This window comes from Aeromonas intestinalis (assembly GCF_054052485.1).
In genome coordinates, this window is the sequence record NZ_JBSTYK010000001.1 from 1 (window position 1) to 57,400 (window position 57,400).

The following is a 57,400-nucleotide window of genomic DNA, read 5'->3' on the forward strand; positions in this document are numbered from 1 at the left end:
GGGGGGGGCGGGGCGGGGCGCCGCGCCCCCCCACCCCCACACCCCCCCGCGCGCCCGGGGGCCCCCCTCTTCTTTATATAAAGCACAACAGTGACGGCTCAGCTAGCCCCCAGGATTGGCTAGCCGATTGACGGCCCGATATCTGGCTCCTTTGCCCACCCTCAGGCATGAGCCACCGGCGTCCTGTGTGTCCCCATCTTGCGCAGCAGCATCAACAGATAGATGAAGGAGACGCAGGCTATCATGACGAACAGCAGGTTATCCGAGTAACGCTGCATCAGCATCGCGGTCAGGGTCGGCCCCAGCAGACTGCCGATGGTATAGCTCAGCAGCAACGCCTGGTTCATCGCCACCAGCTGATGCTGTTCGACCTTCTCGCAGGCCCAGGCCATGGCCACCGGATAGAGCGTGAATCCCGCCGCCCCCAGGATGAACAAGGTCGGCCCCATGGCCGCGTTGCCGAGCATCCCCAGGGCCCCCAGGATCACCACGAACACCTGTACCCTCAGCACCGGCAAGCGTCCGAACCGGTCCGCCAGACGGCCGATGGGCCACTGCCCCAGGATGCCCGCACTCACCATCACCGCCATCCAGAAGCCGATGCCCCCGTCGCTCACGCCCTGATGATTCAGGTAGAGCGGCATCAGGCCATAGAGGGATCCCAGCACGATGCCGGAGATGATGCAGCCATCGACCCCGAGACGGGCCGATCGCAGGCGCAGCATGGGCCAGACCAGGGTGGTGCTCTGCTGTTCCCCGTGCGCATTGACGATGCGAGTGAACAACAATGGCAAGCTGGCCGCCAGTATCAGACCGGTGACCCAGGGCAATACTGCCATCAGCCCGGTCGGCACCTTGCTCACCAGGAGTTGCCCCAGCACCGTGCCCACGTAATAGACCATCATGTAGGCGGCCAGCAGACGGCCACGGTTGTGGGCGGTGCCGCTGCACATCAGCGCACTCTCCACCACTACCCAGATCATGGCGCAGCCGACCCCGGCGAGGAAGCGCCAGCCAAGCCAGCTCCAGAATTCGAGGCTGATCCCGAGGCCAACACAGCCTGCGGCGAAGAGCAGGGAGGCCAGGTAGTAACTGCGGTTGAAGCCGACCCGCTTGATGAGCGACCCCGCCAACAAGGTGCCCAGCAGGTTGCCGCTGAAATAGGAGGAGCTGACCATGCCCACCTGCCAGGTTGGCAGTTTTTCATGGGCCAGCCAGAGCGGTACCAGGGTATTCAGCACCGCGATGGCCAGGGTCAGCAGCAGCAGGCCACAGAGCAATAACAGCACTGGCCGGGTATATGTGGTCATGGATAAAACCGTGGGGAGAGGCAAAAATGCGAGCGCATCATGCCACCGCCAAAACCATTGTCAATCGCTCAGAGAGGGCGTCGGCGGGATTTTTTCAGGCCAGGGATTGGTGCCCACAGCGCGGCTCAACAAGCGCCATCTGAACCTTGTTTATATCCTGCTGATTATCTGGCGGTTTCTATATAAAGCGAGGGCCTTAAGCAGGGGTTGCCCTCCTCCCATGGGCAATGGCGACGGCCAGTATAAAAAGGGAGTGTGAGGAGGCGAGGTTGCAGAAAACTGTGGGCCAAACAAAAAGCGCCCGCAGGCGCTTTGTGTGTCAGTCGGTGGCGAAGCCACGCCAGCAAGGGAACCCTCACCTCAGCGTTTCTTGGCGTACTTGCGACGGGCGCGGGCCTGGCGCTGCTCCTCACGCTCCGCCTTCTCCTTGGCCTTCTGCTCGGCCTCGGCATCCGCTTCGATGATCTCCGCGGCCACCATCTCCGGCGTTTCCAGGGAGATGCGGCCCAGCATGCCGGAACGGAACTCGTTCACCAGGATCTCGGACGCCTTGTGCAGATCGGCAAGCCCCCCCTTGCGCATGAAGCCGCGCTGGCGGGCGATGAGCTCGAGCAGCTCGATCTCGGTTTGTGGCAGCTCGCTCAACTGGTAGCGCGTCTTGATACGCTCGGGGTACGCCTTGATGAAGTAATCGGCGGCGAACATGGCGATGTCGGCATAGTCGAACACCGTGTCCTTGATGGCGGCGGTGATAGCCAGTCGGTAGCCGCAGGAGGGCGGATTGAGCTTGGGCCAGAGGAACCCCGGGGTATCGGTCAGGATGACGTTGTTGTCGAGCTTGATCCGCTGCTGGGACTTGGTCACCCCCGCCTCGTTGCCGGTACGGGCGATGATGCGCCCCGCCAGGGTGTTGATCAGGGTGGACTTGCCCACGTTGGGGATGCCCATGATCATGGCCCGCACGCCACGCAGGTCGAAGTTGCGCTCAGGCAGCATCTCGTGGCACAGGGTCAGCAGCGCCTTGATCTTCTCCGGCTCCTGCTGAGTCAGGGGCAACGCCTTGATCCCCTTCTCTTTTTCCATGTGTGCTACCCACAGCTCGGTGATCTCGGGGTCGGCAAGATCCGCCTTGTTCAGCACCTTGATCACCGGCGTATCCCCCCGCAGCTCGGGCACCAGCGGGTTTTCGCTGGAGAAGGGGATGCGGGCATCGATCATCTCGATGATGACATCGACCTGGGGCATGACCTCGGCAATCTCTTTGCGGGCCTTGTGCATGTGGCCGGGGAACCAGTTGATGGACATATCCGTGACTCTCTGTAAGGGCTGCGGGCGCTGGCTTGCGGGAACGCGCGGCGAGCGATGGCGGACGTCTGGCGTCGCAAGGGGGCGCATTTTACCCGTTGGCGCCGCAATTTGACAGGTGATTCTAGTCAGATAAAAGCAAACCACCAAGCCGCTGGCTCCCCCTGCCCGCCTTTATTCAGGGCGGGAAACTGACAGGGCCATCATCAATAAGCTATTGATACAACATAACATTTAGCTAACACCTTCATCGGATTGTCATCCAATTTCACTAAAAGTGTCATCCGGCCCCTCTAGGCTGCGCTCAGGTTTTACAAGGAGCGAACCCCAATGAGAAAGATGGCAGGACTTGCATTGATGATCGGCGCCGCCCTGGCCGCTGGCTGCAATTCCACAAACGACAGCAATCCCCCCGAACCCCGCGCCAAGAACGTGATCTTCTTCCTCGGCGATGGCATGGGCCTCAACACCCTGACCGCGGCCCGTATCTACGGCGTCGGTGAAGAGGGGGATCTCACCATAGACACCCTGCCGGAGACGGCCTTCATCAAGACCTACTCCCACGATGCCCAGGTCACCGACTCGGCCCCCTCCATGGCGGCCTACATGACCGGGGTCAAGAGCAACAACGGCGTCATCAGCATGGACAGCGACGCCACCCAGGAGGCCGACTGCAACCAGAGTGCCGGCAAGCCGGTCACCACCTTGCTGGAGCTGGCCAAGGCTGACGGGCGCGGCACCGGCATCGTTACCAGCACCCGGGTGACTCACGCCACCCCGGCCGCCACCTATGCCCACATCTGCAACCGGGATCTGGAGGCCGACATCGCCGCCCAGCTGGTTCCGGGTGGCGCTGGCTACAATGGGGCCCTGAAAGAGGGACTGGACGTGGTGCTCGGGGGCGGCAGCAGCTTCTTCCTGCCCACCGCCGACAAGGGCAAGCGCACCGATGGTCGCAACCTGGTGAGCGAGATGCAGGCCAAGGGCTATCAGTTTGCCAGCACCCTCGACGAGCTGAACCAAGCCGATGCCAGCAAGCCGCTGCTGGGATTGTTCGGTTCGAGCCACATGAAATATGACCTGGACAGACCGGCCAGCGAGCCTTCCCTGAGCCAGATGACGCTGGCTGCCATCAAGCAGCTCCAGGGCAAGGAGAAGGGTTACTTCCTGATGGTAGAAGGGGGACGCATCGATCACGCCCTGCACGACACCAACGCCAAGCGCGCCCTGCAGGACACCATCGCCTTCGATGACGCCATCAAGGCCGCCATCCTTGAGGTGAAGAAAACCGACCCCGAACTGCAGAATACCCTGATCGTGGTCACCGCCGACCATGACCATACCCTGGTACTGAACGGCTATGCCAAGCGTACCGGCAAGACCACTGCCAGCAACCCGGGCGTGCTCGGGCTGGTGAAGAACTACACCGATGGCGAACCCAGCAAGGACGCCGACGGCATGCCCTATACCATCATCGGCTTTGGCAACGGCTACAACCGGGTAGAAGGCCCGCGCAGCAGCGTGGCCGCCCTCGATGACGCCACCGTCTCCGCCGACGATTACCACCAGGAGGTGGTGGTCAGCACCGGCGACATCGGCAACGAAACCCATGGCGGCACCGACGTCTTCCTCGGCGCCATCGGCCAGGGAGCGGACAGCTTCCACGGCTCTCTCGATAACACCGCCGTGTTCGGCAAGGTCAAGGCTGCGGCCAAGCTGTAAGGAGCATTCTGATGAAATCAGCCATGAATAAAACCCTCGTCTGCACCGCCCTGCTGGGAGCCCTGGCGGGCCAGGCCCAGGCCAGCGACGCCAAGAACGTGATCCTCTTCATCGGTGACGGCATGGGTCCCACCGTCCTCACCGCCACCCGCCTGTTCAAGGTCGGTGAAGAGGGGGATCTGGAGATCATGAAACTGCCCCGTAGCGCACGCATCAAGACCTTCTCCAACGATGCCCAGACCACGGATTCGGCCCCCTCCATGGCGGCCTACACCACGGGCGTCAAGATGAACAACGAGGTCATTGCCATGAGCAGCGAGACCCAGGCCGTGGCGCCGGGCAAAGATGTGAATGGCAACAAGGGCGTCAACAACTGCACCAGCGACAATGGCACCCCGGTGCCCACCCTGCTGGAGCTGGCCAAGGCGGCGGGCAAGTCCGTCGGCGCCGTCACCACCACCGAGCTGACCCACGCCACCCCGGCCGCCACCTACTCCCACATCTGCCACCGGGATGCAGCCTATGCCATCGCCGAGCAGGCGGTGCCGGGCGGCGCCGGTTTCAACACCGCCCTCGGGGATGGGGTGGATGTACTGCTGGGGGGCGGTGCCAATCACTGGACCCCTTATAGTGCCAGCAACAAGGGGGGCCGCGCCGATGGCCGGGATCTCACCAAGGAGCTCAGTGCCCAGGGTTATCAATACGTCACCACCCAGAGCGATCTCGCCAAGGTGCAAAACGGCAAGGTGCTGGGGCTCTTCAGTGCCAAGTCACACCTCGACTACGAGCTGGACCGGGTCGCCAAGGGCGCGGCCAACACCCAGCCGTCCCTCTCCGAGATGACCGCCAAGGCGATCGATCTCTTGAGTCAGAACAGCGAGGGCTACTTCCTGATGGTGGAAGGGGGACGCATCGACCACGCCCTGCACGCCACCAACGCCAAACGGTCGCTGACCGATGCGGTGGCTCTGGACGAGGCGGTGAAGACGGCATTGGCCAAGGTGGATCTCGCCAACACCCTGATCGTGGTCACCGCGGATCACGACCACACCATGACCATCAACGGTTACTCCGCCAAGGGCAACCCCGTGCTGGATCTGGTGAAAAATGAGGATGGTTCGACCCAGAACGACGCCCAGGGCAAACCCTTCACCACCCTGGTGTTCGGCAACGGCCCTACCCGTCACGACGTTCGCCCCATCCTCACCAGCGATCAGGTGATGGCGGATGACTATCTGCAGGAGACCGGCGTCAAGCTCGGCTCCGAGACCCACGGCGGCGGAGATGTCATGTTGTTCGCGGGCGGTGCCGGCAGCGACCGCTTCAAGGGCACCCTCGACAACACCCGCGTGTTCGGCAAGTTGCGGGAGGCGCTCGGTCTGTAAACGGCAGGGGCCAGCCGATAAACGCTGGCCCCTGCTCTTTCGAGCGATGCTTATGATTCGACTCTTGTTTCCTCTCTGGCTGCTCGCCAGCCCCGCGATAAGCCAGGCCTACTTCGACGACGTTCCGGACTTGGCCACCCGCATCAGCTACCAGAACCGGGTGACCGGTGCCGATGGCATCGCCCGGGAGAGCCACTGGCAAGAAAAATGGATGCGGGTCGGCAACCAGGTGTGGAGCCAGCGGCTCATCCCCATTCCCCTGGCCCGCGCCTATCACGCCACCCATGACGCCAATCCGGGCCACAAGCATTTCACCCACCAGATGGCGGCCCGCTGGGTCAGCCAGAGCGATGAGGGCCTGCAACTGCGCTACGCCGACGCCTGGCACAACCAGTTGGTGGACGTTCCTCCCGAGGAGTACGGCCAGGTCGGCTTTACCCCCAATTGGGACAAGATCCGCTACCTGGTGGATCCGGCCCTGCTGCAGGGCATGACGCCACTGGACGAGGCAGCCCCCGCCCAGGCCCGCTGGTATGAGAAACGCGAGGGCAAGCAGCGCACCCGCATCCTCTGGTCCAGTCAGTGGCAACTCCCCCTGGTGGTGGAGTCCGCGAGTCTGGATGGTTATCGCAGTTACCGGATGGAAGTGACCCCGAAGTCACTGCCAAAGACCCTGCCCTGGCAGCAGCTCGATGGCTACCAGACGCTGGATCTGCGGGACTTCTTCGATTAGCGGATAAGCACGCCCCGGTACGCCTGCCCAGCATCATGATACACTCCCGCCATTCTCTGTCGGGCCCTTGCTCATGTCGCTGCGCACTCTGCTTTTATCATGCTCGTTCTGGCTGCTGGTGCCTTGCGCCGGCGCCGTGACCGTCATCGCCGGACAGGTGCCCCCCTATGTCATCCAGTCACAACAGGGGGCGCCGAGCGGCATGGTCATTGAAGTGCTGGAAGAGGCGGCGCGCCGACTGCATGAACCCCTGCACATCGAGCTGATGCCCATGGTCCGCGCCGTGGAGCAAGCCAGATACCGGGCGGACGTCCTGCTGGTGCCCCCCGTCAAGAGCCCCCAGCGCGCCCCCCGTTTTCTCTGGATAACCCCCTTGCTGGACGAGGCTTTCGTGCTGGTGACGCACCGCCACCATCACCCCGCCCCTGTCACGGTCGGTGAACTGCCCTCCCTGTCACTCGGCGCCATGCGCGGCTCTTATGGCCATAGCCTGAGCCGGACGCTGCCCGAGCAACGGGTCGAGACGGTCGCCGAGGAGCTCAACAACGCCAACAAACTGGCCCGTGGGCGCATTCAGGTCTGGGCCGTGGCCTGGAATACCGCCCGCTATGCCCAGAGACAGGCGGGCCTGCCCCTCAATGACCTGGTGCGGGGTGACACCTTGCAGACCACGCCGCTCTACCTGGCCGCCCATCCCGGTTTTCCACCCAAGGAGGCGGCGCGCTGGCGTCAGGTCATCCATGAGATGCGAGCCGACGGGACACTGGCCCGCATCCTCAAGCAGTACGACTACCAGACCCCCTGACATTGCCAAAGCCTGTGGGAATGGTTATGGTATCCACATGAAAGCACTCATGATTTTTTCCAGTCCGCTCACACCCCGTTGAGCCCCCGCCCTCGCCCTGCAGCGCGAGTCGCTCGGGGGCATCGCGCTTGCGATCTCGTTACACAATCCCGATTTATCTTTCGACCAGCTTGCCCGTCATCCTGGTCTTGTCAGCCATTGATAAGGAATGCCCTATGAAACAGCCACATCTCGTGATTTCCAGCCTGGATCTCGATCGTATCGAACAACTGCTCGGCAACCACCCCCAGCACCTGGCCCTGCAAGAGGAGCTGGATCGCGCCGAGATCCGTGAACCCGCCGACATGCCGCCGGACGTGGTCACCATGAACAGTACAGTTCGCTTTAAAATGCAAAATAACGACAGTGAATTCTGCCTAACTCTCGTTTATCCGAAGGATGCACTGGGCGACGAGACCAAGATCTCGGTGATGGCGCCGGTCGGCAGCGCCCTGCTCGGGCTGAAGGTCGGTGACAGCATCGCCTGGCCGGGCCCCGCCGGTCGCACCATCCAGGTGGAGATCCTGGACGTGGTCTATCAGCCCGAGCGCGCCGGCGAGCTGCACCGCTGATCACCCAGGCGCCCTTCCCCTCTGCGGAAGGGCGTACCGCCTGATCCGGATCAAACCTCCCGCCCGTCCGGTCACTTATCTTGCTCACCGTTTGCCCTTTCCCTTGAGCCAAGGTGGCACCACGGGTATCTTGTTGGCCGCGCCAGCCCTGGCCACAGCTTCAGGCCGACACCATGATAAACATTGCCCTCATCGACGATCACCAGATAGTCCGCTCCGGCTTCGCCCAACTGCTCAACCTGGAACCCGATCTGCGGGTCGTCGCCGAATTCGGCTCGGCCGATGCAGCCCTCGCCGGCCTGCCCGGCAGCGGCGTCCAGCTCTGTGTGTGCGACATCTCCATGCCGGACGGCTCAGGGTTGGAACTGCTCAGGCAACTCCCCTCCAGCCTCGCCGTGGTGATGCTGTCGGTGCACGACAGCCCCGCCCTGGTGGAACAGGCCCTGCAGGCGGGTGCCAAGGGGTTTCTCTCCAAGCGCTGCAGCCCGGATGAGCTGATCGCCGCGGTGCGCACCGCCGCCCGGGGGGGCTGTTACCTGACCCCGGACATCGCCCACAAGCTCGCCTGCAACAGCCGGGATCCCCTCACCAACCGGGAGCGGGAGGTGGCGCAGCTGCTGGCCCGCGGGCTGGAGGTCAAGGCCATCGCCGAGCAGCTCGGCCTCTCCCCCAAGACGGTGCACGTACACCGCGCCAACCTGATGGACAAGCTCAAGGTCAGCAACAACGTGGAGCTGGCCCACCGCATGCTGGACAGCTGGTGATCCCCCGTCTCGCCAGCTATGCCGCCATCTCGCTGGCGGCCAGCTTCATCTTCGCCGCCGGCTGGTTCTGCCTCTGGAGCATCGGCCTGCACCTGGTGGAGCACCCGGCCCTGGCGGTATTGCTGTTCCCGTTCGGCCTTCGGCTCGGGTTGTTGTTGCAAAGCCCGCTCCCCTACTGGCCGCCGCTGCTATTGTGCGAGGCCCTGCTGCTCTACTGGCTCGACAGGGAGGTCGGGATCCCCCTGTGGCCATGGATAGAAGCCGGCAGCCTGCTCACCCTGGTGCCCCTGCTCATCGCCCGTCGCCAGCCGGTGCGCAACGACTGGCAGCAACTGCTGGTGCTGCTCGCCACCGTCACCGCGGCGGCCCTGCTGCAATCCCTGCTCTGGCATCTGGCCGGGGAGGCGGCGCTCACCGCCCTGCTGCTGACCCTGACCGGCGGGCTCACGCTCACCTCCACCTGCATGCTGATCTGGCACTATCTCACCCGCGCCACCTGGGTGCCCCTCGGCCCCGCCCTCATCGATCAGCCAGTGGACTGGCGCTTTCGTCACCTGTTCTGGTATCTGCTGCTGTTCGTGCTGAGCCTGGGGTTGCAACTCGGCCTGCCGGACTCCCTGGTGCGCTTCACGCCGTTCTGCCTCGCCATTCCCATCATGGCCATGGCCTGGCGCTACGGCTGGCAAGGCGCCCTGCTCGCCACCCTGATGAACACGGTGGCGCTGATGGCAGGCCAGGCCTGGCACGAGCACCCGCTGGATCTGCTGCTCTCCCTGCTGGCCCAGAGTCTGACCGGTCTGCTGCTCGGCGCCGGGATCCAGCGCCAGCGAGAGCTCAACCAGGCACTCACTCAGCAGCTCGCCCACAATCGCCAGCTCACCGAGCGATTGCTGGAGACCGAAGAGTGCATCCGCAAAGAGGTGGCCCGGGAGCTGCACGACGATATCGGCCAGACCATCACGGCCATTCGCACCCAGGCGGGCATAGTGCGGCGTCTCGCGCCGGACAACCCCGGTGTCGGCCAGAGCAGCGCCCTCATCGACACCCTATCGCTCGGCATCTATGACGCGGTGCGCGGCCTGCTCGGTCGCCTGCGCCCCCGTCAGCTCGACGACATGAGCCTGGAGCAGGCGGTGCAGGGGTTGCTGCGGGAGCTGGAACTGGAGCGCCGCGGCATCGTCACCCGCCTCGAGTGGCGGCTCGGAGACAGCGATCTCTCCGATGCCCAGCGGGTCACCCTGTTTCGGGTCTGCCAGGAGGGGCTCAACAACGTGGTCAAGCATGCCAACGCCAGCTCGGTGCGCATCCAGGCCTGTCAGCAGGGTGGCCAGCTGCTGCTGCAACTGGAAGACGACGGCTGCGGTCTGCCCGAACACGCGCCCCAGGGTTATGGCCTGCTCGGCATCCGCGAGCGGGTGCAGGCGCTCGGGGGCAGGCTGCAGCTCTCCTGCCTGCACGGCACCCAGCTGACGCTCTCGCTGCCCAGCCGTAAACGGGAGGCGCCGGATGCGTGACCTTAGACGCCCACGCAGGACTCCTTCATGCTGAATTTCATCAAGAGTCATCCTCCCGCACCGCCGCTGCGGGACAAACGCGAGATAGACGCCACCTATCGCCACTGGCGCATCCACCTGCTGCTGACCATGTATCTGGGCTATGCGGTCTTCTATTTCACCCGCAAGAGCTTCAACTTCGCCATGCCGGAGATGCTGGCCCAGGGTCTGCTGGACAAGGCCGACATCGGCCTGCTCGGCACCCTGTTCTACCTCACCTACGGGGTGTCCAAGTTCCTCTCCGGCATCATCAGCGACCGGGCCAACCCCCGCTATTTCATGGGTATCGGACTGATGGCGACCGGGGTCATCAACATACTGTTCGGGCTGTCGTCATCGCTGTGGCTGTTCGCGGCCCTGATGGCGGCCAACGCCTTCTTCCAGGGCTGGGGCTGGCCTCCTTGTTCGAAGCTCCTCACCAGCTGGTATTCACGCACCGAACGCGGCGCCTGGTGGTCGGTCTGGAACACGGCGCACAATGTGGGCGGCGCCCTCATTCCCCTCATCGTCAGCACCATCGCCCTGCAACATGGCTGGCGCTACGGCATGATAGTGCCCGGCCTCCTCGCCATTGTGGCGGGGCTCTTCCTCTGCTGGCGGCTGCGGGATACCCCGAGCACCCTGGGGCTGCCCACCGTGGGACAGTGGCGAAGCGATGCGCTGGAAATCGCCCAGCAGACCCAGGATACCGGTCTCACCCCACGCCAAATCCTGCGCAAATACGTGCTCGGCAACCCCTATATCTGGCTGCTGGCCTGCTGTTACGTGCTGGTCTATGTGGTGCGTACCGCCATCAATGACTGGGGCAACCTCTACATGACGGAGCAACGCGGCTTCAACCTGATGAGCGCCAATTCCGCCATCTCCATGTTCGAGGTGGGAGGCTTCATCGGCGCCCTGGTGGCGGGCTGGGGATCGGACAAGCTGTTCAACGGCAACCGGGGTCCCATGAACCTCATCTTCGCGGTGGGGATACTGCTCTCGGTGGGCTCCCTGTGGCTGATGCCCTTCTTCAGCTATGTGATGCAGGCGGCCTGCTTCTTCACCATCGGCTTCTTCGTGTTCGGGCCCCAGATGCTGATCGGCATGGCGGCCGCCGAGTGTTCCCACAAGGACTGCGCCGGAGCCGCCACCGGCTTCGTCGGCCTGTTTGCCTACATGGGGGCGGCGCTGGCGGGCTATCCCCTGGCCCGGGTGCTGGAGATCTGGCACTGGAATGGCTTCTTCGTGGTGATCTCGGTAGCGGCCGGGGTCTCGGCCCTGCTGCTACTCCCCTTCCTCAAGGCCCAGGCGCCGAGGCTCCCCATCACAGCCCTGAGCTGAGCCGTGACACGTCCTCCTCCACAGGCAGGACGTCGTCATCAAGGGATAGCCACCACCCGACTGCCAGTGTCATCCGGCGACACAATACGGGTGAAACAAGCTCGTTTGATCCCCGCAAGCCGGGGGAAAGTGGCACAAAACGACCTCGACGGCGTTTTGCACTTGAACCCGCGCGCTTAGATAGATATGTTGTTTTCGTGTGCTTTTATGAGTCAAGCCACGAGGGAAAAGTGCGACTAACTTATTGAGTCTTCTAGCACAATCAAGTTTTGGTACATTTTTCACTCAGCAGACCATTCATAGAATCTCATATGGGGCTTTTGCCCGACCCAAGACAATAATCCTGTCTTGCCTGTTGCCGGATGCAGCAGTCTCTTGTGCCATGGAGTCGCACGGGAGCAGGTTCAAGGCCGAACACACTTTCGACAGAGACGTCACCGATATGATCAAAAAACTCATTCTCTCTACCCTGCTGCTGTGCGGGCTGGCCAACGCCGCTCCCAGCTCAACCCTGGACGCCGTGCTGGAGCGCGGTGTACTGCGGGTCGGCTTCGACGCCGGCTATCAACCCTTCGAAATGACCAACAAGCAGGGCCAATACATCGGCTTTGACGTGGATCTCGCCAAGATGGTCGCCAAGGAGATGGGCGTGAAGGTGGAGTTCGTCAACACCGCCTGGGACGGCATCATCCCCGCCCTCTTGACCGACAAGTTCGACGTCATCATGGGCGGCATGACGGTCACTCCCCAGCGCAACCTACGCGTCAACTTCGCCGATCCCTACATCGTCGTCGGCCAGACCATCGTCCTGCGCAAGGACAAAGCGAACGAGATCAAATCCTTCCAGGACTTGAACGATCCCAAATACAAGATCGCGGTCAAGCTCGGCACCACCGGCGAACAGGCGGTCAAACGCATGATCCCGAAAGCTACCCTGCTGCAGTTTGAAACCCAGGATGACGCCAAGCTGGAAGTGATCAACGGCAAAGTCGATGCCTTCATCTATGACCTGCCCTACAACGCCATCTTCGCCTCCCAGAATGCCGGCGCCGTGGTGCACCTGGACAAGCCGTTCACCTTCGAGCCGCTGGCCTGGGCCATCCGCAAAGGCGATCAGGACACCCTCAACTGGTTCAACAACTACCTGCGCCAAATCAAGGGCGACGGCAGCTACGACCGTCTCTACAAGAAGTGGTTTGAATCCACTACCTGGCTCAACCAGCTCAAATAACACCTCTCAAGGGGCGGTCCGCCGCCCCTTCACGCAGACCCCCACACAATAACGACAAGAGAGGTTGTGACAGTGATCAACCCCAAACCCGCAAGACAGATGGAAAAACAACCCAATCAGCTGCTCTGGCAAGGCGTTTTCCTGCTGATGCTGCTGGCCGCCATCTTCGGCATCTACAAGGCCGTACAGGCAGTGGATTACACCTGGCGCTGGGAACGTATTCCCCAATACATCGCCTACCAGGCCGAACAGAAACATTTCGCCGAATTTGATGGCACCGTGGTCGCCGAGAAGGGTCAGCTCTTCCTGCAAGACGATGCCGATGCCAGCCGTCGCCAGGCCATCGCCCCCCAGGGTGCACAAGTGGCCGAAGGGGATACCATCTTCCTCGGTGATACGCTCGATTCCCAACTCAGCTGGACCGCCGGCCCCATCGCCTGGGGCGTCTGGGTCACGGTCAAACTCTCCCTGGTGGCCGGAGTCTTCGCCATCCTGCTCGGCACCCTGGCAGGCCTGGCCCGACTCTCCCCCAACCCCGCCCTGCGTAACCTGGCGGTGACCTATGTGGAGCTTATTCGCGGCACCCCACTGCTGGTGCAGATCTTCATCGTCTACTTCTTTATCGGCACCGTATTGAATCTGGATCGCTTCACCGCCGGGGTGGCGGCGCTGGCGGTGTTTACCGGTGCCTATGTGGCGGAAATCGTGCGAGCCGGCATCAGCTCCATCCACAAGGGGCAGATGGAGGCAGGCCGCAGCCTCGGCATGACCTCGGCCCAGACCATGCGTTACGTGATCCTGCCCCAGGCCTTCAAGCGCGTGCTGCCGCCGCTGGCGGGCCAGTTCATCAACCTCATCAAGGACTCCTCCCTGGTCTCCGTCATCTCCATCACGGATTTGACCAAGGCCGGACGCGAGGTGGTGAGCTCCACCTTCAGCCCGTTCGAGGTGTGGTTCACCGTGGCCCTGCTCTATCTGGTGCTCACCGGTACCCTCTCCTTCCTGGTCCGCCGTCTCGAGGTGAAATATGCGAAAAGCAACTGATATGCAAACCCGACCGCTGTCGAGACACCTTGCCCACACCTTCCTCGTCCATCCGCTGGAGGTGACACATGCAGAAAGCCACTGATCCCATCATCAAGGCGACGGGCGTCGAGAAGTTTTACGGCAGCGAGGTCCATGCTCTCAAGAACGTCAGCACCCAGGTAGCCGAGGGGGAAGTCGTGGTGATCGTGGGCCCGAGCGGCTCGGGAAAATCCACCTTCCTGCGCACCCTCAATCAGCTCGAAACCATCAACGACGGCCACATCGTCGTGGACGGCATCAGCCTGACCGAGCCCGGGGACGTGAACAAGCTGCGGGAAGAGGTGGGCATGGTGTTCCAGTCCTTCAACCTCTTCCCCCACCTCAGTGTGCTGGACAACATCAGTCTGGCCCCCCAGAAGGTGCGCGGCCTCTCCCGAAAGGAGGCGGAGGAGAGAGCCAAGGCGCTGCTGCTCAAGGTCGGACTCTCCAACAAGGCCCAGAGCTACCCGTCCCAGCTCTCCGGTGGTCAACAGCAACGGGTGGCCATCGCCCGGGCGCTGGCCATGCAGCCGCGCATCATGCTGTTCGACGAGCCCACCAGCGCGCTGGATCCCGAGATGGTGGGGGAGGTGCTCGACGTGATGAAGGGGTTGGCGAAAGAGGGCATGACCATGGTGGTGGTGACTCACGAGATGGGCTTCGCCCGCGAGGTCGCCGACCGGGTGCTGTTCATGGAGAGCGGCGAGTTGTTGGTGGATGAGAAGCCCGGCGATTTCTTCGACAATCCCCCTTCCCCGCGCCTGCGCCAGTTCCTGAGCCAGGTGCTGTAACACGGCATCGCCGAACACCACAGAGGGAGCCTTGGCTCCCTCTGCCTTATGCACCAGCCCATCATCCGCCGCGCTGGCCCCATGAAATGTTAATGAAATTTTACATTCATTCGGTATGCTGGGAGCCAACTGGTCCAACCGGATGGCTGACATGGATGTCCAACTACTGCTGCTCTACCTCTCCCCCCTCTTCCTCGGCTTTGTCGTCTGGGAGATGCTCTACCTGCGCAAGCATGGCACCGCCTTTCCGAGCGCCGCTTATCAATGGCGGGATCTGTTCGCCAACGCCTCCCTGGCGCTGATGCACCAAGGAGGGGATGCACTGGCGGCCATCGCCATCGCCTATCTCTACGACGGCCTCTGGGGCTGGCGCCTGTTCGACATCGAACTCAATGTCTGGAGCCTGCTGCTGCTCTTCCTGCTGCAGGATCTATGCTATTGGCTGTTCCACTTCGCCAGCCACCATGTGCGCTGGCTCTGGGCCTCCCACGTGGTGCATCACAGCTCGGAGCGCCTCAACCTCTCCACCGCCTTTCGTCAGAGCCTGATGTATCCGGTCTCCGGCATGTGGCTGTTCTGGATCCCCATGATCCTCATCGGCTTCCCGCCCGAGGCCGTAGTCGCCACCGTGCTGCTGAGCCTGGGCTTTCAGTTCTTCGTTCACACCCAGGTGGTCGGCAAGCTGGGCTGGCTCGAGGCGCTCTTCAACACCCCCTCCCACCACAGGGTGCACCACGCCAGCAATGCCAAGTACATCGATCGCAACTTCGCCGGCGTGCTCATCATCTGGGACAGGCTGTTTGGCACCTTCGTGGAAGAAGACCCGGCCGAGCCATGTCGCTTCGGCATTACCAAGCCCATCCACAGCTTCAACCCGCTCACCCTCACCTTCCACGAGTGGCGCGACATGCTAAGAGACGCCCGTGGTCTACCCTGGCGGCAAAAACTCGCGGTGCTGTTCGGTAAACCAACCGGCCCATCCGCCTCCTGAGCCGGTTCAGCGTTGGAAAGAAATGAGGCCACCCAAGGGTGGCCTCATCACAACGAAGTCAGCTGGCGGCTCAACGCCCGGCCAGTACCCGCTTGGTCTGCTTGACCCAGTCGGACACTCGCCCCTGCTGGGAGTAGCCTTGCCAGATCTGCTCCCACTGGGCCGGGCTCAGGGGACGACCCAGTCTGCGCTGCACCCCGGCGTAGAGGTAATCGTGGGCCGTGGTACGGGCCTGGGCCGAGGTGAGGAACTTGGAGACGGGATCCGTCAGGCGCACGTCTCGCATACCGAGCAGGGGATAGTCGCTGTGCACCGCCGCCAGCATGGTCTCGCGCATGGCCGACTCGATGTAACCCCGGGCAAACAGGGCCGTCACCGACTCGAGCGACCCTTGATCCGGACCATGGTACTCCTCGTCGAACACCGGATTCGGCTCCGCCACGGCGCTTTGCACCACCGCATCGGGATCGGGCTGGGGTGCCACCACGGCAGCCTTGGGGGCGGCGGGTTTGGGAGTGGCGGCTGGCTTTTGCGGCGCGCTCTGGCTACAAGCCCCGAGGGCAAGGGCCAGGGCCACACAGCCAAGGGCACGGGAATAAGACGGCATCTTCATGACTCCTGAACGACCTTCTCGGTCACTATGGTTTCCATTCATGGGTTCCACTTGGCCAGGCAGCTTGTCGCCCGGCCCCTGCAAGGGGTATGCGCGCATAATATCGAAAAATGGCCCATACAGGGCCATTTTTATCCACCGGCATGAGTGTCCGCCACTCAGGCTGCCGGGTGTGACTCTTGCGGCAGCTTCTCGGCGGCAATGGGTTCGACCCGGGTCACCAGCAGCTGATCGATCTTGTAGCTGTCGATGTCCACCACTTCGAACTTGTAGCCCGCGTACTTCACCGAGTCGGTGCGCTTGGGGATCTTGCGCAGCATGTACATGATGAAGCCGGCGATGGTCTCGTAGTTCTGGTTCTCCGGGAACTCCTCGATGTCGAAGGCTCGCATCACGTCGGAGATGGGGGTCACCCCGTCTACCAGCCAGGAGTTCTCGTCCCGCTGGACGATCTGCTCTTCCACCACGTGGGTGGCCCACTCCCCCATCACTGTGCTCATCAGGTCGTTCATGGTGACAATCCCGACCACCAGAGCGTATTCGTTCATCACCACCGCAAAATCGCCACGATGATTCTTGAAGTACTCCATCGCCTCGTAGAGGTTCAGGGTATCGGGGATGATGATGACGTTCTGCACCAGGGAGCCGCTGTTGAGATCGATGCTCTGACCGCTGATGACGCGGATCAGCAGCTCTTTCGCATCGACGAAGCCCTTGATGCTGTCGAGGTTGTGGTCACAGACCAGGAACTTGTTGTGAGGGTGCTCGGCGATCTTCGCCTTGATGCTCTCCTCCCCCTCCTGCAGGGTGAAGTAGATGAGGCTTTCCCGCGCCGTCATGGCGGAGGTGACCCCGAGGGATTGCAGCTCGAACACGTTCTCGATGAGTTGATGTTCCTCACGCTGGATGACGCCGGCCTCGGCGCCTGCATCCATCACCGCATAGATGTCGTCAGAGGTGATCTCGTCGTTGCGTACCATGGAGACGCGCAGCAGACGGAACAGGCCGTTCGCCATGCCGTTGAACAGCCACACCAGCGGCATCAGCAGGGTGACGCACAGCATCATGGGGCGCACGACGATGACGGCGACCCGCTCCGGCATGGTCATGGCGAGGCGTTTTGGCATCAAGTCCGCTATCAGGATAAACATGCCGGTGACGAACACGAAGGAGGCGGCCGAGCTTATCTGGGAGAGCCAGGGGCCCTGATAAAACTCGGAGACAAGCGCCTTGATGGCGGGGTTCAGGGCCGATTCCCCCAGGATACCGCCGAGGATGGCGACGGTATTGAGGCCAATTTGCACCACGGTAAAGAAATTGCCCGGCTGGGCCTGCAGCGCCAGCACTTTTTCGGCATGGCGGTTGCCCTCGTCGGCCATCACCTGCAACTTGATCTTGCGGGAGGCGGCGAGAGAAATCTCGGAGAGAGAGAAGAACACGCTGCTGGCGACCAGCAACATCAGTAAAAACAGACTATCGGCAAAACTCATGATTGACCTATTGCGACAGCCGCCTTGACACAAGACGGCAAACTGGGCCCGGGAGACCGGGCCGTGAGTCCATCCGGGACTCACACAGGGGCCATATTCTAGCAGATAAAGCCCCGTCCGGGGGCGTTATCTTAAGATGCCACTCAATGCAACAAAAAAGGCGCTTTACGCGCCTTTTTATTCACTCCTTGCTCAATGCTTGCCCAGCAAGTCACTCAGCTCGTCCGCCTTGGTATGGCGGACATCCTTGCCCTTGACGTAGTAGACGATGTATTCGCAGATGTGCTGGCAGCGATCGCCGACCCGCTCGATGGCCCGTGCCGCCCACAGCACGTTCAGCACCTGGGGAATGGTGCGGGGATCTTCCATCATGTAGGTCATCAGCTCGCGGATGATGGACTCGTACTCCCGGTCCACCTTGTCATCTTCCTTGTAGACGATGATGGCGGCGTCCAGATCCATGCGGGCGAAGGCGTCCAGCACGTCGTGCAGCATCTTGATGGTGCGACGCCCCATGTTCTCGAGCGACACCAGCGGCGGCTGTGGCTTGTTGGCGTTGTCGGTCAGCATGCGGGCTATCTTGTCCGCCACGTCGCCGATCCGCTCCAGATCCGTGATGGTCTTGATGATGGCCATCACCAGACGCAGATCGGAGGCGGTGGGCTGGCGCTTGGCGATGATGCGGGTGCACTCCTCGTCAATGGCCACTTCCATGGCGTTGACCTTGTGGTCGTTGGCCACTATCTTGCGCGCCGCATCCAGATCCTGGGTGTGGATGGCGGCGATGGCGTCGGTCAGTTGCTGCTCTACCAGGCCCCCCATCACCAGCACCTGATTGCGAACGTTCTCCAGCTCGGCATTGAACTGACCGGAGATGTGTTTATTGAGGTTCATATTATCCATACGAGTAATCCTTGATGCTCCGATTATGCCTTAGCCGTTGAACCGACTGCCAATCTGTTCCTGATATTCATGCGCTTCATGGCCCATGCCCCTGTTCCCTGCGACGACCTTAGCCATAACGACCGGTGATGTAGTCTTCGGTCTTCTTCTTGGCCGGGGTGGTGAAGATGGTATTGGTGTTCGAGTATTCGATGAGCTCGCCCATGTACATGAAGGCGGTCTGATCCGACACCCGCGCCGCCTGCTGCATGTTGTGGGTCACGATGACCACGGTGAACTGGCTCTTGAGCTCGTTGATCAGCTCCTCGATGGTCAGGGTGGAGATGGGGTCCAGTGCCGAGGTCGGTTCATCGAGCAGCAGGACTTCCGGCTCGATGGCGATGGCGCGGGCGATGACCAGACGCTGCTGCTGACCACCGGAGAGGCCGAAGGCGTTGTCATGCAGACGATCCTTCACCTCTTCCCACAAGGCCGCGCCGCGCAGGGAACGCTCGGCGGCCTCATCCAGGGTACGTCTGTCGTTGATGCCCTGCAGGCGCAGACCATAGACCACGTTCTCGTAGATGGACTTCGGGAAGGGGTTCGGACGCTGGAACACCATGCCCACCTGACGACGCAGGGCGGAGACGTCCACGCTCTTGTCGTAGATGTTGTGGCCATGCAGCTGGATCTCCCCCTCGATGCGGCAGATATCCACCAGATCGTTCATCCGGTTGATGCAGCGCAGCAGGGTGGATTTGCCGCAGCCAGACGGGCCGATGAAGGCGGTCACCTGCCCTTTGGGGATCTTCATGTTGACGTTGAACAGCGCCTGCTTGTTGCCGTAGTACAGGTTGAGATCCTTGACCTCGAGGGCGGTCTGCTCCGGACTCAGGTTGAGCAGGTCGGTCGCGGTGTGCTGGGTCGAGTTCGGTGTTACGTTGATCATCTGTTGCCTCAAATCGTTTCAAGGTGGCCGGAGCAATTCCAGCGACCGTTTCATGGGTTGCTCTGGATGGCGGCCCCTGGGCCGCACATCGCCAATCTCAGTCTGGATCAGCCGGATCAGTGTTCCAGCGACCGGAATTTCTCGCGCAAGTGGTTGCGGATGCCCGTGATGTCGATCAGGTTCACCTGCATCAATGTTCCAAAGAGCGGAATTTCTCGCGCAGGTGATTGCGAATACCGATGGCGGTCAGGTTCAGACCGACGATCACCGTCACCAGCAGGAAGGAGGTAGCGTAGACCAAGGGGCGCGCCGCCTCGACGTTCGGGCTCTGGAAGCCGACATCATAGATATGGAAGCCCAGGTGCATGAATTTGCGCTCAACGTGCAGGTACGGGAAGTTGCCGTCCATCGGCAGCGTCGGAGCAAGCTTCACCACCCCCACCAGCATCAGGGGGGCCACTTCACCGGCCGCCCGTGCTATGGCCAGGATGAGGCCGGTCATGATGGCCGGGCTCGCCATGGGCAGCACGATGCGCCACAGGGTCTCGGCCTGGGTTGCCCCCAGAGCGAGGGAGCCCTGACGTATGGTACTCGGGATCCGGGCCAGCCCCTCTTCGGTGGAGACGATCACCACCGGCAGGGTCAGGATGGCCAGGGTCAGGGCCGACCAGATGACGCCGGGGGAGCCAAAGGTCGGGCTCGGCAGCGCTTCCGGGTAGAACAGCTGATCCAGGGAGCCGCCAAGGGTATAGACGAAGAAGCCCAGGCCAAACACCCCGTACACGATGGACGGCACACCGGCCAGGTTGATCACCGCGATACGGATGATCTTGGTCAGGCTGTTCTTGCCCGCATATTCGTGCAGGTAGACCGCCGCCACCACCCCGAGGGGGGTCACGATGATAGCCATCAGCAGGACCATGAAGACGGTGCCGAAGATGGCCGGGAAGACCCCGCCCTCGGTGTTCGCTTCACGGGGATCATCGGAGATGAACTTGCCTATCTGATGGAACCAGTGTCCCACCTTGGCCGGCAGGCTCATGTCGTTGGGCCAGACCACATCCAGCACCTTGGACATGGGCATGGTCACCAGCTCGCCGCGCATGTCCTTGACGGTGATGCTGTCTCTGTCTGCCTGGGTGCGCAGGGAGAAGAGCTCCTTCTCCAGCACCTGATAGTTGTCGTTCAGTGCCTTGCGCTCGGCCTCCATCTCGGCCTTGAGTGCATCGGTCAGCTGGCCTTCCAGCTCGGCCTTGCGCTCCTTCAGGCGCAGCCGCTCCAGCTGGTAGTTGATGCTGCCGATGTCACCCTTTTGCAGGTCATTGGCTTTCTCGGACAGCGCGTTGGCGCGCTCCAGCACCCGGATGAGGGCGGGATGCAGATCCTGGCTCAGCGCCTTGCCATCCTCCTTCACCCCGACGATGTAGCCGTAGAAGTTGCCGTTGGTGGTTCGCTCGACCATGGCGAGCTCGGCCGGCTGGGTCTGGGACTGGATGTCCGTCTCCAGGATCCAGCGAAAATCGAGGTCGACGAACTCCCGGTTGCCGGTCTTGACCAGATAGCGGGTCAGCAGCTCGCGCTCCTCCCCCTCCAGAGCCAACCCGGCTGAACGCAGCCGCTCCACCGGTACCAGCTCGCGATCGTTGATCTCGCCGATGAGCACGCTCTTGTTGCCCTGCTCATCCTGCAACTGCCATTCATAGATGGGGTGAGGCCAGAAGTAGACCAGACCACGCCAGCCTATCAGCAGCAACAGGCCCAGTACGGCAACCAGACTCAGGCTGACGGCACCGCCGGTCATCCAGATCCAGGGGGCCCCTGATTTAAACCACTTACCCATTGTCGATTCCTTGTCCATGACAGAGTCGTTCCTTACAGAGAGCTGTATTTTTCACGCAGCCGCTGACGCACGAACTCTGCCAGGGTGTTGAACATAAAGGTGAATACAAACAGGACGAAGGCCGCGAGGAAGAGCACCCGGTAGTGGGAGCTGCCCACTTCCGACTCCGGCATTTCCACGGCGATGTTCGCCGCCAGGGTACGCAGACCCTGGAACATGGAGAAGTCCATGATGGGGGTGTTGCCGGTCGCCATCAGCACTATCATGGTCTCGCCCACGGCGCGGCCAAGGCCCATCATCACGGCCGAGAAGATGCCGGGGCTCGCGGTCAGGATCACCACCCGGCTCAGGGTCTGCCAGGGTGTCGCCCCCAGAGCCAGAGAGCCCTGCGTGAGGTGTTTGGGTACCGAGAAGACCGCATCTTCGGCGATGGAGAAGATGGTGGGGATGACCGCGAAGCCCATGGCGATACCGACCACCAGGGAGTTGCGCTGGTCAAACTTGATGCCCATCTCGTGGGTCAGCCAGATGCGCGAATCCCCGTGCATGAAGGCGTTCTCGATGAGCGGGCTCAAAGAGAAGGCCCCCCAACCGATGACGAGCAGCACCGGAATGAGCAAGATGGCGTGCCAGCCGTCCGGCAGCCAGGTGCGGCCACGCTCCGGCAGGTAGTTCCAGACCAGCGCCGTCAAGAGCATGCCCATGGGCAGCAGGATCAACAGCAGGATGACGCCGGGCAGGGCCCCTTCGATGATGGGGGCAAGCCAGAGACCGGCCAGGAAGCCCAGGATAACGGTCGGCAGGGCCGCCATGATCTCCACCGTCGGCTTGACGTACTTGCGAAGGCCGGCCGACATGAAGTAGGCGGTGTAGATGGCACCGGCCACGCCGAGCGGCACCGCAAACACCATGGCGTAGAAGGAGGCCTTGAGGGTACCGAATACCAGGGGCACCAGGCTCAGTTTGGCCTCGAAATCGTTGCTGGCGGAGGTGGACTGCCAGACGTATTGCGGCTCGGGATAACCCTCGTACCACACCTGTTGCCACAGGGCGGACCAGGTCACCTCGGGGTGATCGTTCTCCACATCAAACAGCTTGAAGCCATCCCCTTGCTGGGCCAGCAAGAGGTTGTGACGGGGAGAGATGGCGAGTGCCGCCAGGGCCCCGCCTTCCACCTTCTCGGTCAGCAGCTTGGCTTCGCCGGTGGCGTGGAAGAAGTTGATGGTGCCATCCTGGGTCGCACTGATGAAGCCCTTTCGAAAATGCTCGGGGGTCAGCAGCGCCACGGCGCCATCGCTCTTGAAGTCACGAATTTGGGTAAACTGGCGCTTGCCATCCTTCGCCACTTCGAACCACTGGGAGATGACGCCGTTGTCATTGCCCACCAGCAGGGAGGAGGCGCCGGAGAGCAGCTCGACCCGGGCCACGTTGGCATCGGGGGCGTTGATCTCCATGACATCGCGCAGGGAGATATCGTTCAGGTTGTGGATGTCGTAAACAGACAGGCGATTGCCATCGCGCACGAACAGGATCCGCAGATTCGGGGTCAGCAGCATCTGATCCACGTGGCGCGGCAGGGAGGGGATGGCGTAGTTTTCACTGCTCCACTCGACTTCCCCGGAGAGGAAATTCTCCTCACCGCTCATCACCGTCATGACGCCACGGCCATCTTCGGTCACGGCGGCGGCGGCCATCTTGTCCTTGGTCGCCTCGAACACCATGCTCGTCAATGCCTTGCCTTGCGGATCCACCACCATGGGCTCATCGCCGAAGGGATGCTGCAGGCTGGGCTCGATGACCCGCACGTCATTGGGATAGGAGACCTTGAAGGAGGGCTGGACCACCAGCGCCTTGCCATCGGCAAAGCCGTAGGCGATGAGCTTCTGGCCCGGTGCCGGGGCGGCGACCGAGGTGATCTGACCGGCCACCTGGCTCTGGCCCAGCACCTGACCCACCTTGAGGTTGCCATCGGCCTGGACGGCGAAGAAGCTGACCTGACCCTGATCGCTGAAGCGATAACCGATCTCGTTCTGCTCCTCGACGCCGAGCCAGGCGGTCTTGCCCTGCACCGGCAGCGTGAAGGAGGAGGTCGCTTCCATGCTGGCGCCATTGAAGATCGGCTTCACCACGTAGAGCAGATAGAAGAAAATAAGCAATAGAGCCACCAGTACCAGACCACCACCCGTGGTGACCCCGTACTTGGCCAACTTGTCCTTGATCCGGCGTTTTCTACTGCCCGCCATGACCAGGTTGATCGATTCCGATGACATGCAAAACCTCAATGTGAGCTAGGCTTGGCGGCATTATATGGCGGTTGCATGACAGTTTTGTTACATGGAGAGGTCGATGGCGCGCTTCTTTTCGGCGCTGGAAAGGGGGCGCTTCTGTCGGGGAATGGGGCGTGCTGCTCCCATCTTATAAAGGCAAAGTACTTGGGTGCGAGAGGAAGGCAAATTGCCCCAATAGATATAGGCAAAACACCTGAAGGCAGGACGAAGGCAAGTAATTCCGCCAGATGATATAGACAAAACCCCTCGGGGCGAGAGGAAGGCAAGTTGCTCCATCAGATATAGGAAAGCCCCAGGGAAACGAGGCGGAGCAGGGTGCCCCGCCCAGATCAGGCGCAGGGGGGGTCCGTCGGCTTGGCGGCCTGCTTCGCCGCCTTCTTCTCGGCGCGGCGCCGCTTGAAGAAGGCCGACAGCTGGGCCGAGCAGGCCTCTGCCAGCACCCCCCCCTGCAGCTCGACGCTGTGATTGTGACGAGGGTCCTGCAGGATCTCGAACACCGAACCCGCCGCCCCCGTCTTCAGATCCCGCGCCCCATAGACCACCCGCTTGACCCGGCTGTGAATGAGGGCGCCAGCGCACATGCAGCAAGGCTCCAGGGTCACGTAGAGGGTGGTGTCGAGCAACCGGTAATTCTGCAGCCGCGTCCCGGCGGCGCGGATCGCCATGATCTCCGCATGGGCGCAGGCGTCGTGCTCGCTGATGGAGCGATTCCACCCCTCTCCCACAACCTCATCGCCCAGCACCAGCACGGCGCCCACCGGGATTTCTCCGATACCTTCCGCCTTGCTGGCCAAGGCCATGGCATGGTGCATCCAGCGCTCGTCTTGTTCTGTCTGGCGAATCTCGTCAGCCTGCTCAGATGGCGTCACTCCCGTTCCTCTCATTCGTCGATCTTGGTGGTTCTGGCCTCGGGAAGAGGGTTTTCGTTGCCGCGACCAGCGGCGTTCAGCCCAGAGGCCGAGTGGGCGGCGATTATGCCAAATCTCCCGCTGCGGCCCAAGTTTCATCATGCCTGGACAATAAAGAAGCAGTCGGCATCTGACTGATAAAAAAGGAGTTGCGTCCGCAGAGCCAGTTCATTAGACTCCTTTCCCGTCAGCCGAGCTGACTCCGTCGGTGTGTAGCGCAGCCAGGTAGCGCATCTGCATGGGGTGTAGAGGGTCGGAGGTTCGAATCCTCTCACACCGACCAAATTCCCCGAAAATAGCCCAGTCCCTCGACTGGGCTATTTTTTTGTCTGCATATTTCCCTCTGGTCTTGTCGCAAAGCATCGCTGACAGCTTTCACCCCGCCATCGCAGCCCGCCACCTTGCCCCATGCCGTACTATCTTCTTCCTCCATGGCGGCTTTCACCGCGCATTCATGCTGCCATCGTTCGAAAACACAGTGCCGGAATGTTTTTTATACAGAACCGCTTGAAGCTTTCTAAAAGTCTCGCTAGGATACGCCACTTTTCCGCCGGCCATATAAACAGGGAGGTGGATATTCGGGTGAGGGAGTCACCGACCGGCTTGCAATCCATTGAGGCAAGCACCCATGACGCAAGCAGTTGATACCCAACCCGACCAACCCCTGCTCCCGACCCCGGCCAGCGAATCGGGCAGCACAGAGCACGGCCATATGGTGCACCTCGACGTGATCGATCTCGCCGCCCCGGATGATGACTATTGAACGGCGGCCAGCCCTCCGGCATGGTCAGCGCCCCCTCCCTGTGGGGCCTCTTTTCCCCATACGCCACCCCCTCTTTAACCGCGCCATTCCCGCCTGGTCAAAATAACGACAAAACGCTAACAAATCATTTAATTACAGCATAATCAGCTGCCTTATTGCCTTATCCTCCCTCCCCCCGGTCATCGGCGCTTTGATACAAACCTACGTTATTGCCCGTCATTTTCAGAGACTTTCCCTGCCTGCGTCACACCACCGCATTTCAGACATTTGGTTTTAAACAGCAGTTCATCACCGAGCTCTCTTCTGAGCTGGATGCCAACTGGATTCACCACAGATATTTCATACGGATGTTTTTTAAAAGTCTGGAGTTAGGTCGGGATTTGTTTTTGCATTGGTAATTTTATTACGTAATTAATTACATTTTTGACACCTCCTGACCTCTCCTTCCCCTCCCCCTGGCGAGGCTGGGATGCGAGAGCATAACCATCTGCAAAGAGCTTTTGCACTAACCACATAAATCCTTTTAAAACATCATCTTAACCATCTGTAAAAAACAGGTGTTTTAAAAATACGGTTGACGGCACGGGTAATCTTTTGCACCTTATGAGTCATGTTGCCCCGCTGTTACAGGGCCTTTAAGAAAAACAGGGATCGACGTTAGTCGTAGTTAATAAGTTCAAAATGTAACTTTCAAAGGAGTGAACCCTATGTCGGCACCGGCCCAGACCATCAGCAGCACCCGTCTGCGTATGCAAGGCGAAATGCTTCCCGAGTACGCGCAAATCCTGACGCCGGATGCGGTGGCCCTGGTATCCGAACTGGTGGAGCGCTTCGCCCCCCAGCGCAATGAACTGCTCAAGCAGCGCGTGGCCCGCCAGGCGCGCATCGACGGCGGTGAATTACCCGATTTCCTGCCAGAGACGGCCCATATCCGCGAGGGAGACTGGACAGTGCGCGGCATCCCCGCCGATCTGCAGGATCGCCGGGTGGAAATCACCGGTCCGGTGGAGCGCAAGATGGTGATCAACGCCCTCAACGCCAACGTGAAGGTGTTCATGGCGGATTTCGAGGACTCATTGGCGCCGGCCTGGAATAAGGTGATCGAGGGTCAGATCAACCTGCGCGACGCGGTCAATGGCACCATCGCCTACCAGAGTCCGGAAGGGAAATCCTATGCCCTCAAGGCAGATCCCGCCCTGCTCATCTGCCGGGTGCGCGGCCTGCACCTGCCGGAGAAACACGTCACCTTCGACGGTGCGCCCATCCCCGGCGGCCTGTTCGACTTCGCCCTCTACTTCCTGCACAACCACAAGGCGCTGCTGGCCAAGGGCTCGGGCCCCTACTTCTACCTGCCGAAACTCCAGAGCCACCTGGAAGGTCGTTGGTGGAGTGAGGTGTTCGCCTGGACCGAAGACAGATTCGGCCTGCCCCGCGGCACCATCAAGGCCACCGTGCTCATCGAAACCCTGCCGGCGGTGTTCGAGATGGATGAGCTGCTCTATCAGATGAAGGATCACATCGTCGCACTCAACTGCGGCCGCTGGGACTACATCTTCAGCTACATCAAGACGCTCAAGAACCACCCCGACCGCGTCCTGCCCGATCGCCAGGTGGTCACCATGGACAAGCCCTTCCTGTCGGCTTACTCCCGCCTGCTGATCAAGACCTGCCACAAGCGAGGTGCCCTGGCCATGGGCGGCATGGCGGCCTTCATTCCGGCCAAGGATCCGGCGGTGAACGCCGAGGTGTTTGCCAAGGTGAAGGCGGACAAGGAGCGCGAGGCCAGCAACGGCCACGACGGCACCTGGGTGGCTCACCCCGGCCTCGCCGATACCGCCATGGCCGTGTTCAACGCCGCCATCCCGGCCGGATCGCCCAACCAGTTGACCGTGCTGCGCGAGCAGGATGCCCCCATCACCGCCGCCGAGCTGCTGGCTCCCTGTGAGGGCGAGCGTACCGAGGCGGGCATGCGCACCAACATCCGGGTCGCCCTGCAATATCTGGAAGCCTGGATCAACGGCAACGGCTGTGTGCCCATCTACGGCCTGATGGAAGATGCGGCCACCGCCGAGATCTCCCGCACCTCCATCTGGCAATGGATCCGCCACGGCAAGAGTCTGTCAAACGGCCAGGTGGTGACCAAGGATCTGTTCCGCCAGATGCTGGCCGAGGAGCTGGTGGTGGTCAAAGGCGAAGTGGGCGAAGCCCGCTGGCAGGCCGGCCGCTTTGCCGAGGCGAGCGAGCTGATGGAGCAGATCACCTGCGCCGATACCCTGATCGATTTTCTGACGCTGCCCGGTTACGAGCGGCTCTGAAGCTGAGCCCCTCGCGGGGCCTACCAATAACAAGTCAATGGACACGTGAAATCAATGAAAGAGGGAACTGATATGGCACTGACCCGTGAGCAACAGATCCAGGCTATCGAGAAAGACTGGGCAGAGAACCCCCGCTGGAAAGGGATCAAACGCGGCTACAGCGCCGAAGACGTGGTGAACCTGCGCGGCAGCTTGCAGCCGGTGCATACCCTGGCCCAGCGCGGTGCCGACAAGCTGTGGGAACTGATCCACGGCGGCGCCAAGAAGGGCTACGTCAACTGCCTCGGCGCCCTGACCGGCGGCCAGGCGGTGCAACAGGCCAAGGCGGGCATCGAGGCGATTTACCTCTCCGGCTGGCAGGTGGCGGCGGATAACAACCTCTCCTCCACCATGTATCCGGATCAGTCCCTCTATCCGGCCAACTCGGTGCCGTCCGTGGTGGAGCGCATCAACAACTCCTTCGCTCGCGCCGACCAGATCCAGTGGGCCAACAAGGTAGGTCCACAGGACAAGGGCTTCATCGACTACTTCCTGCCCATCGTAGCGGATGCCGAAGCCGGTTTCGGCGGCGTGCTGAACGCGTTTGAACTGATGAAGGGGATGATCGAAGCGGGCGCCGCTGGCGTGCACTTCGAGGATCAGCTGGCCTCCGTCAAGAAGTGCGGCCACATGGGCGGCAAGGTGCTGGTACCGAGCCAGGAAGCGGTGCAAAAGCTCATCGCGGCTCGTCTGGCGGCCGACGTCTGTGGCACCACCACCCTGGTGATCGCCCGCACCGACGCCAACGCGGCGGATCTGCTGACCACGGATGCAGATCCGTACGATGCAGGCTTCCTGACCGGTGAGCGCACCGCTGAAGGCTTCTACAAGGTGCAGGCCGGCATCGAGCAGGCCATCTCCCGCGGGCTGGCCTACGCCCCCTACGCCGACATGGTGTGGTGTGAAACCGCCAAGCCGGATCTGGAGGAGGCGCGCAAGTTTGCCGAGGCCATCAAGGCCCAGTACCCGGACAAGATCCTGGCCTACAACTGCTCCCCGAGCTTCAACTGGAAGAAGAACCTGGACGATGCCACCATCGCCCGCTTCCAGCAGGAGCTGTCCGACATGGGCTACAAGTACCAGTTCATCACCCTGGCGGGTATCCACAACATGTGGTTCCACATGTACGAGCTGGCCTACCAGTACGCCCGTGGTGAAGGGATGAAGCACTACGTCGAGATGGTGCAGCAGCCCGAGTTCGCCGCCGCCGAGCGGGGCTACACCTTCGTGGCGCACCAGCAGGAGGTGGGAACCGGTTACTTCGACAAGGTGACCACCGTCATCCAGGGCGGCCAGTCCTCGGTGACCGCCCTGACCGGCTCCACCGAAGAAGATCAGTTCCACTGATAACTTACGGATAGCAATAAAAAACCCCGGCCTGGAGCCGGGGTTTCTTTTTGTGTTGTTTCTCACCCACCGTGAGTCGGCCCCAGGCCATATCAGCGCGGGATCAGAGCTCGAGGATCTCTTTGACAAAGGGTATGGTCAGCTTGCGCTTGGCACGAAAGGAGGCGTTGTCGAGCTGATTCAAGGTCGTGAGCAGGGTGCGCATGTCGCGCGACAGCCGGTTGAGCAGGAAGCGACCCACGTCGATGGGGAGCTTGAAGCCCCGCAGTTCGGCGCGCAGCTGCAGGGCACTGAGCTTGCCTTCGTCATCGAGTTCGTCCAGATGGAAACTCACCCCCCAGTCGAGGCGGGAGGCGAGATCCGGCAGTTGCAGCCCCAATTTACGCGGCGCACTGCAGCCCGTCACCACCAGGGTTCCCTCTCCCTTCTCTTTCCAGCGGTTGTAGAAATCGAACAGGGCGCGCTCCCAGAGCGCATTGCCGGCGATGGCCTCCAGGCTGTCGAGACAGACCAGGGGCAGACTCTCGAGGGCGTCGAGCATGCTGGGATCCAGCTGTTCGAACTGATCGAGGGAGAGGTAGGCGGCGGCGGCATCCCTGGCGTTGACTTCGGCGCAGGTGGCATGAAGCAGGTGGGAGCGTCCGGAGCCCTTGGCTCCCCAAAAATAGAGGAAAGGTGAGCCCTGACCAATGGCCGCATTCTTGAGGGCAGTGATCAGATGGGCGTTATTGCCGGGATAAAAACTGACGAAGGTTTCATCATCCGGTAATTGTACGGCTAAAGACAGTTGGGCCGGTTGCTTCACTCGTTGGGCTTTGACTGTGATATTTGTGCCCAAGTGTATCATTGCAGTGGCGGATAGAGAACCGCCCGGGCCAGGCCGGGCGGTGTGGATCCTCAACAAGGATCCAGGATGCGACCATGAGTGGCGCATCTTGCCCTCCATGGCGGGGAGCCAGATCCTCAAACAGGATCAGGGCTGGGACCACTGATAGCGCAGGCCCTGCTCATTGTCTTCCACCTGATGCAGCCGGCTCTCCAGTTGCAACCCGCGCACCAGCTCGGCCTTGTCCCCTTGCAGTGTGAGGTTGAAGGTGACCTTGTCCCCTTCCAGCTTGCCGATCGCCACCTTGGTGACCGTGGCCATGCCTTGCAGCATCTTCTGCATCTGGATCATGCCATCGATGCCGGACAAGCCTTCCACCACCAGCGTCTGGCTGGAGACCACGCCCGAGATGCGCGTGCCATAGCTCTGTACCAGCCAGCCGGCCAGGGCATCGGCGAAGCCTTGTGCCACCTCGGCCTGGGTACCGGAACCCGACCCCTTGGTCAGTTCGGTCAGCTCACCGCCCTGGGCGCCCGGCTTGGTGCCGTAGAGCCCCCAGTCGATGCTCCACTTGCCCTCTTCCTTGTCATCAGGCGACAGCTTGCCGAGCACCACCATCTCGGCGCCGTAGCGCTGGCTGGCGGCCAGGATGGGATCGGCAAAGCGTCCCCACACATCGGTGGCGTTGACCGCCATGTTGTCATCCAAATCCATCAGAGGAATGCTCACCGGCAGTCCCATGGCCTGGGTCTGGGCCCGCAATGCCGCCGCCCAGCCATCGCTGGACTGATCCGCCAGGATGCGGCGCTCCCCCTGATCCACCACCAGCCAGATGGCCATCTGCGGGCGTGCAGGCCCGAGCAGGGCAAACTTGCTTTGGCCGATCAGGGCGTTGACCTTGGCGACGTTGAAGTCGGCCTTGAGAAACTTGACCGGCCCCACATCCTGATAGCCATATTGCTGCACATAGTCGGCGGGGGCCGCCAGCGCCTTGGCCACCTCGGGCTGGGCCAGGATGTCGCGCTTGCCACTCACCTTGATGAGCACCTCCCCCAATGCCTGGGACTGGGCGGCAGCCGTATCACCACTGGTCGGCGCCTTGCCCTGATAGAGATCGCTCACCTGGGCGGCCGACACCACCAAGGGCAGACAACAGCAGAGAAATGTTGCTAAGCGTTTCAGCATAAAGAAGATTCTCGAAATGGGAGATGGTGCTTATGGTAGCGGCAAGGCCGCTTTATCAGCAAGGCAAGCGGCCAGTACAACACCAAAAAGCGTATAGCCGGCACGAGGCCGGCTCCACGGAGAGACAATCAGGACTTACTTGGTACCGAAGATCTTGTCACCGGCATCGCCGAGACCGGGCACGATATAGCCCTTCTCGTTCAGCCCCTGATCGATAGAGGCGCAGTAAAGCTCCACGTCCGGGTGGGCGGCTTCCAGCGCCTTGATGCCTTCCGGGGCGGCAACCAGCACCAGCACCTTGATGGACTGGCAGCCCTTCTTCTTGAGGAGATCGATGGTGGCGATCATGGAGCCGCCGGTGGCCAGCATGGGGTCGATGACCAGGGCCAGACGCTCCTCGATGTTGCTGACGATCTTCTCGAAATAGGGGACCGGCTGCAGAGTCTCTTCGTCGCGGTAGATACCGACCACGCTGACACGGGCACTCGGCATGTGCTCGAGCACACCGTCCATCATGCCAAGACCGGCGCGCAGGATGGGCACTACGGTGACCTTCTTGCCCTTGATCTGGTCAACTTCTACTGGCCCGTTCCAGCCATCGATGGTAACCTTCTCCGTTTCGAAGTCAGAGGTCGCTTCGTAGGTCAACAAACTGCCCACTTCTTTGGCCAGTTCACGGAAACGCTTGGTGCTGATATCGCCTTCACGCATCAGACCGATCTTGTGCTTGACCAGGGGGTGTTTGACTTCAACGACTTTCATTATTATCTCCTCTAACTGCCGCAAAAAAATCGCGGAATCATACAACAAAAGCCGCCGCTTGTAGAGCTTTTCCACGCAAAAACGCGCAAACGATTTCCTTTCTGCTTTTACCCCGCCGCTGGTAGAATACGCCCCGAATTTTACCCTCCACTTGTTTATATGACGGGGAATACGCGTGACTGACAAAACCTCACTGAGCTACAAGGATGCTGGCGTAGATATCGATGCCGGCAATGCACTGGTTGAACGTATCAAGGGCGTGTCAAAGCGCACTCGTCGTCCTGAAGTCCTTGGTGGTCTTGGCGGCTTTGGAGCCCTGTGTCAGATCCCTGCTGGCTACAAGGAGCCGGTGCTGGTCTCGGGCACCGACGGGGTGGGCACCAAGCTGCGTCTCGCCATCGATCTGAAGAAGCACGACACCGTGGGCATCGATCTGGTGGCCATGTGCGTCAATGACCTGATCGTGCAAGGCGCCGAACCCCTCTTCTTCCTCGACTACTACGCCACCGGCAAGCTGGACGTGGACACCGCCGCCGCCGTGGTGACCGGCATTGGCACCGGTTGCGAGCAGTCAGGCTGTGCCCTGGTGGGCGGTGAGACCGCCGAGATGCCGGGCATGTACGAAGGGGAAGACTACGACATCGCCGGTTTCTGCGTCGGCGTGGTGGAAAAAAGCGAGATCATCGACGGCAGCAAGGTCGGTGATGGGGATGCCCTGATCGCCCTGGCCGCAAGCGGTCCCCACTCCAACGGCTTCTCCCTCATCCGCAAGATCCTGGAAGTCTCCAAGGCCGACGTGCATCAGCCGCTGGCTGATACCACCCTGGCCAACGCCCTGCTGGAGCCGACCCGTATCTACGTGAAACCCGTGCTCAAGCTCATCAAGGAGTGCGAAATTCACGCCCTCTCCCACATCACCGGCGGTGGTTTCTGGGAGAACATCCCCCGCGTATTGCCCGCTGGCACCCAGGCGGTGATCGACGAGCAGAGCTGGCAGTGGCCGGCGGTGTTCAGCTGGCTGCAGCAGGCTGGCAACGTCACCCGCCACGAGATGTATCGCACCTTCAACTGCGGCGTCGGCATGATCATCGCCCTGCCGGCGGATCAGCTGGAGAAAGCCCTGACCCTGCTCAAGGCCGAGGGTGAGAATGCCTGGCACATCGGCCATATTGCCAAGGCGGCCGAGGGTGAGGAGCAGGTCATCATTCAATGAGTGACCAGAGCCACGGCCAAATGGCCTCCCCGATGAAACGCATCCTGGTGCTGATCTCCGGCAGCGGCAGCAACCTGCAGACCATCCTGGACCATTGCGCCAGCGGCAAGATTGCGGGCCAGGTGGTCGGTGTCATCAGCAACAAGGCCGATGCCTATGGGCTGGTGCGCGCCGAGCAGGCCGGGGTGGCCACCAGCGTGCTGGCCCAGCAGCAGTTTGCCTGCCGGGAGGATTACGATCTCGCCCTGCAGGGGCTGATGGCGGGTTATCAGCCGGATCTGGTGGTATTGGCGGGCTTTATGCGGATCCTGAGCGGCGAGCTGGTGCGCCACTTCGCCGGGAAGATGATCAACATCCACCCCTCCCTGCTGCCGAAGTATCAGGGGCTGCACACCCATCAGCGCGCCATCGATGCCGGTGACGAGGAACACGGTGCCAGCGTCCACTTCGTCACCGAGGAGCTGGACGGCGGCCCCGTCATCCTGCAGGCCCGTGTTCCCATCTTCGAAGGGGATGAGGCCGATGAGGTGGCAGCTCGGGTGCAGGCCCAGGAGCACAGCATCTATCCCCTGGTGGTGCAGTGGTTCTGTGAAGGCCGCCTGCAGATGCAGGAGGGAACCGCCTTCCTGGATGCTGCGGCGCTCGGCCCGGCGGGTTATGCCAGCGAATAAGCCGACCCCGTTCCGACAGATGAAAAAAGGAGGCCGATGGCCTCCTTTTTATTGTTTAAAACACGCAATTCTCAGCATTTTAGCAAATCAAAAACCAATAACTCAGCGCAGTCATCTACCACAATGGCATCAGACAGTGCGATACGCTGCCGCGCCTAGACCGGATTATCGATGTCGATAAAGGTCACATCCAGCCCATGCACGGTGGCGAGCCACTCCCCCAGCGCCTTGACGCCGTAGCGTTCGGTGGCGTGATGCCCGGCGGCATAGAAGTGCATGCCCATCTCGCGGGCGGTGTGGATGGTCTGCTCCGAGGCCTCCCCCGAGATGAAGGCGTCGATGCCCTGCTCCGCCGCCTGGCTGATGTAGCTCTGGCCGCCGCCGGTGCACCAGGCCACCGAACGGATAAGCTCGGGGCCGCTGTCGCCGCAATGGAGCGGCTCACGGCCGAGCCGCTCGGCGATGAGCGCTGCAAAATCAGAGCCGCTCATGGGCTCCTCCAGCTTGCCCACCATGGCCACGCTCTTGCTGTTCCAGGGTTCGAGGCCGCGGCGCACCTTGATGCCGAGCAGCTTGGCGAGCTGGGCGTTGTTGCCCACCTCGGGGTGCACATCGAGCGGCAGGTGATAGGCGAACAGGTTGATGTCGTGGGTCAGCAATGTCTTGAGGCGGCGCTGCTTCATGCCGGTGACCTGAGCCGGTTCGCCGCTCCAGAAGTAGCCGTGATGAACCAGGATGGCGTCGGCGTTGGCCGCCACCGCCGCATCGAGCAGAGCCTGGCTGGCGGTGACGCCGGTCACCACCTTGCGGATGCGCTCACGCCCCTCCACCTGCAGGCCGTTGGGGCAGTAATCCTTGATGGCGTGAGGTTCGAGCAGGTGGTTGAGCAGGGATTCCAGTTTTCGATGAGAGATCATGGGGGTCTCCTAACAGGGGCCCGCGCCAGCCATGGCGCCGTGAGCCCGGATACGGAACATCAGGCCCCCATGATAATCGAGCCGGGCCTCCAAGGCCACGGCGCAGGCCGCTAGGTGTCAGGCGGGCAGCTCGATGCCTGCGTCCCGCATCTGTGCCAGCTTGTAGCGCAGGGTGCGCGGGCTGATACCGAGCCTGTCGGCCACCGCCTTGCGGCTGCCGTTGCACTCCTGCAGGGTATCGAGAATGATCTGGTGCTCCTGCAATTTCAACTCGCTACCGAGCCCCTCGCTCGCGGCCGGCCGCTCCAGCGGGCGTACCAGCCCCTCGCTCATCTCCTCGTCGCTCTCTTCGAGCAGCAGCTCAGCCTCCCCGATCACCCCGTCCGGGCTCAGGATCAGGGCGCGCTGCACCACGTTGTCGAGCTCGCGCACGTTGCCGGGCCAGCCATGGGCCAGCAGCCGGGACTTGGCGCTCTCCTTGAGCCGTGGGGCGGGCAGCCCCATCTGGCTGGCGTGCAGTGCCAGCAGGTGCTCGGCCAGGGGAAGGATGTCGCCGGGCCGCTCCCAGAGCGCGGTCCAGCGCAGGGGAAAGACGTTGAGACGGTAGTAGAGATCCTCACGAAACAGCCCATCCTGCACCGCCTTCTTGAGATCCCGGTTGCTGGTGGCGATGACCCGCACGTCCAGCGGGATCATCTTGCGGCTGCCGAGCCGCTCCACCTCTTTCTCCTGCAGCACCCGCAGCAGCTTGGCCTGCAGGCCGAGATCCATCTCGGTGATCTCGTCGAGCAGCAGAGTCCCGCCCTGGGCCTGTTCAAACTTGCCGGGGCAGCCCTGCACGGCACCGGTGAAGGCCCCCTTCTCGTAGCCAAACAGGGTCGCTTCCAGCATGTTCTCCGGAATGGCGGCGCAGTTGATGGCGATGAAGGTCTGCTCGGCACGGCTGGAGTTGTCGTGGATATAGCGGGCCAGCACCTCCTTGCCGGTACCGCTTGGGCCCGTCACCATGACGGTGGCCTCGCTGCGCGCCACTCGGGTCGCCAGCTGGAACAGCTCGGCGGTCTTGGGATCCCCATGGACCACGGCCCGTTTTTCGATCTTCTGGGGCGGCACGTAGCGGCTCACCTGATTGAGCAGCACCTCGGGGGAGAAAGGCTTGGCGAGATAGTCGATGGCCCCCTCCCGCATGGCGCGCACCGCGCCGTCGATGTTGGCGTAGGCGGTCATCAGCAGCACGGGTACCTGGGGATATTGCTGGCGAATGTTGGCCAGCAGAGTCAGGCCATCCATGCCCCCCATCTGGATATCCGAGATCACCATGTCAAAGCTCTGGCGAGAGAGGGCCAGCAGGGCCCGCTCGCCGCTGTCGGCCTCACGGCACTCGTAACCGCCGAGCAGCAGGGTATCCACCAGGGCCTCGCGCAGGCCGCTGTCATCTTCCACTACCAGAATGCGGGCCTGGGTCATGCCACACCTCCAAGGCGTACCACCGCCTGATGCAGCGGGAATGAGAGGGTAAAGCAGGTGCCCTCACCGGGCACGGAGGCGACGCTGACCTCCCCCTGGTGAGCCCGCACCACGGATTGCACCACCGCCAGGCCAAGGCCGGTGCCCTGGGAGCGGGTGGTGAAGAAGGGTTCGAAGATCTGGCCAAGCAGCTTGGCGGGCATCCCCTTGCCGTTGTCGAGGATACGCAGTTCCACCCGGGCACCGCTGCGCACCGCGCTCACCAGCAGGGAGGTCGCCCCCGCCTGCTGGGCGTTGGCGATCAGGTTGTTGATGGCGCCGGCCAGGGCGCTGTTATTGGCCAGCAGGCAGAGATCTGGTTCCGGCGCCTCCATGTGCAGGGTGCAGCCCTGCTGCTGGCAGAAAGCCTCGGCCCCCGCCTGCACTTCGGCCAGCAGCCCCTGTACCGAGACCGGCGCGACCACCTGGTTGTCGCCGTTGCGGGCGAACAGCAGGATATCGTTGATCTGCTTTTCCAGATCCTGCAGCCGCGCCATCAGCTTTTGCTGGAACTGACTGCGGGATTCGGGCTTGAGGGTGCGGTTCGCGAGGTTGGCCGCATAGAGCATGGCGGCGGAGAGAGGGGTGCGGATCTGGTGGGCCAGGGTGGCGGCCATGTTGCCGAGGGCCGACAGCCGCTTCATGTGGTTGACCCTGTCCTGCAACTGACGGGTCTCGGTGAGATCCGTGATGAACACCAGCTGGCCCGGTTGATCCGCCAGCGGCTGGGTCGAGAGCTGGACCCGGCGACCATCCCGCAGGGAGATCTCGTGTCCATCGTCCTCACGGGGATGGAAGCTGCGGGCGATGATCTCGCGCCAGGGCTGTCCCTCCAGCGGCTCCCCCAGCAGGGCCAGGGCGGCCGGGTTGGCGCGGGTGATGCAGCCCTCCCCATCCAGCAGCAACACGCCGGTCGGCAGTGCCTGGAAGATGGCGTAGAGCTGGCTCACCTCGTGAGACTGGAGCGGATTGTCCTGCTGGAGCATTGTCATAAACCTGACCTCAAACTGGGTTTGGGGTAAGCCTATTCAATTTCCATGCCAGTAAAATACTCATTAAATATCAATAAGTTGAACTCTCGCGTCAAAGCCTTGACCTCAGGCTTCCTTGCTCATGCCGTATTTCTTCATCTTCTCCACCAGGGTGGTGCGGCGCATGCTGAGCAGGTCGGCGGCGCGGGCCACCACCCCGTCCTGGGACTCCAGGGCCTGACGGATCAGCTCCACCTCGAGATCCGCCAGCATCTCCTTGAGGTTGACCCCCTCCTGAGGCAGCTGCATGGGCAGCGCCACGGCAGCCGGAGCGTCCAGCTCGGGGGTGCTCTGGAACACGGCGGCCAGGGCATCCCGCTCGTCCATCTCGGTGAGACGCTCGTCTCTCGGCTCGCAGGGGAGCAGACGGTAGCGGCCGGGCAAGTCCGCCACATCCACGATCTGGTTCGGATAGAGGATGAGCAAGCGTTCGATGAGGTTCGAAAGCTCGCGCACATTGCCCGGCCAGGAGTACTGCATCAGGGACTCCATGGCGCGCTGGGTCAGACGGATGATGCTCTTGTGCTGCTCCGCGTGGCGATTGAGCAGCTCCTGCAGCAGCAGGGGAATGTCGTCGGAGCGCTCGCGCAGGGGGGGTGTCTCGATGGGGAAGACATTGAGGCGGTAATAGAGATCTTCCCGGAACACCTGGGTGCGGATCATCGTCTCCAGATCCCGGTGGGTGGCGGCGATGACGCGCACGTCCGCCTGCACCGGCTTGCCGCCGCCGACCCGATCAAACTGGCGCTCCTGCAGCACCCGCAGCAGCTTGACCTGCATGGGCAGCGGCATGTCGCCGATCTCGTCGAGGAAGAGGGTGCCGCCCTGGGCCAGTTCGAAGCGGCCACGACGGGCGGCGATGGCGCCGGTGAAGGCCCCCTTCTCATGACCAAACAGCTCGCTCTCCAGCAGTTCTGCCGGGATGGCGCCGCAGTTGATGGGCACGAAGGGGCCACTGCTGCGGGCAGAGAGTTCGTGGATGGCGCGAGCCACCACCTCCTTGCCGGTGCCGGATTCACCCAGGATCAGCACGTTGGCGTCGGTTTCCGCCACCTGGCCGATGAGGCGACGCACCTCCTGAATGCCCCTGCCCTTGCCCACCAGCAGGCGCAACAGGGCCTGGCCCTTGTCGTGCAGTTGCTGGCGAGGATGGAGGGAGAGGAAAGCCTGACAGAAGTGCAGGTGACGGGTCAGGGATTCATAGGTGAAGGGCTCGTCGCTGCCACCGATGAAGTTGCTATTGGGGTGATCCGCCTGCTGCAGGGAGAGAAAGGGGATGCGGGGGAAGGCCCCGAGCAGCTCGATGAGGGGGCGCTCAAGCAACTCGCCCGTCAGGATCCCTTGCAGGGGTCCCGAGGACTCCACTGCCATGTCGAGATCGCCCTCATCCACTTCCTGCCACGGGATCCCCATGAAGGAGAGCACAGTACCCAGTTGCAAACGCCGCTGTTCATCGGCATCGACAATCAATACCCCCATCGCCATCATATCCATCCTGTCGAAGCCTCTAAAATATCTTATTGTTTTTTAAGTATTTTATATGGGCGTATCCATGCGCCGCCCATAGTGTCAATGCCGCACAAGGTGCCAAAATTCTGGCGGATTGTCAAAAGTTGTCGCGTCTTGCCCGCCTCTCTGTGGACGGGATCACGGTACGGGCATCTTGCCAGCGGGGTAAGAATAGAAGATGACAGGGGACTATCAAAAAAGAAGGGTCCACAAGGGACCCTCTGGGATGTCAGTGATGCATCTGCTCCCGGGGAGCGGCGTAGCGACATTGCGGGAAGCGGCTGCAGGCGAGGAACAGGCGGCCGGCATGGGGGCCCTTCTTGGCCTCCCGCTCCACCAGCAGGGCGTCGCAGCGCGGGCAGTGGGGCTGCGCCTGGGGACGCTCTTCCTCCTCCTCCAGGTCGCTGAACAGGTTGTCCAGCAGCTCGGGTTCCGGCATCCCTTTCTCCGGCGTCACAGTGGCGATCCCGGGCTGCGGGCTGACCGATTTGTGTCCGTGATGGCTCTCGCTCAGATCCACCCCATCCAGTTGCAGCGGATTGAAGGTCGGCTCGCGCCGCTCACCGGGCAGCAGATCCTCGGCAGGGGCCGTCGTCCTGGCAAGCAGCGGCAGCAGCTGTTCACGCAGATCCTCCACCTGATAGTGGCTGCTGGCAGGGATCTGCAGCAGCGGCAGGCCGGCGCTGTCGCAGGCCTCTTTCAGGAATTGATCCCGGGCCTTGCGCTTCTGGTGGCGATGGGAGCTGTCATCGAGCTCGACCGCGCAGAGGAAGGAGAGATCCCCCGGGTGGCAGAGCAGGTAGTCAAAATGCTTGGCGCTGATCTTGTTGAACGCTTGTTGCCACTTGCTCTTGCCCATGCGCGCCTCGGGCGTCAGCACGTCCGCCACCCGCACCTTGGCGAAGACCCGCGCCTTGTCACCCACAGCAAGGCTCAGCACCCCAAGGAAGGAGCGCTCCGCCGGGCTGAACAGAGTTTCCTGCAGATCATAGGGCAACGTCTTGCCCTGCTTGCCACGGGACCAGAAGATCGCCAGCAGCAGGAGCACCAATAACACCAATCCCGATACGACAAGGGTATTCATGAGGGTACTGTCCAATTCACACAATGAGAGAGAAGGAGCGCCACTTTACCACAGGGGCAAGAGGGCGCGCATCGCCCGCAGAAGGGCGAGCTCGGGGATCGGGGTTTTTCATGGGTTTTACGCACGGCGGGGCTTCATATGACCTGCCACAGCAGGCACAATGCTGGTGGAACTCATTCAAAGGAGAGCAGGATGCAAAAGCAATTGGTCGTCACCGTCATCGGGGCTGACAAGCCGGGTATCGTCGAGAGCCTGGCCAATACCATCAGCCATGAGCAAGGGAACTGGCTGGCCAGTTCCATGAGCGAGCTGGCCGGACAATTTGCCGGCATCTTGCACGTCAGCGTCCCCGATGAGCACTATCGCAGCCTGTGCGAGGCGCTGGTGATGCTGCCTGGCCTCACCGTCAGCTTCGCCGAAGGTCAGCTCAGCCCGGAACCCGCCCGCCAGGTGATGCTGAGCGTGACCGGCAACGACAGGGCCGGCATCGTCCACGAGGTCGCCAGCATCTTGCGTCAGCTCAATATCAACGTGGCGGACCTCACCACCGGTTGTGAACCGGCCCCCCACTCCGGCGCTCCGCTTTTCTACGCCCATGCCCTGGTGGCCCTGCCCCCCCAGCTCGAACTGGATGCCCTCATCAGTGCGCTGGAGTCCCTTTCCGATGATCTGGTGGTCGATATCGATCAAGACCTCACCGAATAGCGCCGGCTGTCATAAATTTGTCATGGTTTGACCCCATAACTGCCGGCCAGATGCAACCGGATCACAGAGGCATATATGAGCACCGACAAGCAGTATGAAGAGAAAGAGCTGAGTTGGCTCTCATTCAATGAACGGGTGTTGCAAGAGGCGATGGACAAGACGGTCCCCCTCATCGAGCGGGTTCGCTTCCTCGGGATCTTTTCCTCCAACCAGGACGAGTTCTTCAAGGTCAGGGTCTCGGACGTCAAGCGCCGCATTCTCATCAACGAGGTGCACGGCGGTGACGACGAGGCCAAGGTGTTGCTGCGGGCCATCCAGCAGAAGGTGATGGCCCTTGGCGAGGCGTTCGACAACACCTACAAGGAACTGCTGATCGCCCTCGCCCGCCACAACATCTTCCTGGTCAACGAGAACCAGCTCTCCGATGCCATTCAGCAGTGGTTGCGGGTCTTCTTCAAGGAGAAGGTGCTGCGCCACATCATCCCCATCCTGCTGAACAAGGAAGTGAACCCGGTCAAGTTCCTGAAAGACGAGCACACCTACCTCGCCGTCGAAATGAAGAAGAACGGCCAGGTGATCCAGTACGCCCTGGTGGAAGTGCCGACCGACGATCTGCCCCGCTTCTTCCAGCTGCCGCCGGAAGGCACCCGCCGCAAGAAGCAGATCATCATCCTCGACAACGTCATCCGCTTCTGTCTTGACGAGATCTTCAAGGGCTTCTTCGACTACGACGAAATCGCGGCCTACGCGGTCAAGCTGACCCGGGACGCGGAATACGATCTCTCCGACCAGCTGGACCTCAGCCTGGTGGACAAGATGAGTGATGGCTTGAAGCAGCGCCTCACCGCCATGCCGGTGCGCTTCGTCTACGAGCGGGAGATGCCCGCCGCCATGATAAGCTTCCTCAAACTCAAGCTGCAGATAAGCTCATACGACGCCATCATGCCCGGCGGTCGTTATCACAACTTCAAGGACTTCATCGGCTTCCCCAACGTGGGCCGGGATTATCTCGAAAACCCCAAGCTGCCGGCGCTGGATTGCCGCGACTTCGACGGCTTCGTCAACGCCTTCGACGCCATCGCCAAGCAGGATATTCTGCTGTATTACCCCTATCACAAGTTCCATCACTTCACGGAATTGGTGCGTCAGGCAGCGTTTGACCCGGCAGTAAGCGCCATACGCATCAATATTTACCGGGTCGCCAAGAAGTCGCGCATCATTCACTCCCTCATCGACGCCGCCAACAACGGCAAGAAGGTGACCGTGGTGGTGGAGCTGCGCGCCCGCTTCGACGAAGCGGCCAACATCGACTGGGCCAACATCCTCACCGATGCGGGGGTCAAGGTGGTGTTCGGGGTGCCGAGCCTCAAGATCCACTCCAAGCTCTGCCTCATCACCCGCCACGAACACGGCGAGGCGGTGCGCTACGCCCACATCGGCACCGGCAACTTCAACGAGAAGACCGCCAAGATCTACACCGACTTCTCCCTGCTGACCCGCCACCCGGACATCACCGCCGAGGTGGAGGGGGTGTTCGAGTACATCGAGTACCCCTACCGGCGCTACAAGTTCAACCACCTGCTGGTCTCCCCCATCAACAGCCGTCGTCAGCTCTATCGCCTCATCGACAACGAGCTGGCCAACGCCAAGGCGGGGCAGCCAAGCGGCATCACCCTCAAGATCAACAACCTGGTGGACAAGGATCTCATCAACCGCCTCTACGCGGCCGGTCAGGCCGGGGTGCCCATCCAGATGATCATCCGCGGCATGTGCGCCCTGCGCCCCGGCGTGCCGGGCCTGAGCGAGAACATCCAGGTCATCAGCATCATCGACCGCTTCCTCGAGCACCCCCGCGTCATGGTGTTCCACAACAAGGGCAACCCCCAGCTGTTCATCTCCAGCGCCGACTGGATGAGCCGCAATATCGACGGCCGCATCGAGGTGGGTACCCCCATCTACGACGAGCGCCTCAAGCAGCGGATCCTGGACATTCTCCAGTTGCAGCTCGGCGACACCTGCAAGGCCCGCGTCATCGACGCGGATCAGAGCAACCAGTACGTGAAGCGGGGCAACCGCCGCAAGGTGCGCTCCCAGGTGGCGATTTACGATTATCTCAAACGCATAGAGTCAAACCATGGACAATAGTCTGTACGCCGCTGTCGACCTGGGCTCCAACAGCTTTCACATGGTCATCGCCCGCCTCGCCGAGGGGCGGATGCAGATCGTCGATCGCATCAAGGAGCGGGTCCGCCTGGCGGAGGGCATGGACGAGCAGCGCCGCATGTCCGAGGAAGCCATGGCCCGCGGCCTCGACTGCCTTGGCCTCTTCGCCGAGCGCCTCACCAACATCAAGCCGGATCAGATCCGCATCGCCGGCACCTACACCCTGCGCCGCGCCAGCAACGCCCGTGACTTCGTGCGCGAGGCCGCCCTGGTGCTCAATCACCCGGTCGAGATCATCAGCGGCCAGGAAGAGGCCCGTCTCATCTATCAGGGGGTGGCGCACACCCAGCACATCGAAGGCCAGGTGCTGGTGGTGGACATCGGCGGTGGCAGCACCGAGCTCATCATCGGCGAAGGGTTCGAACACAAGGCCCTCACCAGCCGCAAGATGGGCTGCGTCAGCTTCACCCAGAGCTTCTTTGGCAACGGCAAGCTGAGCGAGAAGGCCTTCAACGCCGCCGTGCTGGAGGCCCAGCACCAGCTCGCCCCCATCATCAACCAGTACCGCAAGCTCGGCTGGCAGAGCTGCCTCGGCAGCTCGGGCTCCATTCGCACCGTGCGGGACGTCTTGCAGGGGGAAGAGTGGACCGACGGCAGAATCACGCTGGCGGGGCTCGAGCAGCTCAAGACCGAGATGCTCAAGCACAAGAAGGTCGAGCAGCTCAAACTCGCGGGTCTCACCGAAGAGCGCCAGGGGGTGTTCGCCGCCGCGGTCGCCATCCTGATCGGGCTCTTCACCTCCCTGCCCATCGAGCGGATGGAGTACTCCGACGGCGCCCTGCGTGAAGGGCTGCTGTACGAGTTCGAGGAGCGGCTGCAGCACCACGACATCCGCGAGCGCACCGCCCTTGCCCTCATCAGCCACTACCGCATCGACAAGCGCCAGGCGGCCCGGGTCGAACAGAGCGTGCTGGCCCTGTTCGATGCCCTGAGCGATCCCTGGCAGATGCCCATCGAGCCCTATCGCGCCATCCTCGGCTGGGCGGCGCGGCTGCACGAGATTGGCCTTGCCATCAACTACAGCGGCATCCACAAGCACTCCGCCTACATTTTGCAAAACACCGACCTGCCCGGCTTCAACCAGGACGATCAGGCCCTGCTGGCGGCCCTGGTGCGCTTCCAGCGCAAGGGGCTCAAGCTCGCCGAACTGCCCGCCCTGCCCAACCACGATGAGCAGACGGTGCTGCGCTGCATCCGCATCCTGCGCCTCGCGGTGGCGGCCCACCACCGACGCCAGGACAATCTGCTGCCGCCGTTGAGGGTGGTCGCCGCCGGGGATCAGCTGGTGGTCACCCTCCCGACCGAGTGGTGCGAGGATAACCGCCTGCTGATGCAGAATCTGGAGAAGGAACACCGTTACTGTCAGGAGCAGGGCTGGCCCCTGCTGTTTCAACTGAGCTAGCGCCCCTTCCTTGATGCAAAAGAGGCAGCCCGGTGGCTGCCTCTTTGCTTATGCAGGGTTTTCTTGTCTGCTCAGTGCAGCTCCGGCAGCAGCCACTTGGCAATTTCGAAGTAGATGATGAGGCCGGTGCCGTCCACCAGGGTGGAGATGAAGGGGGCTGAGACCACCGCCGGATCTATCCTGAAGCGGCGTAGTACCATGGGGATCACGGAGGCGACGGTGGCGCTCCAGAGCACGATGGCGATGATGGTCAGGGTCACCACCATGCCGATCTCGGGGCCCACTCCCAGGCTCCAGGCCCGCACCCAGGCCGCCAGGGCGATGGCCATGGAGATGAGCAGACCGGTGGATAGCTCCTTCTTGAGCACGGTGCCGAGGTTTCTCATGCTCACCTCCCCCACCGCCATGGCACGCACTATGGTGGTGGTGATCTGGGTGCCGCTGTTGCCGCCGGTACCGATGAGCAGCGGGATGAAGAAGGCCAGGGCGATGGCCGCTTCCAACTGCTCCTCGAAGGCCCGCAGCACGGTGCCGGTGTAGGCCTCGGCTACGAACAGGACGAGCAGCCAGCCCACCCGCTTGCGCCACAGTTGCCAGGGCGTCGCCTGCAGATAGGGGGTATCCAGCGGTGACGAACCCCCTTGCAGCTCCGCATCCTCGGTGGATTCGAGTTCCAGGATGTCGGCGGCGTCGTCCACGTGGAAGACCCCAACCAGCCGTCCCCTGTCCTCCACCGGCAGGGTCGAGATGTCGCGATCGATGAGCAGACGGGCCGCCAGCTCCTGATCCGCACGGGCATCGATGCGCACCGCCTCCCTGTCCATCAGCTCGCTCACCGGCCGCTGAGGGTCGGCGATGAGCAAGGACTTGAGGGTGACGCTGCCGAGCAGGCGCTGATCACCGCTGACCACGTAAAGCTGCTGGAACGGCAACCCCTTGTCCCAGGCATCGTGGATCCGCTGCTTGGCGATCGCCACCGTCTCCCCCTCATGGATGGCGACGAACTCGTGACGCATGTTGGCCCCGACCGATTCGCTCGGCCACTCCAGCAGGGTGGATAGCCCCGACTGCGCCGGTTCGGGGAGGCAGGCGAGCAGTTTGCGGCGCTCGCTCTCATCGAGCTTGCGCAGGATACCGAGCAGCTCGCGCCGCGGCATGGCCCCCTGCAGCACACCGAGTATGCTGGCGTGCAGGCGCAGCAGCAGCCTGGCGGCCCCATCCGGTGGCAGGGAGACGAGCAGCTCACTCCCTTGCGGAGCAGGCAGGGTGTCGAAGATGCAGTTGAGCTCTTCCGGACGCAGGGTCAGCAGTTGGTCGGCCCGCTGGACCGGATCCAGGGTACGGGCGAGCCAGCCCTGCAGGGCAGCCAGGTCGAGCAGTTGATGACGGTTGAGCAGGTGGTGTGTTTTCTTCATCACAGATGTCCTCATGTGATCCCGGGGCAAGCCCGGAAGCAGCCGATGAACCGCGGCCGCCGCTTGCAAGAAAACAGCAATTTGATTGACGAGTAACAGGCAGGAAATGACGCCGTCCGGCGTGTCTTCATCCCCACGTACCAGCTTTAGCACTGCATAACGTATCCGGCACGCCGGAAGCCACTTGGGTTGACACCTTAATCCGATGAAAACTGTCCTGATCTTGGGCGTCTCTGGACGTCGTGAGATCAGTGGCCTGTGTTTATGCAGGAGCCTCGCCTAACGAGATGCTGCGAATAGATGCAGGGCCCTGGGCCATGCGGGCGGCATCATCGGCGAGGCGCGACCGGGAGTCAAGGCGCCGTGGCTCCTTGCAACGGGTTGTTACAAATTGGCCGAGAGGGCCTTGAAATAAAGGGCCCTGAAATGACGACTCCCCCGGGCCAGGGCCACGGGGGAGTCACGGTCAACGAGCGGAGATCAGCGGATATAGTCGAACAGGGTCAGCTTGCTTATCTTGCTGAAGGCGAGCTGGGAGGCGCTCATGGCGGCGTCTTCCTTCGACAGCGCCGCGATCACCTCGTACATGTCCGCCTCGGAGACCTTGGCCCGCGCCTGCTGGTTCAGGGTGCTGAGACCATCGTTCGAGCTCATCACCTGTTCCAGGCTGTTGAGCCGGCTGCCCACGTCCCCCTGACTTCGATCGACCTTGGTTCTGGCGTTGTCCATGTGGGTGGTGGCGTCGGCCACCGCCAGCTGGAAGTCATCCGCCGAGATGTTGGGGTCGCGCAAGGCCGAGATGAAGTCGGACATGCCATTGAGTATGTTGTCGTTCTTGGGGGCATCGAGGGCAAAGGTCTGATCCGCGCTGCCCGCCGGCAAGTCCAGGGTCAGCTCCAACCCGTTGAAGGCAATCTTGTTGCCCGCGCTGTAGTCGCCACTTTGCACCACGGTACCGCCGCTGTCCTTGATCTCGTAGGTATCCGGCGGGCCCGCCAGGGTGCTCACGGTGAATTCGTTGCTGGGCAGTGCGGAGTCGTAGTTGTTGCGATAGAAACTCTCGAAGTTGCCCTGATCCCCCACCCCCACCTTGATGTTGCCGCTGGTGGCGCTGGCGGTGCGCCGGGTCGCCACCATCTCGAACAGATCGAAGCCCGAATCGTTGGCCGGGATCTGCACGGTCGGCGAGACCTGGATGCTGCGCTGGCCCGTGTCCCCCTGGAACACATAGTTGCCGCTCGCGTCCTTGACGAAGGGCTGGGTCTTGCTCTGATTGCCGCCGAAGATGAACTCCCCCTGGGAGTTCTTGCTGTTCATCAGATCGAACATCTGCTTTTGCAGCCCCTCCAGTTCGCTTGCGATGGCGCTGCGCTCCTCGCTGCCCATGGCAGAGCTGTTCGCCTTCTGGATCAGGGTCTTGGCGCTCAGCATGGCGGTGTTGATGGAGGATAGCACTGTGTCTTCGTGGCCCAGGCTGTTCTCCAGCAGGCTGCCGTTGACACTGTACTGCTTGAACAGGTCGATCTCCTTGGTCAGGGCCAGCTTCTGGCTCATGCCGGAGGGATCTTCCCCCGCCCGGGTGAACTTGTCCCCTGTCATCAGCTGGTTGTAAGCCGTGTTCTGGCGCTCGCTGACCTTGCTCATGGTGGCCAGGTTGCGGTCGTAGATCATGTTGGTGGTGATGCGCATGGATTACCTCACGGACGACAGCAGGGTATCGAAGATGGTCTTGGCGGTGTTGACGATCTGGGCCGAGGCGGCATAGGACTGCTGGAAGCGGATGAGGTTGGCCGCCTCTTCCTCCAGATTGACCCCGGAGACGCTCTCGTAGATGCCGGTGCTCTGGGTCAATTTGGCCTCGTTGGCCTGCAACAGCGTCTTGGCCTGGCTGGTCTTGTTGCCCACCCCGGTCACCAGGGCGCTGTAGGCATCGTTGAAGGTCATCTTGTCGTTGCTGGTGGCGGCATTGTTGTTCTTGCGCACCAGCTCCTTGTTTTGCAGCTCCGCCAGGGCCAGGCCATTGGCGTTGTCGGCGAAACCGTCCTTGTTGTAGCTCAGATGGAAGCTGTCCTTGGCCTCCACCTTGCCGGTGATGCTGACGTCATAACCCGGCGCCGTCTTGGGATCGGCATACACCTTGGGGCCTCCCAGCGGGCTCTCGAGGGCGGCCATCAGGTTCTGTCCCTTGCTCGAAGCCGGTGCCACCCCGATGAGGGTGGTGCCGTCCGCCGCATAGACCTCGTAGTTGCCGCTGTTGTCTATCTTGACCACCTGGGGCGCCGCGGGATCCAGGCTGTTGGTACCAAACCCCGAGCCCGTCCCCGTGTTGTAGACACCGGTCATTTTTATTTCACCGGAGCCGATATTCTGAGAATTTTTATCTGCCTTGATGGGGGATGCCAGTGCGATATCCTCCGGGCGCGTGATGGCGGCTTCGAGTCCTGCGGCGGCATACTTGGTCGGCTGCAACAGGATCTTGTCCCCTGCCGCCGGGGTACCGGAAAGATCGATCTCGATGCCGTGTCCCGCCACGCCCACCTTGGCGGGCGGCGTGGTGCCCGTCATGAGAGAGGTACGGTTGCCGCTGCCATCGATGGCGAATACCTCATAACCGGTGGCACTGCTGAACTTCACCTCGTAATCGAAGGTGGTCACCTCGGTCCCCTTGCCGGGCACGAAGCTGACGCTGGCGGCGCCGCTGCCGGTGTTGCTGCCATAGGGCAGGCCCTTGCTGGCCGCGAGGGTGAAGAGATCCCCGCCAATCTCGTTGTCCAGATCCATCCCCAACCGGTTCTGCTGGTTCATGGCATCCGCCATGGCGACGGCCAGCTGCCCCAACTCCCGCTTGGAGGGTTCCAGATCCCGGCGAGCGGCAAAGAGGCCGCCGATGCCGCCACCGATGTCCTGATCGTTGATGTCGGCCTTGTTGGTGCCGAGGGTGAGTTGCAGGGTCGAGTCCCGGGAGTCGGGGTTGCCCGCCACTACCTTGAATTGTGCTACTCCGCCATCCAGCACCAGGGAGTGGCCCGTGCTCATGTTCACCAGCATGCTGCCGTTGGGCTGGGTGACGGTGCGGATCTCCATCTTCTCGGAGAGCTGGCGCACCGCCTCATCCCGCTGATCGAACAGCATCAGACTCTCTTCCGGCGTCCCCTGGGTGCGGATGATGGCCTGGTTCAGATCGTTGATGCTCTGGAGCAGACTGTTGACCCTGTCGGTCTCATCGCCAATGGTGGCGTTGATGGTGTCCGACTGCTTGTCGAGCTGGGCGGAGAGGGTGTGATAGCGGTTCACCATGCCATTGAGTTCACTCAGGGTGGTCTTGCGACCCCCGATCTCGGCGGGCGACTCGTTGGCGGTGTGGAAGGCCTTGAAATAGGAAGTGATGGTGGTGCCCACGCTGTTGCTGCTGTCACCCAGCAGGCTGTCGAGCTGGAACAGCTGATCGTAGCGATTGCCGGAGGCATGGTAGGCGGAGGTGTCACGACGCACCTCCCCCTGGGCATAACTGTTGATGACCCGCTGGGTCACCATGTCGCCCGTCCCCAATCCGACGGAGTTGGTATACACCAGGGTGCGTTCACGTACATAGCCCTGGCTATTGACGTTGACGATGTTGTTACTGGTGGTCTGCAGCAGTCGCTGCTGGGCCATCACACCCGAGGTTCCAATTCCAAGCAGATCGCTTGCCATAGCTTACAGCTCCATCTCTGTGTTGCCGGTTGCGGAGTAGCCGGCGATGGCGTCACTGCGCAATACCTGTTTCAGTTTGCTGGCATACTGGGGGTCGGTGGCATAACCGGCCTGTTGCAGCGCCTCGAAGTAGCGATCCGGACTGTCCACCTTGGCCAATGCCCCCTTGTAACGGGTGCCCGAGGTGAGGAAATCCACGTAGTCGTTGAAGCTCTCCTCGAACGACTCGTAAGAGCGAAACGCCGCCTTCTGGCGTGAGGCCACCCCTTGTTCGTATTCCAGGGTACTCACCACCGCCTTGGGGCCATCCCAGCGGGGATCGGCCTTGATGCCAAACAGGTTGTGGGTTATCTGCCCCTCCCCGTCCTTGATCACCCGCTTGCCCCAGCCGCTCTCGAGGGCCGCCTGGGCCACCAGCACCGCCGGGCTCAGCCCCAGCTTGTCCGCCGCCTTCTTGGCGAGCGGCATCAGCCTGTCCACGAACTCTTCCGGGCTGTCGAACACCAGTGCCGTCTTGTCCAATGTTCTGCTGTGTCCGGCGGCGATGCCTTGTGCCGGTCCCATGGGGGGAATGGCACGGCGACGGTGGGAAGTGGCCGTCGATTGGCTCCCCCCCATCTCGTTATCAGCAAAATCTTTGCCAACTTTTGAGGCCGCAATCAGATCGTTCGGTGCCGAGGTGGGGGGCTGGTAGGGTTTGTAGACCCGCTCGGTGCGCTCCGGCAGCCTGAGTACCCGGCCATCGTTGTGGGTAAAGGTCTTCTGCTCCGGGGCCAGCTGTTTGGCCACCATCTCGGCGATGCCAAGGCCCCCCTTGCTCGACATGTCGGCGACCCGCTGTTCATCCAGCATCCCCTCGTAGAACTGGGTGTAGCTGCTGTTCATGGGATTGCCTTCGGTCAGCACGGCGTTGGCCTGGCGCATCCCCTTGAACAGGGTCTGGGTGAAGATGGACTCGAACTGGCGAGCCGCCGCCATCAGCGCCTCTCCCTTGCCCTCCTTGCTCTGGCTCATCCGGCGCAGCTTGTCCAGGTTCTGGACGTCCTGCACCATGCCAAGGTTGATCCCGCTCTGGGTGTCGAACTCTGCCATACCTACCTCGTTGCCGCCCGTGGCAAGCCTTTGCCGCCCGGCGTCGACCAGATGGCCTCCCGCCGAGTGACCAGGCTTCGCATCACCGCCTCGACACAAACACCCATTTACAGGATCACCAACTGACCCTGGATGGCGCCCGCCTGCTGCAGGGCCTCCAGGATGGCCATCAGATCGCCAGGGGCCACCCCTACCTGATTCACCGCCCGCACCAGATCGTCCAGGGTCGCGCCGGTGTCGAGCTTGAACATCCGACCCGGATCCTGCTGCACGTTGATGGTGGAGTTGTTGGTGATCGCCGTCTGACCACCGGCCAGCGGATTGGGTTGGGAGACCTGCTGATTCTCGGCGATGGTGACCGTCAGGCCACCGTGACTGATGGCCGCCGGCCGCAGTTTGACCTCGCTGCCGATGACGATGGTGCCGGTGCGCGAGTTCACGATGATCTTGGCGGATTCGCTCGCCGGATCCACTTCCAGGTTCTCGATGGTGGAGAGATAGGAGACCCGCTGACCCGGATCCCGGGGCGCAAACACCTTGATGGAGGTGGCATCCAGCGCCTGGGCCGTGTTGGGGCCCACCAGATCGTTGACCACGTCGGCCACCCGCCTGGCGGTGGTGAAGTCCGGTCGGTTCAGGTTGAAGGTGATGGTGTCACCCTGGCTGAAGGAGTTCGGCACCTCACGCTCCACGGTGGCGCCGTTGGCGATGCGTCCCACGGTCGGGGTATTGACCACCACCTTGGAGCCGTCCGCCCCCTCGGCCCCGAGGCCCCCCACCACCAGGCTGCCCTGAGCGACGGCATAGACGCGGCCGTCCAGCCCTTTCAGGAAGGTCTGCAGCAGGGTGCCGCCGCGCAGGCTCTTCGCCTCGCCGATGGCGGAGACGGTGACGTCTATGGTCTGGCCCGGCTTGGAGAAGGCCGGCAGATCCGCATGGATGGCCACCGGCGCCACGTCCTTGATCTTCGGCTTGATGTTATCCGGCACCTTGATGCCGAAGTTGTTGAGCATGGTTCTGAAGGTCTGCTCGGTGAAGGCGTTGTTCTTCTCCCCCGTGCCGGGCAAGCCCACCACCAGGCCGTAGCCGATCAGCTGGTTGCTGCGCACCCCTTCCACCGAGGTGAGATCCTTGATGCGCGAGGCGTGTGCCAGCCCAAGTGGCAGGCAGCAGCACAGCAAGGCGAGCAGACGAAGTCGATTCATGAGAGCTCCTAAACCCCTGATTGCTAGATGGGCCACCAGGGGCCGTTGAAGAAGCTGGTGAGCCAGCCCTGTTCCTGGGTGTTGGCCAGATCGCCGGTGCCACCGTAGTGGATACGCGCGTTGGCGACCCGCTGGGACGACACGCTGTTCTCGGAGGTGACGTCCTCCGGGCGCACCAGGCCGGTGATGCGGATATATTCGTTGCCGTTGTTGAGCATGATCCACTTCTCGCCGCGCACCAGAAGGTTGCCGTTCGGCAACACCTTGACCACGCTGACCGAGATGTTGCCCTGCAGGCTGTTGCTCTGATCCGCCTTGGCCTGCCCCTTGAAGGCGCTGCTCTGATCCACGGAGGCCGACAGGTTGTAGGGGCTGGCGGTCACCGGCACTCCCCCGAGGCTGACCGGTGACAGGTCGAAGCTGTTGTCCTTGCCACTCTGGGTGTTGGCCTTCTTGGAAGCCGAGGTGGACTCCGCCAGTTCGATGGTGATGATGTCACCTATCTTGTGGGCCTTGATGTCCGAGTAGATGCCGTTGACCTGCTCGGGCTGGAAAATGGCACCGGTGGGACGCACCGACACCGGCTCCGATTCGCCGTAGACGGGGGCAAACTCCGGATCATCGGGTCTGGCGGTGTTGGGGGTACTGGTGCAGCCGGCCAGCGTCAGCAGGCCCAGCATCCATATGGCTTTCATCATGGGTCTCCTACATCAGGTGCGCTGGGTCAGGAAGGACACGAGGACCTCCACCGCCAAGCGTTGCCAAGACAGTCTTTTTGTCACGTTGCCTTCCCTTAGGTCCGCTGGGTCAGGAAGGACATCATGGAGTCCACCGCCGAGATGACCTTGGAGTTCATCTCATAGACCCGCTGGGCCTGGATGAGGTTGACCAGCTCCTCGGTCACGTTGACGTTGGAGGTCTCCAGCATGCCCTGCTTGATGACCCCGAGGCCGTCCGCACCGGCGGTCCCCTGGATGGGAGCGCCACTGGACTGGGTCTCGACGAAGAGGTTCTCCCCCATGGGCTGCAGGCCGGTGGGGTTGACGAAGTCCGTGGTGTTGATCTGACCGACCACCTGGGACTGGCCATCGCCCTTGAGCTGCACCGACACCTGGCCATCTTCGCCCACGGTCACGCTCTGGGCGTTCTCGGGGATCTGGATCTCCGGCTGCAGCGGATAACCGTTGCCCGGGGTGACGATGGTGCCCTCGTCATTGAGGGTGAACTGGCCGTTGCGGGTATAGGCGGCACTGCCATCCGGCAGCTGGATTTCGAAATAACCGCGCCCGCTAATCATCAGATCCAGGGAGTTGTCCGTGGTCTGCACGTTGCCCTGGCTGTGGTTCTTCTGGGTGGCGACCACCTTGGCCCCCGCCCCCAGCATCAGGCCGGAAGGCAGCTCGGTGTCGGCCGAAGAGCGGCCACCCGGCTGGTTGATGTTCTGATAGAGCAGATCCTCGAAGATGGCGCGAGCCTTCTTGTAGCCCACGGTGCTGGCGTTCGCCAGGTTGTTCGAGGTGACCGAGATGTTGGTCTGCTGGGCATCGAGGCCGGTCTTGCTGATCCAGAGTGCAGGATTCATTTAATGCTCCTTGATTAGCTGATACGCAGCAGCTGGGTTTGGGCCTCGTCATTCTCCTCGGCGGTCTTCATGATCTTGACCTGAGTTTCGAACTGACGTTGCAAGCGAATGAGATTGGTCATCTCGTCGACCACGTTGACGTTGCTCCCCTCGAGGGAGCCCGCCAGCAGGCCGACATTGGCGGAGGCCGGTTCAGTCTGGCCATCCTTGCGACGGAACAGGCCATCCTGCCCCTTGGCCACCGCATCGGCCGGCGGATTGACCAGCTTGATGCGCTGGAAATCTTCCGGCAGGTTGGGGGCGGCCCCTTCCGGGCGACCGCTGATGGTGCCGTCCCGGTTGATCTCAATCTTCTCCATGGGCAGCGGCAGCACGATGGGCTGGCCCGCGTCATCCACCACGTTCAGGCCGGTGGAGGTCTGCAGGTTGCCGGCTTCGTTCAACTGCAGGTTGCCCATGCGGGTATAGGCCTCGCCGCCGTTGGGATCCTGCACCGCAATCCAGCCCGGACCGTCGACGGCGACGTCAAGATCCCGACCCGTGGTCTGCAGCAGACCATGCTGCAGGTTCTGACCCGGACTCTCCGTCATGGCGAACACCCGCGTGGGCAACCCTTCACCAAACGCCTGCATGCTGCGCGCCTGCTCGAAGTCAGACTTGAAGCCGATGGTGTTGGCGTTGGCCAGGTTGTTGCCACGCACAGCCAAGCTGTTCATGTTCTCCTTGGCCCCGGACATGGCGATATAAAGCAGGTGATCCATGGGATCCTCCGTCAAACTGATGACTCTCGGGGGACAACTGCAAGTTGGATGCCAATAGCAGCGCGATTGGCACTAAGAGGGGGTAAAAGACGGGGAAGAGAAAACACAAGGGGCGCCGAAGCGCCCCTTTACAACCGCGTACTCGATTAGCGGATCTGCAGGATGCTCTGCTGCAGGGAGCTGTTCACTTCCAGGGAACGGGAGTTGGCCTGGAAGTTGCGCTGGGCGGTGATGAGATCCACCAGCTCGGTAGTCAAATCCACGTTGGACTGCTCCAGGGCCGAGGACTTGATGGAACCGAAGGTACCCGAATTCGGCGTACCCGGCAGAGCATCCCCGGAGAGCAGGGACTGGCGCCAGGAGGTGTCACCCACCTGGGTCAGGCCCTGGGAGTTGGCAAACTTCGCCATGGCCACCATGGCCACCTTGACGGTAGTCGCGTTGCTGTAGGTGGCGGAGACGATGCCATCAGCCCCGATCTCGACCTTGGTCAGGCGACCGACGGTGGAGCCATCCTGGGTCAGCTTGCTCACCTCGAAGGGAGAGGAGTACTGGGTCACGGTGCCCAGCTTGAACTCGATCTCCTGAGTGCCATCGGCACCATTGGTGATGATACCGGCCCCCGCCGCCCCCAGTTGTTCGGTCTTGATGACCGCCGGTGTGGTCGGCGTCACCATCTTGCCGGAGGCATCGAAGGTCACGCGGGCGCTCAGGGGCGCCTGGCTGACACCGGTCGCCATGGTGGTGGCGGTGCCGCCGGCGATGTCGATGGGCTTGTCATCTTGATAGAGGTACATGCGCCAGGCGGTCGGTACCGCCGCCTGGGTCGGATCGGCCGGGTCGGCTTCTTTCACGAAGTACTGGGTGATGGTATGTGCTTCACCCAGAGAGTCGTAGGCCACCACGGACGTGGAGGAAGAGTAGGTGCTCGAATCCTTGGGATCGAACTTGGAGGCGTTCACATCCATCAGAGTCTTGGTGCTGGAAGGCAGGTTGAAGCCCGCCTCGACCGTCGTGGTCTGTACCGGCTCACCGGCCTTGTCCGGGATCTGGATAGGCTTGGTGGCGTTGATGCTCACCGCCTTGGGGGTGCCATCGGCGTTGATCTCGTACCCCTGCAGATAACCGCCGGAGTTGCTGACCATGTAGCTGCTTTCGTTCAGCTTGAAGGCACCGGAGCGGGTATAGGTGCGATCCAGGTTGGTCAGGCCATCGGAGGTCACGAAGAAGCCGTTGCCCTGGATGGCGAGATCCAGCGCGTTGTTGGTAAATTGCAGCGCCCCCTGGTGGAACTGCTGGGCCACGGCACCGGTCGCCACCCCATTGCCGACCTGGGTCTTGGCGTTGACGAAGATGGAGTTGGCATAGACGTCGGCAAACTCGGCGCGGGACTCCTTGAAGCCGGTGGTGTTGACGTTGGCAATGTTGTTCGCGGTGACGTTCAGGTCTTTTTGAGCCGCATTGATGCCGCTGAGGGCATTGTTGAATGACATGTCTTTATCTCCTTAGATCACTGCGTTAGAGGTCGAGTCAGGGGTCGTGGTCGACTTGCCGCTCGTCCCGCCAATTTCCAATACATCGGTCAGATAGATGCCACCCAGCCCCTTGAGTTTGAGGGTGCTGGGGTTTGAACTGGTGCCCAGGGTCACGCTCTCCACCTTGGCATAGGTGAGAGCCGGCATGCTCTCGGACTTGCCGTCCACGGTGCCGTGCGCCTCTATGCTGTACTTGCCGCTCTTGACCTCATTGCCGTCCTTGTCCTTGCCATCCCACTCGAAGGCCACGTTGCCCTTCTTGTCTCCCTCAAGGGAGAACTCCTTGATGACCTGGCCACTCTCGTCTTTTACCGTTACCTTGATGTTGCTGGCACCGTCACCGGTGGCGATGACACCGGTCATGTTCTCGCCCTGCTCCAGGTAACCAGTGTTTGATGGGATCAGCACGCTCTGGCCCACCAGGGCCGATGCCTGCAGTGCCTGGCTGGAGGTCATCAGGCTGTTGAGGCTCTCCATCTGGGTGGAGAGGCTGCTGATCCCCTGGGAGGTCGACATGGACGTCATCTGGGACAACATCTGGGCGTTGTCCACCGGCTTGAACGGATCCTGATAGGAGAGCTGCATGGTCAACAGCTTGAGGAAGGACTCCTGATCCAGCTCCTTCTTCTGAACGCTGGTGGTGGTGCTGGTCTGGTTCGCCGTCGTTCGATTGACGCCGAGCAGGCTGTCATAGGTATCTGCCATCTATCGCTCCCCCTGTCAGGACTTGCCGAGGCCAAGGGTCTGCTGCAGCATCTTCTTGGCTGCATCGGCGACCTGGACGTTGGTCTGGTAGCTGCGCGAGGCGTTGATCATGTCCGCCATCTCCTCCACCATGTTGACGTTGGGCTTGAAGATGAAGCCATCCTTGTCCGCCATGGGGTGATTGGGGTTGTACTCCTTGAGCAGAGGGGCATCGCTCTCGACGATCCCCTTCACATCCACCCCCACCGAGGCCTGCTTGTCGGACATGGCCTGATCCAGCTGGGCGGCAAACACTGGCCGCCTGGCATGGTAAGTTTTTTCCACGCTGGAGCTGACGCTGTCGGCGTTGGCCATGTTGCTCGCCACCGTGTTGAGGCGAACGGACTGCGCGCTCATGGCAGAGCCTGCAATGTCAAAGACCTTGAACAAACTCATTACTGTTCTCCTTTCAGTGCCTTGAGCAGGCCGCTTATCTTGCCGTTCATGAATTCGAGGGAGGCCTGGTACTCCAGGCTGTTGCGCAGGAACTCACTACGTTCCTCCTGCACATCCACGGTGTTGCCGTCTCCGGTATCCGGTTGCAGGGGGTTGCGATACTGGGTCGTGCCCGGGGCGTCCATCTGCAAGGCGAAGTGTTTCTCGCAGGTGGTGGCCAGGCCGAACCCTTGCTGGCTCTGGGCCTGCTGCAAGGCCTGGGAGAAATCGATGTCTCTTGCCTTGAAACCCGGGGTATCCGCGTTGGCGATGTTGCTGGACAGCACCTCGGCACGCTTGGCGCGAACGCTCAGCGTGTACTGGTGAACCCCGAATGCCTTGTCGAATGAAATTGCCATAGCGCACCTCCTGCTTCACGAATGTTTAGCAAGAGGTGTGCCAAAGAGGGATTAGAAGGGAGTTATTTGACTTTGTAGACGATGCCGGGGTTGCAGCGGATCATCTCGAACTTGTCGGTGAGACCGGCCAGGGACTCCGAGGCCCCCAGCATCAGATAGCCGCCGGGATTGAGGCTGCTGGCAAACTGGTTGAGGATCTTGGACTTCACCTCGGGGGCGAAGTAGATGAGCACGTTGCGACAGAAGATGATGTCGAACTTGCCGAGCAGGCTGTAACTCTCCAGCAGATTCAGGGGGCGGAAGCTGGTCAATTTTCTGACACGCTCCGACACCCGCATCTTGTTGTCTCCGCACGGCTCGAAGAACAGCCGCTTGCGCTCGGGTGAGAGTCCGCGCGCCAGCGCCAGGCTGTCATAGACCCCCTCCTTGCACTGGTTGAGCATGGTGCTGGAGATGTCGGTACCGACGATCTGCACCCCGCCCGGCAGGGTACCCGGCCGTTTCACCTGCTGCTCCAGCGCC

The 57,400-nt window shown here is 61.9% G+C and carries 50 protein-coding genes, 1 tRNA gene and 1 riboswitch (1 of these 52 cut by a window edge); of the genes, 21 read left to right on the top strand and 30 right to left on the bottom strand.

The window, feature by feature from the left end; genetic code table 11:
• Window positions 1-161: 161 nt before the first annotated feature.
• Window positions 162-1,310 carry an MFS transporter gene (locus ACW5W7_RS00005; protein ID WP_456500344.1) on the bottom strand — a complete coding sequence of 383 codons (1,149 nt, stop codon included), beginning with the start codon at window positions 1,308-1,310 and terminating at the stop codon, window positions 162-164.
• Between the two features lie 360 nt (window positions 1,311-1,670).
• Window positions 1,671-2,615, bottom strand: coding sequence for a ribosome biogenesis GTPase YlqF (gene ylqF, locus ACW5W7_RS00010; protein ID WP_349918440.1), 945 nt, complete (start codon window positions 2,613-2,615; stop codon window positions 1,671-1,673).
• Window positions 2,616-2,945: 330 nt separating this feature from the next.
• On the opposite strand from ylqF, the gene ACW5W7_RS00015 reads away from it, so the two are divergent.
• The 12 genes from ACW5W7_RS00015 (at window position 2,946) to ACW5W7_RS00070 (ending at window position 15,589) form a co-directional block, all read left to right on the top strand.
• Complete coding sequence (locus ACW5W7_RS00015; protein WP_456500345.1) at window positions 2,946-4,337, top strand: alkaline phosphatase; 1,392 nt, start codon at window positions 2,946-2,948, stop codon at window positions 4,335-4,337.
• Window positions 4,338-4,348: 11 nt separating this feature from the next.
• Window positions 4,349-5,722, top strand: coding sequence for an alkaline phosphatase (locus tag ACW5W7_RS00020; protein WP_456500346.1), 1,374 nt, complete (start codon window positions 4,349-4,351; stop codon window positions 5,720-5,722).
• 52 nt (window positions 5,723-5,774) lie between these two features.
• Window positions 5,775-6,455, top strand: coding sequence for a hypothetical protein (locus ACW5W7_RS00025; RefSeq protein ID WP_456500347.1), 681 nt, complete (start codon window positions 5,775-5,777; stop codon window positions 6,453-6,455).
• 73 nt (window positions 6,456-6,528) lie between these two features.
• Window positions 6,529-7,260 carry a substrate-binding periplasmic protein gene (locus tag ACW5W7_RS00030; protein ID WP_456500348.1) on the top strand — a complete coding sequence of 244 codons (732 nt, stop codon included), beginning with the start codon at window positions 6,529-6,531 and terminating at the stop codon, window positions 7,258-7,260.
• Between the two features lie 215 nt (window positions 7,261-7,475).
• On the top strand, window positions 7,476-7,871 hold the full coding sequence (rnk, locus tag ACW5W7_RS00035; RefSeq protein WP_434663006.1) for a nucleoside diphosphate kinase regulator: 396 nt from the start codon (window positions 7,476-7,478) through the stop codon (window positions 7,869-7,871).
• A 173-nt stretch (window positions 7,872-8,044) separates the two neighbouring features.
• The gene (gene uhpA / locus ACW5W7_RS00040; protein ID WP_349918449.1) at window positions 8,045-8,635 is read left to right on the top strand and encodes a transcriptional regulator UhpA; all 591 of its coding nucleotides are present in this window, start codon (window positions 8,045-8,047) and stop codon (window positions 8,633-8,635) included.
• A complete protein-coding gene (uhpB, locus tag ACW5W7_RS00045; protein WP_456500349.1) occupies window positions 8,632-10,149 on the top strand; it encodes a signal transduction histidine-protein kinase/phosphatase UhpB in 1,518 nt (505 codons plus the stop codon). The genes uhpA and uhpB overlap by 4 nt, the downstream gene beginning before the upstream one ends.
• 27 nt (window positions 10,150-10,176) lie before the next feature.
• The gene (locus ACW5W7_RS00050) at window positions 10,177-11,511 is read left to right on the top strand and encodes an MFS transporter (RefSeq protein WP_434663009.1); all 1,335 of its coding nucleotides are present in this window, start codon (window positions 10,177-10,179) and stop codon (window positions 11,509-11,511) included.
• A 442-nt stretch (window positions 11,512-11,953) separates the two neighbouring features.
• A complete protein-coding gene (locus ACW5W7_RS00055; protein ID WP_349918453.1) occupies window positions 11,954-12,742 on the top strand; it encodes a transporter substrate-binding domain-containing protein in 789 nt (262 codons plus the stop codon).
• Between the two features lie 99 nt (window positions 12,743-12,841).
• A complete protein-coding gene (locus tag ACW5W7_RS00060; protein ID WP_349918455.1) occupies window positions 12,842-13,786 on the top strand; it encodes an amino acid ABC transporter permease in 945 nt (314 codons plus the stop codon).
• A 68-nt stretch (window positions 13,787-13,854) separates the two neighbouring features.
• Window positions 13,855-14,598 (top strand): amino acid ABC transporter ATP-binding protein, encoded by a 744-nt coding sequence (locus ACW5W7_RS00065; protein WP_349918456.1) that lies wholly within the window; start codon window positions 13,855-13,857, stop codon window positions 14,596-14,598.
• A gap of 151 nt (window positions 14,599-14,749) precedes the next feature.
• On the top strand, window positions 14,750-15,589 hold the full coding sequence (locus tag ACW5W7_RS00070) for a sterol desaturase family protein (protein WP_434663012.1): 840 nt from the start codon (window positions 14,750-14,752) through the stop codon (window positions 15,587-15,589).
• Window positions 15,590-15,659: 70 nt separating this feature from the next.
• Here the strand turns inward: ACW5W7_RS00070 and ACW5W7_RS00075 are convergent, their stop codons facing one another.
• The 7 genes from ACW5W7_RS00075 to tadA form a co-directional block, all read right to left on the bottom strand.
• Window positions 15,660-16,202: a hypothetical protein gene (locus ACW5W7_RS00075; RefSeq protein ID WP_349918459.1), complete on the bottom strand. Its 543-nt coding sequence runs from the start codon at window positions 16,200-16,202 to the stop codon at window positions 15,660-15,662.
• Window positions 16,203-16,360: 158 nt separating this feature from the next.
• Window positions 16,361-17,692: a CNNM domain-containing protein gene (locus ACW5W7_RS00080; RefSeq protein ID WP_434663015.1), complete on the bottom strand. Its 1,332-nt coding sequence runs from the start codon at window positions 17,690-17,692 to the stop codon at window positions 16,361-16,363.
• Between the two features lie 192 nt (window positions 17,693-17,884).
• Window positions 17,885-18,595, bottom strand: coding sequence for a phosphate signaling complex protein PhoU (gene phoU / locus ACW5W7_RS00085; RefSeq protein ID WP_349918461.1), 711 nt, complete (start codon window positions 18,593-18,595; stop codon window positions 17,885-17,887).
• A 109-nt stretch (window positions 18,596-18,704) separates the two neighbouring features.
• A complete protein-coding gene (pstB, locus tag ACW5W7_RS00090) occupies window positions 18,705-19,523 on the bottom strand; it encodes a phosphate ABC transporter ATP-binding protein PstB (protein ID WP_349918462.1) in 819 nt (272 codons plus the stop codon).
• A gap of 190 nt (window positions 19,524-19,713) precedes the next feature.
• Window positions 19,714-21,363 (bottom strand): phosphate ABC transporter permease PstA, encoded by a 1,650-nt coding sequence (gene pstA / locus ACW5W7_RS00095; RefSeq protein WP_349918463.1) that lies wholly within the window; start codon window positions 21,361-21,363, stop codon window positions 19,714-19,716.
• A 32-nt stretch (window positions 21,364-21,395) separates the two neighbouring features.
• Entirely contained in the window at window positions 21,396-23,633 is a 2,238-nt protein-coding gene (locus ACW5W7_RS00100; RefSeq protein WP_349918464.1) for a phosphate ABC transporter permease, read from the bottom strand.
• Between the two features lie 347 nt (window positions 23,634-23,980).
• Window positions 23,981-24,535: a tRNA adenosine(34) deaminase TadA gene (gene tadA, locus ACW5W7_RS00105; protein ID WP_456500350.1), complete on the bottom strand. Its 555-nt coding sequence runs from the start codon at window positions 24,533-24,535 to the stop codon at window positions 23,981-23,983.
• Window positions 24,536-24,765: 230 nt separating this feature from the next.
• Between tadA and ACW5W7_RS00110 the strand changes: the two genes are divergently transcribed.
• From ACW5W7_RS00110 to aceA, 4 genes are all read left to right on the top strand, one after another.
• A tRNA-Pro gene (locus ACW5W7_RS00110) sits at window positions 24,766-24,842 on the top strand.
• 345 nt (window positions 24,843-25,187) lie between these two features.
• On the top strand, window positions 25,188-25,322 hold the full coding sequence (locus ACW5W7_RS00115; RefSeq protein ID WP_349918465.1) for a hypothetical protein: 135 nt from the start codon (window positions 25,188-25,190) through the stop codon (window positions 25,320-25,322).
• 707 nt (window positions 25,323-26,029) lie between these two features.
• The gene (aceB, locus tag ACW5W7_RS00120) at window positions 26,030-27,637 is read left to right on the top strand and encodes a malate synthase A (protein WP_456500351.1); all 1,608 of its coding nucleotides are present in this window, start codon (window positions 26,030-26,032) and stop codon (window positions 27,635-27,637) included.
• Between the two features lie 72 nt (window positions 27,638-27,709).
• Window positions 27,710-29,023, top strand: coding sequence for an isocitrate lyase (gene aceA, locus ACW5W7_RS00125; protein WP_456500352.1), 1,314 nt, complete (start codon window positions 27,710-27,712; stop codon window positions 29,021-29,023).
• A 103-nt stretch (window positions 29,024-29,126) separates the two neighbouring features.
• Here aceA and hda read toward each other — a convergent pair whose 3' ends face one another.
• From hda to upp, 3 genes are all read right to left on the bottom strand, one after another.
• On the bottom strand, window positions 29,127-29,828 hold the full coding sequence (gene hda / locus ACW5W7_RS00130; RefSeq protein ID WP_010633474.1) for a DnaA inactivator Hda: 702 nt from the start codon (window positions 29,826-29,828) through the stop codon (window positions 29,127-29,129).
• A 168-nt stretch (window positions 29,829-29,996) separates the two neighbouring features.
• Entirely contained in the window at window positions 29,997-31,034 is a 1,038-nt protein-coding gene (locus ACW5W7_RS00135) for a DUF2066 domain-containing protein (RefSeq protein ID WP_456500353.1), read from the bottom strand.
• A gap of 135 nt (window positions 31,035-31,169) precedes the next feature.
• Window positions 31,170-31,796: a uracil phosphoribosyltransferase gene (gene upp / locus ACW5W7_RS00140; RefSeq protein WP_434663023.1), complete on the bottom strand. Its 627-nt coding sequence runs from the start codon at window positions 31,794-31,796 to the stop codon at window positions 31,170-31,172.
• Window positions 31,797-31,971: 175 nt separating this feature from the next.
• On the opposite strand from upp, the gene purM reads away from it, so the two are divergent.
• Both purM and purN read left to right on the top strand, forming a co-directional pair.
• Window positions 31,972-33,009 carry a phosphoribosylformylglycinamidine cyclo-ligase gene (gene purM / locus ACW5W7_RS00145; RefSeq protein ID WP_349918470.1) on the top strand — a complete coding sequence of 346 codons (1,038 nt, stop codon included), beginning with the start codon at window positions 31,972-31,974 and terminating at the stop codon, window positions 33,007-33,009.
• 32 nt (window positions 33,010-33,041) lie between these two features.
• Window positions 33,042-33,680: a phosphoribosylglycinamide formyltransferase gene (gene purN, locus ACW5W7_RS00150; protein WP_456500354.1), complete on the top strand. Its 639-nt coding sequence runs from the start codon at window positions 33,042-33,044 to the stop codon at window positions 33,678-33,680.
• Between the two features lie 155 nt (window positions 33,681-33,835).
• On the opposite strand, the gene ACW5W7_RS00155 is transcribed toward purN, so the two are convergent.
• The 5 genes from ACW5W7_RS00155 to ACW5W7_RS00175 form a co-directional block, all read right to left on the bottom strand.
• Entirely contained in the window at window positions 33,836-34,597 is a 762-nt protein-coding gene (locus ACW5W7_RS00155) for a Nif3-like dinuclear metal center hexameric protein (RefSeq protein WP_456500355.1), read from the bottom strand.
• Between the two features lie 117 nt (window positions 34,598-34,714).
• The gene (locus tag ACW5W7_RS00160) at window positions 34,715-36,064 is read right to left on the bottom strand and encodes a sigma-54-dependent transcriptional regulator (RefSeq protein ID WP_349918473.1); all 1,350 of its coding nucleotides are present in this window, start codon (window positions 36,062-36,064) and stop codon (window positions 34,715-34,717) included.
• Window positions 36,061-37,095 (bottom strand): sensor histidine kinase, encoded by a 1,035-nt coding sequence (locus ACW5W7_RS00165; RefSeq protein ID WP_349918474.1) that lies wholly within the window; start codon window positions 37,093-37,095, stop codon window positions 36,061-36,063. Before ACW5W7_RS00165 ends, ACW5W7_RS00160 begins: the two co-directional genes overlap by 4 nt.
• Window positions 37,096-37,200: 105 nt before the next feature.
• The gene (locus ACW5W7_RS00170) at window positions 37,201-38,622 is read right to left on the bottom strand and encodes a sigma-54 dependent transcriptional regulator (protein ID WP_456500638.1); all 1,422 of its coding nucleotides are present in this window, start codon (window positions 38,620-38,622) and stop codon (window positions 37,201-37,203) included.
• Between the two features lie 250 nt (window positions 38,623-38,872).
• A complete protein-coding gene (locus ACW5W7_RS00175; RefSeq protein ID WP_349918475.1) occupies window positions 38,873-39,727 on the bottom strand; it encodes a DUF2726 domain-containing protein in 855 nt (284 codons plus the stop codon).
• 192 nt (window positions 39,728-39,919) lie between these two features.
• On the opposite strand from ACW5W7_RS00175, the gene ACW5W7_RS00180 reads away from it, so the two are divergent.
• The 3 genes from ACW5W7_RS00180 to ppx all read left to right on the top strand — a co-directional run bounded on the left by ACW5W7_RS00180 (window position 39,920) and on the right by ppx (window position 44,057).
• Window positions 39,920-40,432, top strand: a complete 513-nt coding sequence (locus tag ACW5W7_RS00180) for a glycine cleavage system protein R (protein WP_349918476.1) — start codon at window positions 39,920-39,922, stop codon at window positions 40,430-40,432.
• 75 nt (window positions 40,433-40,507) lie between these two features.
• Window positions 40,508-42,577, top strand: a complete 2,070-nt coding sequence (ppk1, locus tag ACW5W7_RS00185; RefSeq protein ID WP_434663042.1) for a polyphosphate kinase 1 — start codon at window positions 40,508-40,510, stop codon at window positions 42,575-42,577.
• Complete coding sequence (gene ppx / locus ACW5W7_RS00190) at window positions 42,567-44,057, top strand: exopolyphosphatase (RefSeq protein WP_456500356.1); 1,491 nt, start codon at window positions 42,567-42,569, stop codon at window positions 44,055-44,057. Before ppk1 ends, ppx begins: the two co-directional genes overlap by 11 nt.
• 71 nt (window positions 44,058-44,128) lie before the next feature.
• Here the strand turns inward: ppx and mgtE are convergent, their stop codons facing one another.
• The 13 genes from mgtE to ACW5W7_RS00255 form a co-directional block, all read right to left on the bottom strand.
• On the bottom strand, window positions 44,129-45,472 hold the full coding sequence (gene mgtE / locus ACW5W7_RS00195) for a magnesium transporter (RefSeq protein ID WP_349918479.1): 1,344 nt from the start codon (window positions 45,470-45,472) through the stop codon (window positions 44,129-44,131).
• A gap of 124 nt (window positions 45,473-45,596) precedes the next feature.
• A riboswitch (M-box (ykoK) riboswitch) is annotated at window positions 45,597-45,766 on the bottom strand.
• A gap of 186 nt (window positions 45,767-45,952) precedes the next feature.
• Window positions 45,953-47,161 (bottom strand): flagellar hook-associated protein FlgL, encoded by a 1,209-nt coding sequence (gene flgL, locus ACW5W7_RS00200; protein WP_456500357.1) that lies wholly within the window; start codon window positions 47,159-47,161, stop codon window positions 45,953-45,955.
• A gap of 3 nt (window positions 47,162-47,164) precedes the next feature.
• Window positions 47,165-49,165: a FlgK family flagellar hook-associated protein gene (locus tag ACW5W7_RS00205; protein WP_349918482.1), complete on the bottom strand. Its 2,001-nt coding sequence runs from the start codon at window positions 49,163-49,165 to the stop codon at window positions 47,165-47,167.
• A 3-nt stretch (window positions 49,166-49,168) separates the two neighbouring features.
• On the bottom strand, window positions 49,169-50,257 hold the full coding sequence (flgJ, locus tag ACW5W7_RS00210) for a flagellar assembly peptidoglycan hydrolase FlgJ (protein WP_434663049.1): 1,089 nt from the start codon (window positions 50,255-50,257) through the stop codon (window positions 49,169-49,171).
• A 107-nt stretch (window positions 50,258-50,364) separates the two neighbouring features.
• On the bottom strand, window positions 50,365-51,462 hold the full coding sequence (locus ACW5W7_RS00215) for a flagellar basal body P-ring protein FlgI (protein WP_349918484.1): 1,098 nt from the start codon (window positions 51,460-51,462) through the stop codon (window positions 50,365-50,367).
• Window positions 51,463-51,485: 23 nt separating this feature from the next.
• Complete coding sequence (gene flgH / locus ACW5W7_RS00220; protein ID WP_349922491.1) at window positions 51,486-52,157, bottom strand: flagellar basal body L-ring protein FlgH; 672 nt, start codon at window positions 52,155-52,157, stop codon at window positions 51,486-51,488.
• Between the two features lie 98 nt (window positions 52,158-52,255).
• Window positions 52,256-53,044 (bottom strand): flagellar basal-body rod protein FlgG, encoded by a 789-nt coding sequence (gene flgG, locus ACW5W7_RS00225; RefSeq protein ID WP_100859248.1) that lies wholly within the window; start codon window positions 53,042-53,044, stop codon window positions 52,256-52,258.
• 14 nt (window positions 53,045-53,058) lie between these two features.
• Window positions 53,059-53,805 (bottom strand): flagellar basal-body rod protein FlgF, encoded by a 747-nt coding sequence (gene flgF / locus ACW5W7_RS00230; RefSeq protein WP_434663050.1) that lies wholly within the window; start codon window positions 53,803-53,805, stop codon window positions 53,059-53,061.
• A 146-nt stretch (window positions 53,806-53,951) separates the two neighbouring features.
• Window positions 53,952-55,298: a flagellar hook protein FlgE gene (gene flgE, locus ACW5W7_RS00235; RefSeq protein WP_349918487.1), complete on the bottom strand. Its 1,347-nt coding sequence runs from the start codon at window positions 55,296-55,298 to the stop codon at window positions 53,952-53,954.
• Window positions 55,299-55,310: 12 nt separating this feature from the next.
• A complete protein-coding gene (locus ACW5W7_RS00240; protein WP_456500358.1) occupies window positions 55,311-56,045 on the bottom strand; it encodes a flagellar hook assembly protein FlgD in 735 nt (244 codons plus the stop codon).
• A gap of 15 nt (window positions 56,046-56,060) precedes the next feature.
• Complete coding sequence (gene flgC / locus ACW5W7_RS00245) at window positions 56,061-56,480, bottom strand: flagellar basal body rod protein FlgC (protein WP_349918491.1); 420 nt, start codon at window positions 56,478-56,480, stop codon at window positions 56,061-56,063.
• The gene (flgB, locus tag ACW5W7_RS00250) at window positions 56,480-56,878 is read right to left on the bottom strand and encodes a flagellar basal body rod protein FlgB (RefSeq protein ID WP_456500359.1); all 399 of its coding nucleotides are present in this window, start codon (window positions 56,876-56,878) and stop codon (window positions 56,480-56,482) included. The genes flgC and flgB overlap by 1 nt, the downstream gene beginning before the upstream one ends.
• Before the next feature lie 62 nt (window positions 56,879-56,940).
• A protein-coding gene (locus ACW5W7_RS00255) for a CheR family methyltransferase (protein ID WP_349918493.1) crosses the window boundary here: on the bottom strand, window positions 56,941-57,400 show its 3' portion. The gene runs 365 nt beyond the window's last position; the window shows 460 of its 825 coding nt (coding positions 366-825); its start codon lies beyond the right edge, outside the window — the gene reads right to left on this strand; its stop codon occupies window positions 56,941-56,943.

Excerpts from the sequence above, each read along its gene's own strand:
- aceA (WP_456500352.1), top strand. The coding sequence starts at position 27,710 with ATGGCACTGACCCGTGAGCAACAGATCCAGGCTATCGAGAAAGACTGG.
- ACW5W7_RS00155 (WP_456500355.1), bottom strand. The coding sequence starts at position 34,597 with ATGATCTCTCATCGAAAACTGGAATCCCTGCTCAACCACCTGCTCGAA.
- upp (WP_434663023.1), bottom strand. The coding sequence starts at position 31,796 with ATGAAAGTCGTTGAAGTCAAACACCCCCTGGTCAAGCACAAGATCGGT.
- tadA (WP_456500350.1), bottom strand. The coding sequence starts at position 24,535 with ATGAGAGGAACGGGAGTGACGCCATCTGAGCAGGCTGACGAGATTCGC.
- ACW5W7_RS00180 (WP_349918476.1), top strand. The coding sequence starts at position 39,920 with ATGCAAAAGCAATTGGTCGTCACCGTCATCGGGGCTGACAAGCCGGGT.
- flgJ (WP_434663049.1), bottom strand. The coding sequence starts at position 50,257 with ATGGCAGAGTTCGACACCCAGAGCGGGATCAACCTTGGCATGGTGCAG.
- ylqF (WP_349918440.1), bottom strand. The coding sequence starts at position 2,615 with ATGTCCATCAACTGGTTCCCCGGCCACATGCACAAGGCCCGCAAAGAG.
- ACW5W7_RS00205 (WP_349918482.1), bottom strand. The coding sequence starts at position 49,165 with ATGGCAAGCGATCTGCTTGGAATTGGAACCTCGGGTGTGATGGCCCAG.
- flgC (WP_349918491.1), bottom strand. The coding sequence starts at position 56,480 with ATGAGTTTGTTCAAGGTCTTTGACATTGCAGGCTCTGCCATGAGCGCG.
- ACW5W7_RS00240 (WP_456500358.1), bottom strand. The coding sequence starts at position 56,045 with ATGGCAGATACCTATGACAGCCTGCTCGGCGTCAATCGAACGACGGCG.
- ACW5W7_RS00055 (WP_349918453.1), top strand. The coding sequence starts at position 11,954 with ATGATCAAAAAACTCATTCTCTCTACCCTGCTGCTGTGCGGGCTGGCC.
- ACW5W7_RS00165 (WP_349918474.1), bottom strand. The coding sequence starts at position 37,095 with ATGACAATGCTCCAGCAGGACAATCCGCTCCAGTCTCACGAGGTGAGC.
- ACW5W7_RS00075 (WP_349918459.1), bottom strand. The coding sequence starts at position 16,202 with ATGAAGATGCCGTCTTATTCCCGTGCCCTTGGCTGTGTGGCCCTGGCC.
- ACW5W7_RS00025 (WP_456500347.1), top strand. The coding sequence starts at position 5,775 with ATGATTCGACTCTTGTTTCCTCTCTGGCTGCTCGCCAGCCCCGCGATA.
- ACW5W7_RS00160 (WP_349918473.1), bottom strand. The coding sequence starts at position 36,064 with ATGACCCAGGCCCGCATTCTGGTAGTGGAAGATGACAGCGGCCTGCGC.
- ACW5W7_RS00030 (WP_456500348.1), top strand. The coding sequence starts at position 6,529 with ATGTCGCTGCGCACTCTGCTTTTATCATGCTCGTTCTGGCTGCTGGTG.
- ACW5W7_RS00015 (WP_456500345.1), top strand. The coding sequence starts at position 2,946 with ATGAGAAAGATGGCAGGACTTGCATTGATGATCGGCGCCGCCCTGGCC.
- ACW5W7_RS00170 (WP_456500638.1), bottom strand. The coding sequence starts at position 38,622 with ATGATGGCGATGGGGGTATTGATTGTCGATGCCGATGAACAGCGGCGT.
- ACW5W7_RS00215 (WP_349918484.1), bottom strand. The coding sequence starts at position 51,462 with ATGAATCGACTTCGTCTGCTCGCCTTGCTGTGCTGCTGCCTGCCACTT.
- phoU (WP_349918461.1), bottom strand. The coding sequence starts at position 18,595 with ATGGATAATATGAACCTCAATAAACACATCTCCGGTCAGTTCAATGCC.
- ACW5W7_RS00060 (WP_349918455.1), top strand. The coding sequence starts at position 12,842 with ATGGAAAAACAACCCAATCAGCTGCTCTGGCAAGGCGTTTTCCTGCTG.
- flgG (WP_100859248.1), bottom strand. The coding sequence starts at position 53,044 with ATGAATCCTGCACTCTGGATCAGCAAGACCGGCCTCGATGCCCAGCAG.
- ACW5W7_RS00020 (WP_456500346.1), top strand. The coding sequence starts at position 4,349 with ATGAAATCAGCCATGAATAAAACCCTCGTCTGCACCGCCCTGCTGGGA.
- mgtE (WP_349918479.1), bottom strand. The coding sequence starts at position 45,472 with ATGAAGAAAACACACCACCTGCTCAACCGTCATCAACTGCTCGACCTG.
- flgL (WP_456500357.1), bottom strand. The coding sequence starts at position 47,161 with ATGCGCATCACCACCAACATGATCTACGACCGCAACCTGGCCACCATG.
- uhpA (WP_349918449.1), top strand. The coding sequence starts at position 8,045 with ATGATAAACATTGCCCTCATCGACGATCACCAGATAGTCCGCTCCGGC.
- ACW5W7_RS00005 (WP_456500344.1), bottom strand. The coding sequence starts at position 1,310 with ATGACCACATATACCCGGCCAGTGCTGTTATTGCTCTGTGGCCTGCTG.
- ACW5W7_RS00050 (WP_434663009.1), top strand. The coding sequence starts at position 10,177 with ATGCTGAATTTCATCAAGAGTCATCCTCCCGCACCGCCGCTGCGGGAC.
- ACW5W7_RS00070 (WP_434663012.1), top strand. The coding sequence starts at position 14,750 with ATGGATGTCCAACTACTGCTGCTCTACCTCTCCCCCCTCTTCCTCGGC.
- ppk1 (WP_434663042.1), top strand. The coding sequence starts at position 40,508 with ATGAGCACCGACAAGCAGTATGAAGAGAAAGAGCTGAGTTGGCTCTCA.
- pstA (WP_349918463.1), bottom strand. The coding sequence starts at position 21,363 with ATGGGTAAGTGGTTTAAATCAGGGGCCCCCTGGATCTGGATGACCGGC.
- flgE (WP_349918487.1), bottom strand. The coding sequence starts at position 55,298 with ATGTCATTCAACAATGCCCTCAGCGGCATCAATGCGGCTCAAAAAGAC.
- ACW5W7_RS00115 (WP_349918465.1), top strand. The coding sequence starts at position 25,188 with ATGACGCAAGCAGTTGATACCCAACCCGACCAACCCCTGCTCCCGACC.
- aceB (WP_456500351.1), top strand. The coding sequence starts at position 26,030 with ATGTCGGCACCGGCCCAGACCATCAGCAGCACCCGTCTGCGTATGCAA.
- flgB (WP_456500359.1), bottom strand. The coding sequence starts at position 56,878 with ATGGCAATTTCATTCGACAAGGCATTCGGGGTTCACCAGTACACGCTG.
- ACW5W7_RS00100 (WP_349918464.1), bottom strand. The coding sequence starts at position 23,633 with ATGTCATCGGAATCGATCAACCTGGTCATGGCGGGCAGTAGAAAACGC.
- flgH (WP_349922491.1), bottom strand. The coding sequence starts at position 52,157 with ATGAAAGCCATATGGATGCTGGGCCTGCTGACGCTGGCCGGCTGCACC.
- ACW5W7_RS00080 (WP_434663015.1), bottom strand. The coding sequence starts at position 17,692 with ATGAGTTTTGCCGATAGTCTGTTTTTACTGATGTTGCTGGTCGCCAGC.
- ppx (WP_456500356.1), top strand. The coding sequence starts at position 42,567 with ATGGACAATAGTCTGTACGCCGCTGTCGACCTGGGCTCCAACAGCTTT.
- ACW5W7_RS00135 (WP_456500353.1), bottom strand. The coding sequence starts at position 31,034 with ATGCTGAAACGCTTAGCAACATTTCTCTGCTGTTGTCTGCCCTTGGTG.
- pstB (WP_349918462.1), bottom strand. The coding sequence starts at position 19,523 with ATGATCAACGTAACACCGAACTCGACCCAGCACACCGCGACCGACCTG.
- ACW5W7_RS00065 (WP_349918456.1), top strand. The coding sequence starts at position 13,855 with ATGCAGAAAGCCACTGATCCCATCATCAAGGCGACGGGCGTCGAGAAG.
- ACW5W7_RS00175 (WP_349918475.1), bottom strand. The coding sequence starts at position 39,727 with ATGAATACCCTTGTCGTATCGGGATTGGTGTTATTGGTGCTCCTGCTG.
- rnk (WP_434663006.1), top strand. The coding sequence starts at position 7,476 with ATGAAACAGCCACATCTCGTGATTTCCAGCCTGGATCTCGATCGTATC.
- flgF (WP_434663050.1), bottom strand. The coding sequence starts at position 53,805 with ATGGATCACCTGCTTTATATCGCCATGTCCGGGGCCAAGGAGAACATG.
- purN (WP_456500354.1), top strand. The coding sequence starts at position 33,042 with ATGAAACGCATCCTGGTGCTGATCTCCGGCAGCGGCAGCAACCTGCAG.